Genomic DNA, 56,157 nt, shown 5'->3' on the forward strand with positions numbered 1-56,157 from the left:
CGCGCCCCGGTCGCCCACCCCCCCGGGGCCCGGCCCCCCCCTGGGGGCGCGGCGCCGTTCCTCTAGGAGGCGTGGGAGCGACGTCGGCCGATGACGACGAGGGTGACTCCCGCGAGCAGCAGGGCGATGACGAGCGCGATCCAGGCCGCAAGCTCGACTCCCGTGAGGGCCAGCGTCGTCAGGAACACGTTCGACAGGGTCGAGTCGTTGAGCCCGTCTGCGAGCGTCAGGTCTCCGAGCTGCAGGGCACCGTCGAGCCACACGACCTGCGTGGTGGCGCCGCCGCTGTCGATCTCGGAGATCGAGCACACAGCGCTGGCGGGAAGATTCTCGAACGTCACTGTCGTGCCGTCACGGATCTCCGACACAATGCTCTCCGGGCGCTCGGTCTGAGGCTCGGTCGGCGCGCCGGTCGTTCCCTCCCCGTGATCGTCGGGCTGCCCGAGCTCGTCCATCCAGTCTCCTGGAAGAAGGGGCACGAGCTCACCGTCGCGATCCCACAGGCAGGACGTCTCGATGACGAAGGTGGCCCCCGTCGCCTCGCCCGCGAAGGGGCCTGTCACGTCCTTGGTGACCGAGAACGACGCCACCAGGAAGGTGTTCTCGAGACCCACAGTGTGAACCTCGTCGGCGACCACGACGAACTCACTGGCTGTCGCGGCGGTGCGCGTGGCCCCGCCCGTTCGCGTCTCCGTCACGACGCAATCGGCCCCCGCCGGGATCTGCTCCCAGCTGTTGCGGTAGCCGTTGAGCTCGGTGAGCTCGCGCGCTGAGCCGCCGGGGATCTCCAGTTCGGTGACGACGCCGTCGATCGCGAGGGTGCAGGCGAGAGTCGCCTCGAACGTGCCCCGCACGAACATGCCCGTGCCGTCGCCGGCGAAGGTCTTCTCCACGGCGACGCCCCCGACATCGAAGGTGTTGGTGACGGTGAATCCGACGGGAACGTCAGAGACCGTCACCTCGCTGACATCGATGCTCGCGCTCGTGGCGCCAGCGCTGCGTGTCTCCACGAGCGAGCAGCGCGCATCGAGCGGCAGCCCCGCGAAGGTCGCGCGGTAGGCGCCCTCGGAGGTCAGCTCCCGAAGCGATCCGCCTGGAATGTCCAGCGCTTGCTCGACGCCGTTGACGTCGCGCACGCAGGTGAGCTCGACCTCGAACGGGCCGGCACCCCATGTGGCGGCGCCGTCGCCCGCGCGGAGCTTCTCGACCTCGACCTCGCCCAGGTCGAAGGTGTTCGTCACGGTGACGTCGATGGGCTCGTTCCCGATCGTGACATCGGCCCGCGCGCCGTCGACGACAGTGCCATCGATCGAGGCACCCGCCACCGCCACCGTCGTCGAGGACGCCCCTCCGGTCGACGTCTCGGTCACCGCGCACACGGCGCCTGTGGCAAGGTTCTCAATGGTCACGGGCTCGTCGCCACGTTCGAAGGTGAACGAGTCGGTATAGACCGTGCGCGTACCTGTGCTGTCATCGAGCTCGCACGTGACGTCGATCTCGACGGGTGCGTCCGCCCACGCATCGGCTCCAGAGCCCACGACCGATTTGGCGAGCTCGATCGAGCCGACGGTGTAGTCGTTCTCGATCTCGGCGGTGGTGGTCGAGCCGAGCGTGACGACGGCGGCGTCAGCCTCGATCGTCGACGAGCCTCCCCCGTCGACGACGGTCACGACGCGCGTCTGCGCCGCGTCCATGGTGTCAGTCTCGGTGATGGTGCAGCGTGCTCCGTCGGGCAAGCCGGTGAGCGACCAGGTCTCGCCGGCAGCGAGAAGGCGCTCCATCGGGTTCTCCTCGCCAAAGCCCGTGCCGTGGACGGCGGCCTCTTCGAAGGTGCAGGAGACGGCGACGGGGAACGGTCCGTAGCCGACTGGCGAACCCGACTCGTCGACTGCGGCGCTGAACACCGTCTTGGTGACGGCCAGGCTCGCGAGCTCGAAGGTGTTCTCGACCTCGAGGCTCGGCTGCACCTGATCGTCGACGAGCTGCGAGTCGTCGACGACGACCGTGAAGGTGTGCCCCGAGCTCACATCGCTGGTCAGCTCGGCCCCGCTCCCATCGAGGATGCGACTCGAGGTGGCACCGGCGGGGTCGCTCTCGGTGAGGGTGCACTCGGCGCCGGACGGCAGCAGCGTGTAGCTCGCGCTGCCACCCGCCTCGATCGATCGAGTCGCACCGCCGTCAATGACGACATCGACTCCGTCGCGCACGCACTGCAGGGTCACCTCGAAGGGACCGTCGCCGTACGCGGAGCCTGCTCCGAGCACGGTCTTCGAGACCTCGAGAGCACCCGTGAGGTAGTAGTTCTCGAGCGTCACCGAGGCCGGCTCAGCGGCGGTCACGAGTATGTCAGTGCCGTCGATGACCTCGCTGTCGTCATTGACGATGCGGTGCGCGTCGGCGCCGGTGCCGAGAGGGTCGCGCTCGAAGACCGTGCACGTCGAGCCGTCGGCGAGGTTCTCGATCGTGACGAACCCGTCGGCGGGTACGGTGACGTCACCGTTGAACGACTCCCCGACGAGGGGGGTCGTGCAGACCACGTTGGCCGTCACGGTCTCCGGCGCGAACTGACCCGCCCCACCACCGATGACGTCTTTCGAGATCGTGAAGCTCGTCACTCCGTAGCGGTTGGTGAACTGCGTCACGTTGCGGGTCACCGCGCCGGTGCCGTTCGCCGCGAGCGAGGCGATCGTCGTCGACGTGCCGTCGATCGACGTCGACGAGGCTCCCACCGTGCGGGCGATCGCGGTCGAGTCGGCCTCCTGATCTTCTGTCTCGGTCACCGTGCACGAGGCGCCGGCCGGAAGCCCGGTGAGCGTTCGCGTCTCATCGTGGCGCAGCTCGAACGCCATGGGCTCTGCTGCGAAGCCGTCGGCGAGCACCGGGTCGCCTTGGAACGTGCAGGTCACCGCGAAGGCGAAGGGGTCGGCGGGGTAGACGGGATCATCTTTCTCGTCGACCGCGTCAGTGAGAACCGACTTGCCCACCGTGATCGACGCGAGGTCGAAGCGGTTGGTGACGGTGCGGCTCACCGTGCTCGTGGCCGAGATCGTCACGTTGCTCGGGTTCGTCACCTGCGTCGCTCCTGCGCTCTGCTGCTCGGTGATGGCGCACGTCGACCCTGCAGGGATGTTGTCGATGGTCTGACTCAGCTGGGTCGCCGCGCTGAAGGTGAGAGTGCCGTACCAGACCGCCGTGGCGCTCGCGCCCGCGGGCTGCGTCGCGGGTGCGATCGTCGACGCCGCACGGGTGCAGTTGACCAGCACGGTGAACGTGCCGTCACCGAAGTCGTAGGGGTCGGCGGCGCCGGCTCCCGTGATCGCCTTGGTCACGGTGAGCGAACCGACCGGGATGCTGTTGGTGTGGTCGACCGCGTTTGTCGCCTCGCCCGAGCCGTCGTTGGGCGCCAGTGTGACGATGGCCGAGGTGCCGGAGCTCGGGGCGGCCGCAGCGCCTCCCGTCGTGATGACCTTTGACACCGTCGCGCCTCGCGACTGAGTCTCTGTGACCGTGCACACGGCGCCGGCCGGAAGCCCCGTGAAGGAGCGCGACTGGCCGTTGTTGAGCGTGAAGGTGCTCGGGGAGACCGTGAGCGCCTGGGCTCCTGAGCCCGTGTCGAAGGTGCACCCGATCGAGAAGGAGAAGCTCGTCTGCATGACGGGGTCGCCAGCAGCGTTGACCGCGCCGTTCATATCGACCGTCTTGGAGACCGTCAGGCCCGCCAGATCATAGGTGTTGGTGACCTCGCTGAGCTCGATCTCAGAGCGCTCTACGAAGGCCGGTCGCGGGTTGAACACCGTCGACGGACTGTAGTCCAGTGCGCGGACGGTGACCGTGGAGGGAAGTGTGGTGATCGTCGTCGCCCCCGTCGTGCCGGACTCGCTGATGGCGCAGTCTGCGTAGAGCGGGATGCCCAGGATGCGCGCTGGCGCTCCGTTGCTCGTGATCGTGAAGGGGGACCGGTCGTCGCCTGCACTGTCGAGCAGCGAGATCGGCTCACCCCCGACCGTGCAGGCGACATCGAGCGGCACGGAGCCGGGTGCGAATGAGGCGGCACCGCCGTCGACGATCTTCGCGAGGTCGAGCGCGCCGGTCGCGAGCGCGACACCGACCTTGCGCGGCTCGGTGACGAAGCGGTAGGGCAGGTCATTGTCGCCATCGCGGCCACGGGCCGCCCCGGCGATCGAGTTGTAGGCGATCGAGTCGCGATCGAGGTTCGCATCGGTCTCGCGGATGACCGGCTCTCGTGCGGTCTCCGAGCGGTACACCACCGAGATGTCCTCACCGGGAAGGAGGCCCTGATCCGCCTCGTCGACCCCGGCCGTGAGGTCGATGACGAACTTGAGCGCGATCACGCTCTCCAGCAGCGAGGCATCCGGTGCTGCCGGCATGACCTGCCAGCCGTCGACCGGGTCCTGCCGATCGGGGATTCCGCCGGCGCTCGCACTGCCCAGGCAGGGCCAGTACTGCTCGACCATCGGAGGAGTCGAGGTGGGCGACATGCCCAGCTCGTCCTGGATGTCGGCACCGTTGCAGGCAGGGGTGGCCAGGTCGAGTCGATCGGTGTAGTAGATCGTCAGCGCCTCGTCAGGCCAGCCGACGAGACGGGGCCTTTCGAGCAGGGTCGGCGCCCAGCGCGAGTTGCGCGCGTCGTTGATGATGACGCCACGATCGTTCTGACGCGGAAGCACGTCGATCGCGACGACTTCGAACACTCGAACGTTTCCGGCATTGAAGAAGTTGCCGACCCACTCCTCGGTTCCCCCGGGGCGCGTGATGGGAACGCAGGGATAGCGGTAGTAGTCCTCCGAGTTCACCGCGAGAGTCGGGGCACTGCAGTCGACACCGTTGTTGACCGTGCGGATGACCCCGAGGTCGTCAAAGGGCTCGCTCGTGACGGGGTCGATGATCGGGTCGCCCGCATCATCGAGCGGGCCCGCCGCGACGCCCTTGACGCCCTTGACGATGTTCATGGGCGCGCTGGGCAGAGCCCACACCTTGGTCGTCGCGGTGCAGCTCGGTACCTGCAGCTGCGGGTCAGGCTCCAAGGCGCCGTCCGTCGAGAACTCGCACCGGTCGAATTCCTGGTCGCTCGTCACGATGGCGCTGTTCACCACGAAGTCGGACGTCTCCGAGCCCGCCTGCAGGAACTGCCGGAACAGCAGGGGCGCCTCGATGGTGAGCGTCCAGCCCTTCTCGAGCACGAAGGCAGGGTCGGGAACGATCGTGAGCGGCTGCCCGCCGGTGTCACTCGCGCCGAGCTCGGCCGTGAAGGTCGGAGGCGCGACGGTCTGGCCCCCCTCGTCGACGACGGCCAGGGTGATGACGTCCTCGGGCGCGTAGGGCGCGTTGGTCTCGGGATCCGTGCCGAGCTGCAGCATCGGACCGGTCGTGTCGACCGGGATGAGGTCAACGATCTGCAACTCGGCAAGGTCTTTGTCCTGACCCGTTCCCAGGTTCTGCACGGTGATCTCGTACGGGATCGGTGCGCCCAGGGTGAGCGGGCCGAACGGCGTCTTGATCACGCGCACCTCGGCAGGTCGGTGCTGGAACAGGATCTGCCGGGTGTCGTCGTCCCGCGCGTCCCACAGCGGAGCATCCGTACCGTTGTCGGCCCAGGAGAGCACCTCGACATCATTGGTGAATACACCGATCTGCGACTCGCCCGGTGCTGGCTGTGCGTAGATGTACAGCGTCGACGGCACCGGTTCAGTGCTGGGAGCGACCAGAAGATCGCGGCGCGTGACGGTGAAGCGCACCGTCTGAAGAGGGTTGAACGGTCGTTCCCACGCGGCTCCGTCGGCGCGGGTGTAGTGAAAACGCACGCCTCGGATGTCGGAGGTGGTGGTCGTCGGCGGCAGAGTCGGAAGAGCGAGCGTCGAGGCGAAAGACCCTTCGACCCAGCAGGCGTCGAGTGTCGCCGAACCCGCGCACTCTGCGCTGAGCCCGCCTGAGCCGTTGATCACGTAGTCGATCCCCACCAGCACATCGACCTTGACGCGATTGAGAGGCGACGCGAACGAGTGCGACGAGAAGCCGGCGAAGTTGTAGGCGTTCCAGAAGGAGGGCGTCACGTCGTCGAACACCATGTCGGTCGATCGCACGTTGCCGGACGGCTGACCCGTCAGCGTGACGACCGCCGTGCGCGCATTGCCGTCGAACTGCGTCGCGGGAGTGCTGGCCGTCGCCGTCGTGTCGGCCTGAATGCCCTTGGTCGCGGTCACTCCGTACACAAGATCCTCGACAGCGACCTGCGCGCTCGCTTGAGCGGTCAGGACGTTGTCGGTCTGACCTGACGGCGGGTCGGTGAGGCCGCCGGGGTCAGTGATCGTCGCCTGCGCCGTGTTGTCGACGAAGGCGCTCGTCGTGCGGTCGACCCTGGTTCCGGGAGCGCTGCGCAGGTCCTGTCGCAATTGGGTGTCCACGACGAGTCGTGTCGAGGCTTCCACATCGATGCGGCCCGTGTGGACAACCTCGATTCCCACAACGTCGGCGAGTCCGGCAGGTGTGAGCGCGAGAGCGGCCGACCGCGTGTAGGAGTCGACGGCGCCGCCCTCGCGCGTGAGAAGAACCTCGGTGGTCGTCGCACCCGCTGGCACCGTGAGTGTGACGATGTCGTACAGGTTGACCGACTCGAAGGGATCGGTGCCAGCCACGGGGTCGAGGATCGACAATTCGTCGACCCTCGAGACCGAGGTGTTCTGCGCGTCGATCGTCATGCGCGCGCGCGGGTAAAGCGCTTGCGGCGTGCCTTCAGGGGGGGTGCCCAGTGGGCCGTCGACCCAGCTCTTCGTGATCTCGACCGTGAGCGGTTGATCAAGGATCAGGATCGAATCCGCTGCCGTACGGGTGAGCACCACGGACTGGGATGCATCGCGGCCTTCGATACGAGCGGTGTTGTTGACGACACCGACGTCCGCGGTGTTGTACATCGCCCCTCGCGTGGCTCCGAGCACCGCGACGTCGCTGTCGGACCGTCGCACGTCCCGCACCTCGAAGATGAGGTCCAGGCGTCGATCGAGATCCATCGACGGCGCCACCCCTGCGCCCACCGGGGGGGCCGCGGGGTTCGTGCCGATGCGCGCGCCTCGGGTCGGGCTCTCCTCGAAGATGAGTCGCACACCGGTCGCCGCAGCGCTTTCGGCGTCGGTCAGGGTGTAGCCGGGGAACGTTCCGTCGCAACTCGTCGGGCAAGGATCTCCGGCAGCGCCGACCCAGCCCGAGCCCGGCACATAGAGCTCCACCGCGGTGACCCTGTCGAACGTCAGGAGCGGATCCATGCCGGGCGTGATCGCGGGGATGCGTGCGAGATCGAACGCCTCGAACACCGTGTCGGCGACCGGTGTCGTCGCAGGGTCCGTCGCGCTGTCACTGAGAACCACGGAATCGAAGAAGGTTCCCGCAGTTCCCCAGGTGAGCCGTGCGGTCGCGAGGTCGGCGCTACGGGCGTTCACGGCCTCGAAGCCCGTGCTGGCGACGTTCTGCCACTCCTTCGCGATGGCGGTGATGCCGCCCGAGCCTCCCGAGCCACCGCTCCCGTCCGCGGTCGACAGCAGCACAATCGGGGCGATCGCGTCGCTCGTGGCCTCCGAAGGTGTCGCCACCGGGTTGGCGACCCGAGACTGCACAGCGTTGTCGACGCTGATCGACTCGGTGCGCGTCGCAGACGCTGCTTCGCCGGTGCCGTCTCGCAGCTCGTCACGCAGGGCGAAACGAAGGTTCGGCTGAGCGCTGAACCCGGGGTTCAGCAACGTTCCCGTCGTCTCGTAGTTCACGTGCTGATAGGTGAACCGGACACCCTGGAGCACCTCGCGCACACCCGCGTCGATGCTCGTGGTGAGGAACGAAGGACCGAGGAGCCCGTTGGCACCGGGCAGCACGGCCCAGGTCGCTCCGTCGAAGTACTCGACCGTCAGCGTCGTGTTGGCAGGAACGGCCGTCGCCACGATGTTGGTGAGCATGAAGTAGTTGTAGAACTCGTCGACGCCCGCGTCGAGCGGATCGGTGATCACGAAAGACACCGATCCCACCGTCGATGCGGTCGGATCGACCGCGGCGACGGGCAGCGGTGTGATGCGGCCGGGCAGGGAGACGAGCGTCGTCGCCCCCGGGAGGCTGTAGAGCTCGTCCGGGCTGATGATCTTCTCGATCTCGGTGTTGACGCGCGAGGTGCGCCGCGTCAGCTCGTCCGACGCGACCGCCGATGCCGTCTCGTCATCGAGGGCGACGACATCGACCCGCACCTGGTTGGTCGTCGTCACGTCGCTCACCACCGCCTCGGTGAGCACCCGGAACGGCAATGAGGCGTACTGACCGGGGGCCATACCTCCCGGCAGCGTGCTGAGGAACCGCACGCTCACGGTCTGCACGAGCGCAGCATCCACGGGTGCCGGCAGCGTGTCGACAGCGGTGGTCGTCAGGGGCGCGCTGAAGTCGGCGTCGCCTGCGTGCCAGTAGCTGACCTCCGCGCTCGTCGCACTCACCGGCCACTCGATCTCCGCGTCGATCCAGCTGTCGAAGCTGAGACCCTGATCCGCGAGCGAGGAGGAGCCGGGGGCGGGCTCCGTGAGCGTGAGCTCCTTGAGGGGAAAGTCGCCGCCGTTCTGGCCGCCGATCGTCACGCGCTCGAGCGCACCGCCGATCACGTACGAGCTGTCGAACTGCTTCGTGGCGATCGGGGAGATGCTGGATGGGTCGAGGCGAATCGTGTCGGCCGCCGGCTCAGCGGTCGTGGTCGTGCCCCCGAACCGTACCCACGAGCTCGCGGTGTTCGTCAGCGTCGTGGTCGAGTCGAGCGCCGCGGCCGTGGCCGTGAGCTCGCCCTCGATCGTGATGCCGCCGGCGGCCCCGCGGTCGACACGCCCCGTGCTGGAGGTGAAGACGAATCGGAGCCCGCGAATCTGCGCCGTGTCGACTCCATCCGGCAGGGTCGCCGTCGCGGCCGCGCTGCCCGTCGCCCAGACTGTGCCGTCGAACCAGTCGACGCGCACGCGATCGGCGCCCTCCGGCAGTTCGAGGGCGCTCAGTCCCGTGATCGTGACGTAGTCGAGGATCGTCGAGGAGGTGTCGGCCGGCTCCTGGATGACGAGCTCGTCGACGGAGCCGTTGCTCGTATTGGTTGCGCCGAGCTCGAAGGCGACGGTGCGGCCCAGTACGGCGGGGGTCGATTCGGGGGTCACCGTCTTCGTGGTGTCGGAGCCCAGCAGACGCGGCACCGCGAGGAGAACCTCGGCGCTCGACTCGACGAGATTCGGACGAGGAGGATCGAGCGCCAGATCCGCACGGTTGCTGACAGTCACCGTCGCGGTGTTGGTCAGTGCGACGCCATCGAGGTCTGAGGAGATGTCGGAGGGCACGGTAGCGGTCGCGTTGAGCTGCACTCCCGTGCCGGCCTGCATTCCCGTGAAGCCGCCGCCGAGATCGTCGATGACCTCGACCGTGAAGTCGTTGCCGGTGATCTGAACGTCGATCGGCGGATTCTGCGTGGCCATCGTCACGGACTGCAGCACGAGCGGTGATGGCACAGAGTCGGCGAGGGTGAGGTCGAGGCAGTCGGTCTCGAGGGAGGAGCAGTTGATCGTGAACTGGTACGTGACTGTCTGGCCTGGGCCGACGGTGGTGGGCGCTGCGGGGATCGCATCCTTCTCGAACTGGATGAGGACCGGCTCGTCGGGGTCGCCTTCGGCGGCGACGGCGGAGGGCAACGTGGCGAAGGGAGAGAGGAGGCCGATGAGCCCCACGGCCGCGAGAGACGCGAGAACACGCGTGGATAGTCGACGAAACATGAGCTGCCCCCGGGTTGACCTGCCGGCGCGACGACCGAGTGCCGCCCCCGCTCATCACCCTACGGGTCTCTGAACCTCGTTCATGTCCCTAGAACGGGGGTGTTTCTGACCCCAGTGCGGGGGTGCGGAACTGCTAGGGCAGGACGCCGACGGAGGCCAAGGCGGAGCGCAGAAGAGCCCCGCGACCGCCCTCCATCTCGTCGGAGACCCGGTCGGTCGCCGCCTCGGCCGGGCTCAACCAGGTGAGCTCGAGCGCATCCTGCCGAGGATCGCACGTGCCCGTGACCGGCACGACGTACGCGAGCGAGACGGCGTGCTGCCGATCGTCGGAGAAGCGTGTCGGGCTCGGGAAGGGGAAGTACTCGGCTACGGAGAACGGCACCGGCGAGGCCGGAAGCTGCGGGAACGCCATCGGCCCCAGGTCTTTCTCGAGGTGGCGGAAGAGCGCGTCGCGCAACGTCTCGCCGTACATCACCCGGCCGCTCACGAGGGTGCGCGTGATGCTGCCTGAGTCGGTCGCGCGCAGCAGCACGCCGACATCGGTCACCGTTCCCATGCCGTCGACGCGCACCGGCACCGCCTCGATGTACACGAGCGGCAAGCGCTGGCGGATCTGCTCGAGCTCCTCATCCGAGAGCCAGCCCGGATTGGGGTCAGGGGTGCGCACGGTAGCCATGCTCCATTGTCACCCGCGCAGCGGCCCCCTGCGCGCATCGGACACGGCTCACCTGGCACGATGGACGCATGAGCGCCGTGCAGCTGATCGACGAGAGCGCCGTTCTGTGGTCGGCACCGGAGAGCGAGCGGGCGGAGCGCCCTCTGCTCGTGCTGCTGCACGGCTACGGCTCGCACGAGGGCGACCTCTTCGGCCTCGCGCCGCACCTCCCCCTCGATCCGGTGATCGCCGCGGTGCGGGCTCCTCTGCGCGCTGGCCCCGGCTACTCCTGGTACCCCCTCGAGAACGTCACGCACGAGGAGCGCGCCGCTGGCGCCGACGCCGCCGCCCGAGGACTGCTGCAGTGGCTCGACTCCACGCCGGCGACCTCGGTCGGGCTGCTCGGATTCAGCCAGGGCGGTGCGATGAGCATCCAGCTGCTGCGCCACGCACCGGAACGCTTCGCCTTCGCGGTCTCCCTCGCCGGCTTCGTCGTGCCCGGCCTCGGGCCCGCCGATGATCGACTCGCGCAGCTGGCTCCCCCGGTGTTCTGGGGGCGCGGGACGCTCGACGAGGTCATCCCGGCGTCGTTCGTCGAGGCGACGCAGCGCTGGCTGCCGCATCACGCCACCCTCACCACCCGCATCTACGAAGGACTCGGCCACAGCGTGAGCGAGCCCGAGCTCGCCGACGTGCTCGCCTTCCTGCGCGCGCGCTACGCCTGAGAGAATCGCACGCCCCTCTGCCAGACTCGCGGTCGGTGCGGCGGGGCAGAATGGCGGGATGACCGACCCCGCGCCCGACCACGTGCTCGGTCGCTTCGCGCCCGCGACGCGGGAGTGGTTCAGCGGGGCGTTCCCCGCGGCGACGCCGGCGCAGCTGGGGGCGTGGGAGGCGATCGCGACCGGCCGCCACGCGCTCGTGGTCGCACCCACGGGATCCGGCAAGACGCTCGCGGCCTTCCTCTCCTCGATCGACCGTCTCGTGGCGAGCCCCGCGCAGCGCTCGGCGAGCGCCACGGGCGACGGCGCACGCACAACTGTGCTGTACGTGAGCCCCCTCAAGGCCCTCGCCGTCGACGTCGAGCGCAATCTGCGCGCCCCGCTCATCGGCGTCGAGCGCACCGCGGCGCGCCTCGGAGCCGAGGTGCCGCCCATCACGGTCGGCGTGCGGTCGGGCGACACCTCCACGCAGGAGCGTCGCGCGCTGCAGAAGAACCCTCCCGACATCCTCATCACGACGCCCGAGAGCCTGTACCTCATGCTCACCTCGAGCGCCCGGGAGACGCTCGACGGCGTCACCACCGTCATCGTCGACGAGGTGCACGCCGTCGCGGGCACCAAGCGAGGAGCGCACCTCGCGCTCAGCCTCGAGCGGTTGGACGCGCGCCTGGCGCGCCCTGCCCAGCGCATTGGGCTGTCGGCGACCGTGCGGCCGGTCGAGGAGGTCGCACGCTTCCTGGGCGGCTCGGCTCCCGTCACGATCGTGAAGCCGCCTGCCGCCAAGACGTTCGACCTGACGATCTCGGTTCCCGTCGACGACATGACGTCGCCCGGCTCGCTCGTGCCGGTCGAGGAGGAGGGCTCGACCTCGGGGGTCGCGCCGCCCCCGTCGATCTGGCCGCACGTGGAGGAGGACATCGTCGATCGCGTGCTCGCGAGGCGGTCGACAATCGTCTTCGTGAACTCTCGCCGCCTGGCCGAGCGGCTGACCGCGCGACTCAACGAGATCCAGGCGGAGCGCGCGCTGGAGCATGAGGCGAACGCATCGCGTTCGCGCGACGCCAGCGCCGACGAATCTGCGATTCGTCGGGTCGGCTCGGAGCAGCCTCCCCTCCTCGCCCGCGCCCACCACGGCTCGGTGAGCAAAGACCAGCGTGCCGAGATCGAAGACGATCTGAAGTCCGGCCGCCTGCGTTGCGTCGTCGCGACGAGCAGCCTCGAGCTGGGTATCGACATGGGCGCCGTCGACCTCGTCATCCAGGTGGAGGCTCCCCCGAGCGTCGCGAGCGGCCTGCAGCGCATCGGTCGCGCCGGCCACCAGGTCGGCGAGGTCTCCACGGGCGTGCTCATGCCCAAGCACCGCCTCGACGTGCTGCACGCGACCGTCACGAGCGAAAGGATGGTGAGCGGCCTGATCGAAGAGCTGCGCATCCCGCAGAACCCTCTCGACGTGCTCGCGCAGCAGACGGTGGCCCACGTGGCGCTCGAGCCGTGCGAGGTCGAGGAGTGGTTCGAGACGGTGCGGCGCAGCGCGCCCTTCGCCGGCCTGCCGCGGTCGGCCTTCGACGCAGTGCTGGACCTGCTGAGCGGCCGATACCCGAGCGACCGCTTCGCCGAGCTGCGCCCGCGCATCGTGTGGGATCGCGTGCGGGGCGAGCTGAACGGGCGACCCGGAGCGCAGCGCCTCGCCGTCACGAGCGGCGGCACCATTCCCGACCGGGGCCTGTACGGCGTCTTCCTACCCGGCGAGGGTGCCGGGCGCCGCGTAGGCGAGCTCGACGAGGAGATGGTCTACGAGTCGCGGGTCGGCGACGTCATCTCGCTCGGGGCGACGAGTTGGCGCATCGACGAGATCACCCACGACCGGGTTGTCGTCACTCCCGCCTTCGGGCAGCCCGGCAAGGTGCCGTTCTGGCGCGGGGATGGCCTCGGTCGCCCCGCGGAGCTCGGTCGCGCCCTCGGCGAGGCGACGCGCGAGCTGGGCGCGGTGACCGCGCAGGGGCGCCGGGAGCGCCTCGTCGCGGCCGGTCTCGACGACCGCGCCATCCTCAATCTGGATGGCCTGCTCGCCGAGCAGTCTGCCTCCACAGGCCACCTGCCCACCGACGAGACGCTCGTCGTCGAGCGGTTTCGCGACGAGCTCGGCGACTGGCGGCTCGTGCTGCACTCGCCGTACGGCCTCGCGGTGCACGCCCCCTGGGCCCTCGCCGTGTCGGCGCGCATCCGCGAGCGCCACGGGTTCGACGGCGCGGCCATCGCGGCGGACGACGGCATCGTCGTGCGGCTTCCCGATACCGAGAGCGAGCCGCCCGGCGCCGAGCTCTTCCTCTTCGAGAAGGACGAGCTCGACGAGCTCGTGACGGTCGAGGTGGGCGGCTCGGCGATGTTCGCCAGCCGATTCCGCGAGTGCGCCGCACGGGCCCTGCTGCTGCCGCGACGCAACCCGAGCCAGCGCAGCCCACTGTGGCAGCAGCGGCAGCGGGCGAGCCAGCTGCTCGAGGTCGCCCGCGAGTTCCCCGACTTCCCGATCATCCTGGAGACGGTGCGCGAGGTGCTCGGCGACGTCTACGATCTGCCGAGCCTGAAACAGCTCACCGATCGGATCCGCCAGCGCACGGTGCGCCTGATCGAGGTGGAGACACCGACCCCCTCCCCGTTCGCCCGCTCACTGCTGTTCGGCTACGTCGCCGCCTTCCTCTACGAGGGCGACAGTCCGCTCGCCGAGCGGCGCGCGGCCGCCCTCAGCATCGACTCGACCCTGCTCGCCGAGCTGCTCGGCCGCGCGGAACTGCGCGAGGTGCTCGACCCGGCGGTGATCGAGCAGACCGAGGCCGAGCTGCAGCGCCTCGCCCCGGATCGCCGCGCGCGCGACGCCGAGGGCGTGGTCGACCTGCTCCGCCTGCTGGGCCCGCTCTCGCTCGGCGAGCTCGTCGAGCGCACCGAGGTCGAGGCGATCGGGCAGCCCGCTGACCGTGAGGAGGTCGTGGCGTCATGGCTGCAGGAGATGGGCCGCGCGAACCGCGTGCTCGCCGTGTCGATCGCGGGTGAGGCCCGCCACGCCGTCGTCGAGGACGCTGCGCGGTTGCGCGACGCCCTCGGCACACCGGTGCCGATCGGCGTACCGACGGCGTTCCTCGAGGCCGTGCCCGACCCGATCGGCGACCTGGTCGCGCGGCACGCGCGCACGCACGCTCCGTTCGTCGCGCAGGACGTGGCGCAGCGCTTCGGCCTCGGCATCGCGGTCGTCACGGATGCCCTGCGCAGGCTCGCCGGCGAGCGACGTGTGCTCGAGGGCGAGTTCCGCCCGGGCGCGAGCGGCACCGAGTGGGTCGATGTCGAGGTGCTGCGCCGTCTGCGCACGAGGAGCCTCGCTGCCCTGCGCTCGGAGATCGAGCCCGTGAGCGCTGGCACGCTCGGGCGCTTCCTGCCTTCCTGGCAGAACGTGGGCGGCTCTCTGCGCGGCCTCGACGGCGTGCTGCAGGCGGTCGAGCAGCTGCAGGGCGCCTCCCTGCCCGCGAGCGCGTGGGAGACCCTCGTGCTGCCGAGCCGCGTGCGCGACTACTCTCCCGCCTGGCTCGACGAGCTCACCGCGGCAGGCGAGCTCGTGTGGGCGGGCGAGGGCTCGCTCTCCGGCAACGACGGCTGGCTGAGCCTCCACCTGCCTGAGTCGGCGCCGCTGAGCCTGCGCGACCCCGCACCGAGCGAGCCCACCGCGTCTCAGCAGGCGATCCTCACGGCGCTCTCCGGCGGCGGCGCCTACTTCTTCCGCCAGCTCTCCGATGTCGTCAACAGTCAGGACGGCCTCGAGCGCCTCGACGACGCCGCCCTGGCTGACGATCTCTGGCAGCTCGTGTGGGCCGGGCTCCTCACCAACGACACGCTCGCGCCCGTGCGGGCGATGCTCGGTGCCACGCGCCAGAGGGCGAGCGCTCCTCGGCGCGCCCCGCGCTCGCGGAGCTACCGCGGCTACGCGAGACCCGCCTCGGTTTCTCGAACGGGGCCGCCGATCGCGGCGGGGCGATGGTCGCTCCTGCCGGTGCGCGATGCGGACGCGACGCGACGGGCCGCGCACCTGGCCGACACGCTCCTCGAGCGGCACGGCGTCATCACGCGAGGCGCGGCGCAGGCCGAGGATGTGGTCGGCGGCTTCGCGCTGCTGTACCGCGTGCTGAGCCGGATGGAGGAGGCCGGCCGCGTGCGCCGCGGATACTTCGTGGAGCACCTGGGGGCGGCGCAGTTCGCGACTCCGGCGACCGTCGATCGGGTGCGCGCCCACACGCGCGATTCCGACGCCGCCCCTGCACTGCGCGCGACGGTGCTCGCCGCGAGCGACCCCGCCAACCCCTACGGCGCGGCGCTGCCGTGGCCCGCACCCCGGATCGATCCGGCCGACGCCGCCCGAGGAGCCTCGCCTGGTCACCGTGCCGGACGCAAGGCCGGGGCGGTCGTCGTGCTCGTCGACGGCCACCTCGCCGTCTACCTGGAGCGCGGCGGCAAGAGCGCCCTCACCTTCACCGACGACCCCGCCGTGCTGGAATGCGCCGCGGTCGAGCTCGCCACCGTCGTGCGCGCCCGGCTGCGCAGCCTGCGGGTGGAGCGTGCGAACTCGCAGAGCGTGTTCGGCACGCCGCTCGCCGAGGCGCTGACGGCCTCCGGCTTCGTCGCCACGCCTCAGGGCCTGCGGCTGAGGGTGTGAGGCGTCGAGCATGCCCGAGGGAGACACCGTCCACCGTGCCGCGCGCCGGCTCGCCGAGGCGCTCGAGGGCCGCACCGTGCTCGTCTGCGATGTCCGCGTTCCCCAGCACGCGACCGTTGACCTGAGCGGCGAGATCGTGGAGTCCGTGGCGGCGCGGGGCAAGCACCTTCTCATGCGCATCGGCCCGCTCGTGGTGCACTCGCACCTCAAGATGGAGGGCTCGTGGCACGTCTACCGCCCGGGGACGCGATGGCGCCGACCGGCGTTCGAGGCGCGCATCGTGCTCGAGGTCGGCCCGGGCGGCGGGGATGCTCACGGCTGGCAGGCGGTGGGCTTCGCGCTCGGTGAGCTCGACGTCGTGCCGCGCGAGCGGGAAGAGGAGCTTGTCGGTCATCTCGGGCCCGACCCTCTCGACGAGGGGTGGAGTCGCGCGGAGGCGCTGCGGCGCCTCACTGCTGACCCGACTCGACCCATCGGGCTCGCGCTGCTCGACCAGCGCGTCGTCGCCGGCCTCGGCAACGACTACCGCAACGAGACGCTCTTCCTGCGCGGGATACTGCCCGAGCGCGCTGTGGGCGACGTGGATGCTGCTGCCGTGCTCGATCTGGCGGTGCGGCTCATCCGCGCCAACCGCGATCGGGGCGAGCGCACGACGACGGGCGATACGCGTCGGGGCCGTCGCCTGTGGGTCGCGCACCGAGACCGGGAGCCCTGCCGACGATGCGGCACTCCGGTGCGGCGGGGCACGCTCGGCGAGGATGCTCTCACCGAGCGCATCACCTGGTTCTGCCCGCAGTGCCAGAGTTGAGCGCGCTACTCCTCCGCCTGACGCGCGCCGCTCGGCCGCCAGGCCACGATGCGCAGGCTCGCCGCGGCGGTGAGAGCGACGACTCCGGCGATGCTGAGCGGCAGGGCGAGCACTTGCGCGATCCGCGGCACGACGTAGGCGCTCGGGTCGTAGATGCCTCCCGCCGGTGCGACGCTGAAGGCGAACTCGCCGTACACGGTCAGCGCGATGGCGAGGGCGAGGGCGAGCCCGCCCACCGCCCACAGGGCGCGCAACCACGGGTTGCCGGCCACGACGATCTCGAAGTGCGCGTGGTCGGCCACGGCGCGCGCCGTCGCGCGGTTCCGCTGCGGCGATGCCGGTGCGGCGATCCCCTCGTCGAGTATCGGCGCCGTCGGCGTGCCCGGTCGGGATGCGCGGGTCTCCGGTGCGGGCGTCGGGGACGGTGGCGTCTCCTGCGCCCCACCACGCTGAAAGGCGGTCGGGTAGCGCGGATCCAGGTCAGTCTCGCGAGGGCTCACGTCGACCCACCTCCTTCGGTGCGTGCAGTGCGGTCAGCCTAGCTCGCGGCGCTCGCAGGGCCGGAGGTGCCCGGTAGCCTCACAGCATGCTCACGCCCGTCCTCTTCGGCTCGGCCCTCGCGATCGCCGGGCTGGTATTGAGCCTCACCTCGTGCGGCACTGATGCCCCGAGTGGCGTAGGTGGTGCATCCGCGTCGTCGACGGGCACCGTCGTGTCGATCACCGACGGCGACACGCTGCGCCTCGACCTGAACGGCGAGGAGCTCGCCGTGCGCCTCACCGGCATCGACACTCCCGAGGTCTACCCCGAGGTCGAGTGCTTCGGTCCGGAGGCCGAGGCGCTGCTCGCCGAGCTCGCCCCGGTCGGTGCGAGACTGCGCGTGGAATACGACCGCGACCCGCGCGACCCCTTTGGTCGCGAGCTGCTGTACCTGTACACGCAGGACGGCACTTTCGTGAATCTCGAGCTCGTCGCGCGCGGCGCCGCCGAGGCGGTGCTCTTCGAGCCCAACGATCGCTACTGGGACGAGCTGCGCGCCGCCGAGCGTGCGGCTCAGGATGCCCGGCTCGGGCTCTGGGCGCAGTGCTGACCTCGTTCGGCTACCGCGCCGAGGGCGAGGGCGCTGAGGCCCGCGCGCACTGGGAACTGTCGGCGCGCAGCCTCAACGAGCACTGGCACCCGCAACCCTTCTTCGATCTGGTGCGCGTCGAGTCGGGCCGAGTGCACTGGACGGCGGAGGAGGGCACGTCGGTCATCCTCGACACGGCCTTTCTGGTCGGCCCCGGCGCCCGCCTCGGCAGGTTTCGCGCGACCGAGCCGGTCGTGCTCGTCGGCACCCGCCGTCCTCTGGCGTGGCAGGGCGACCTGCCGGAGCGTTCCTCACCGGCGCCGGCGCCTCTCTCGTTCGAGGCGATCTCACGCCACGGGCAGCTCGTCCCCACCACGGGTTCGCGCGCGGCATCCAGCGACGTGTCGGCGCGCCACCGGAGGCGACTCCATCGCAACCGGTTCGGCGTCTCCGCCGAGAAACTCTCGGCGATCATCGCGGTGCAGGAGTTCATCGACGCTGGCTGCCCTGGCTCCCCCCGCGACAGCGTGCTCGTCGAGAGCGTCAACTTCGCTCGCTTCTACGACCAGTCCCATTTCTCGCGCACCTTCCGCGCGATCGTCGGCGTGCCACCCTCCGCCTACGTCGATCGGGACTCGGCATGGGTCGAGGCACTCATGGCCATATCGTCCAAGCTGTCGACCCTCTCCCGGGGATACGGTGACGGAGGAAGGGAGACACCATGACAACACCATCGCGCAATCAGCTCGTGACGGAGTACCTGGACGCGCTCGACGCGTCCATCGCCCCGCTCTTCCTGGCCGTTCGCGACGACATCCTCCACGCGGGTGTCGAGCTCGACGAGGCGATCAAGTGGAAAGACTGCCTGGTCTACTCGAGCTCGAAGAATCTCATCCAGACTGTTCTCGGCAAGGGCAAAATCTCGCTCATCTTCTACGAGGGCGTCGCGATCGACGACGGTCGTGGGCTGCTCGAGGGCGATGGGAAGAAGGCCCGCACCTTCCGCATCACGAACAGCGACTACGACACGGCCGCGCTGCAGAGCTACGTGCGCGCTGCCGACGAGGTCGCTCGCGGCATGCGCGGCTGACGCGATCCTCGACAGGCGCTACCGGCTCACCGGTTCGATGAGGTGCGGCCCGTCGCCGCGCAGTGGCGCAACGGGGTGCAGCTCGAGACGGTCGAGAACGGTCTCGCTTTCGGCGACGACCATCCCGACGAGGGCGGCATCACCCTCCACGGTCGGGTCGAGCCAGGTGTCCCACGTCTCCCTGGGCAGCATGACGGGAGCCCGATCGTGGATGCTCGCCGCCGGCCCGAGGGCAGCGCGCGTGAGCATCGACGCGGTCAGCACCCACGGCTCGGGTTCCGCGCCTTCGGCGACGGGGGGCCGCCACCACGAGTACAGCCCGGCGAAGGCCAGCTCGCCCTCCGCAGGGTCGGTGATCCAGTGCGGCGTCTTGACCGGCTTGCCGCTCGGGCCCTCGACCGTGTGCCACTCGTAGTAGCCGTCGGCGGGCAGGATGGCGCGCGAACGCACGACGGCATTCTTGAAGGTGGCCTTCTCCGTGACGGTCTCGCTGCGCGCGTTGAACGTCGGATACTTCGAGGCGAGCTCGGTCGCCCACCGGGGGACGAGCGACCAGCGCGCCACGGTCACGAGGCGCGAGGGCATCCCCTCGGGGTCGTCTTTCGGCACCCGGTCGACGACGACGGGCACCTGCTGGGTGGGCGCGATGTTCCAGCTGGCGGGCATCGCTACCGCGTCCACCTCGTCGGCCTCGAAGTAGGCGCCGAGCTCCTCACCGCTCTTCGTGTTCGCATAGCGCCCGCACATCAGTGCGTCTCCGCCGCGAGAGCCGCGCGCAACCGCGCGGAATCCACCCGGTGGATCGTGTGCACGAGGTCGTCGATCAGGACGACGGGAATGTCATCGCGGTGCTGCTCGAACAGCGCCGGATCATCCAGGATCGAGTGCTCGACGAGCTCGATCTGCGGAAAGTCGAGCAGGGCATCCTCGATGATGTCGCGGGCCACATCGCACAGGTGACAGCCGGGCTTAGCGAGAAGGGTCACAGTCGTCGCGGGCACGCGCTCAGTGTACGCGCGAGCCTGCGGCGACCGCCGTGCCTATGCTGGTGACGATGTCTGACACCGACGCCGACACCGGGCCCGCGGCCGCCCCCAGCCCGACACCGATCGTGGCGTTCTTCGACGTCGACAACACCATCATGCGCGGTGCGAGCGTCTACCACCTCGGGCGCGCCGCGTGGAAGCGCGGCTACGTGACCTTCGGCGACATCGTGCGGTTCGGCTGGAAGCAGATGCGCTTCATCGCGGTCGGCGAGAACCACCGCCACCAGGTGGCGGTGCGCGACCGCGCTCTGGAGCTCGTCGCCGGCCACACCGAAGCCGAGCTCGAGGAGCTCGCGATCGAGACGTACGAGAAGCACATCGAGCGACTTCTGCTGCCCGAGACGGTGGGCCTCGCGCAGGATCATCGCGACAAAGGTCACGAGGTGTGGCTCATCACCGCCACCCCGGAGGCCTGTGCGCGCGTCATCGCCGAGCGGCTCGGGCTCACCGGCGCGATCGGCTCCCGTATCGTCAGCGTCGATGGGGTGTTCACCGGCGAGCTTCTCGGCCACGTCATGCACGGGCCGCACAAGGCAACCGCCGCGGCCCAGCTCGCCGCCGAGCGCGGCGCCGAGCTCGCGGACTGCTGGGCGTACTCGGACTCGCGCAACGACATTCCTCTGCTCGAGCTCGTCGGCAACCGCGTCGTCGTCAACCCCGACGCGGCTCTCGCCCGGTACGCGACCGCGCGCTCGTGGCCGATCCTCACCGCTGGCGTAGCGAGCATCCGCGCCGCACGCCGGCGCGTGCGCCGTGAGGCACGAGCCGTCGCAAGGTCGGCGCGCCGGGAACGCTGAGCCAGGGAACGCGAAAGGCGCCCGACCCTGAGGGTCGGACGCCAGACTGAGGCTCGGAGGCCCCTACTTCTTGTTGCGACGCTGGTGGCGCGTCTTGCGCAGCAGCTTGCGGTGCTTCTTCTTGGCCATGCGCTTGCGACGCTTCTTGATGACGGAACCCATAGAAAATCCTCTGATCGTCGACTGAACGGGAGCAACGGCCCGTTCAGGACCGTGTCATGTACCGCAGGAGTCTAGCCGACGTCGCTGATGGGCGTGTCGATGGCCGAGACGACAGCCGACTCCGGAATGCGGAAAGACCGCCCAAAGCGGATCGCCGGCAGGTCGCCCGCATGCACCATGCGGTACACGGTCATCGAGGAGACGCGCATCATGTCGGCGACCTCGGCCACCGTCAGGAAGCGCACATCGCTCAGGTCGCGGTCCATGTCGTCATCCTCGGGTCGTGCGCACACTCGTGGAGTGACGAATGTGTCCGACGTTCAGAGTAGGGGCAGGTGTGACTGAAGTAAAGAGACCCGATCGGGGGCTCACGAGGGGGATGCTCAGCTCTCGCCGCGCTTCCAGGGCAGCTTCTGCGTCACCGACTCCTGAACCTCGTGCAGCTTCTCCTGCACGCCGTGCAAGCGCTCCTGCGCCTCGTGCACGACCGTTCTGGCCTGATGGGAGGCGCCCGCGGCGACCCGGCCGACCGTGCTGCCGGCGCGCTCGACATCCGCCCCGGCCCACGCGGTGAAGACGGGGCTGGTGACCGGTTCGAGGCCGTCGGCGCCGGCGCTGAGGAACGGCACGAGGTAATCCTCGACCTCCTCGAGCGGGCTCGCGTCGACACGGTAGTAGCGGTGCTGCCCTTCCTCGCGCACGGTCACGAGGCCGTGCTCGCGCAGCACCTTGAGGTGCTTGGAGACGGTGGGCTGGGTCGCGTCCATGCGCTCGACGAGCTCCCCCACGCTCAACTCGCCCGGGGAGGCATCGCCGGCGAGAGCGGCGTCGAGCAAGTGCTGCAGGAGTTCGCGTCGCGTCGAGTCCGCGATTACGTCGAAGATGTCGGCCATGTGACCAACCTACTCAGGCTTGCCCCGGAGTACCATGACAGGCGGCCCGCGGGCCGAGGGGAGCATCCATGGCCAGCAGGGCGCGCATGCGCGGCAACGCGCCGCGAATCGAACGCACGCCCCTTCAGCGACTGCGGGACCGCACGAACGACATCCTCTCCTCCTCACCGGCGCGCTTCGCGATCATCGTCTTCACGGTGCTCATCGGTCTCGTCACCACGCTCCTCATGCTGCCCATCGCGAGCGCGAGCGGAGAGCCCACACCGTTCGCCGACGCGCTGTTCACGGCCGTGTCGGCGATCTGCGTGACCGGCCTCGTCACCGTGGACATGGCCACGCACTGGTCGACCTTCGGCAACGTCGTGATCGTCTTGGCGCTGCAGATCGGCGGTATCGGGGTGCTCACGCTCGCGAGCATCCTCGGCCTCGTTGTCTCACGGCGCCTCGGGCTGCGCGCCAAGCTCCTCGCGGCGAGCGACACGAACGCGGCCCGCACGCGCGGCGGACCGGTGTCAGAGTCGCAGGCCGTGCGCCTCGGAGAGATAGGCAACCTCCTAACGACCGTTGCCGTGAGCGCGCTCCTGATCGAGCTCGTGCTCTTCGCGATCATCCTGCCCCGTCTGCTGCTCGCCGGCTTCGACGTGTGGACGTCGATCTGGCAAGGCTTCTACCTGGCGGCCTCAGCCTTCACCAACACGGGCTTCGTGCCGCTCGTCGACGGCATGGAGCAGTTCTCGGCCGACCCGTGGATGCTCATCACGATCGCCGTCGGTGTTTTTCTGGGCTCACTGGGCTTCCCCGTCATCTTCGCCCTCACGCGCTTCGCCCGGTTCCGCACGCGGCTGGGCGTGCACGCGAAGCTCACCCTCGTCACGACGCTCGCTCTCATCGTCGTCGGCATGGTCGTGATCCTGCTGCTCGAGTGGAACAACAGCGCGACGATCGGCGACCAGGACTACGCCAACCGCCCTCTGACCGCCTTCTTCGTCTCCGTCATGACCCGCTCGGGCGGCTTCAGCACGATCGACATCGGTGCGATGAACGGCTCGACCCTTCTCGCGCTCGACATGCTGATGTTCGTGGGCGGAGGCAGTGCCTCCACGGCCGGCGGCATCAAGGTGACGACCCTCGCGGTGCTGTTCCTCGCCGCGTTCGCGGAGGCCCGCGGTGACCGCGACATGGAGGTCTTCGAGCGCCGCATCCCGACCGACGTGCTGCGACTGGCGGTAAGCATCGTGCTCTGGGGGGCGACGATCGTCTCGACCTCGTCGATCATCATCCTGCACATCACGAAAGCGCCCCTCGACATCGTGCTCTTCGACGTGATCTCGGCCTTCGCGACGTGCGGGCTCTCCGCCGGGCTGACGACGAACGAGCTGCCGGACTCGGCGAAGTTCGTGCTCGCGGCCACCATGTGGGCGGGGCGCGTTGGTACAGTGACCCTCGCCGCGTCCCTCGCGGCGGCTCAACGCCGGCAGCTGTTCCGGCGGGCGGAAGAGAGGCCGATCGTTGGTTGAGAGAATCCGGCACGACGCCCCGGTCCTCGTCATCGGGCTCGGCCGCTTCGGTGCGGCCACGGCCGGGCAGCTGCAGCGGCTCGGCCGCGAGGTGCTCGCGGTGGACGAAGACCCGAACCTCGTGCAGAAGTGGTCGGAGCGCGTCACGCACACGGTGCAGGCCGACGCGCGGTCGTTGGATGCTCTGCGCCAGATCGGCGCTGAAGAGTTCTCCATCGCCGTCGTCGCGACAGGCTCCTCGATCGAGTCGAGCGTGCTCATCACCGCGAACCTCGTCGACCTCAAGGTGCCGCAGATCTGGGCGAAGGCGATCAGCCAGTCGCACGGCAAGATCCTCGCCCGCATCGGCGCCAACCACGTGATCTACCCGGAGGCGGAAGCCGGTGAGCGCGTCGCCCATCTTGTCTCGGGCCGCATGATCGACTTCATCGAGTTCGACGACGACTTCGTGCTCGTGAAGATGTACCCGCCCAAGCCCATCCGCGGTCTGTCTCTGACCGACTCGCAGGTGCGCACGAAGTACAAGATCACGGTCGTGGGCGTCAAGAGCCCGGGCAAGCCCTTCACCTATGCGACCGAGCAGACCGTCGTATCCAACCACGACCTCATCATCGTGTCGGGCACGGAGAGCGACATCGACCGCTTCGCCTCGCTCGACCACTAGCGCCGAGCGAGGCGCGAGCGACCGCTACTGGTCGGCAGGCGCCTGCTGCGGCGGCGCAGGTGCCTCGCGCTGGTCTACCTGGGCGTCGCGCCGCTCCTCGCGGCGCTCCTCGCGCTGCTCGCGGCGCTCCTCGAGACGCTCCTGCAGCCGGTCGAGCGGGCCGTCAGCGATGGTGGCGCCACCCGGTCCGCGGTCGGGCAGATGAGTGCCGAGAAGCACTCCCCCGCCGAAGGTGAGTCCGAGCACGAGCACCGAGCCGACCGCCGCGGCAGTCGCCACGAGCACCGTCCGCGCTCGGCCCGTGCTCGTCGTCGATGGTGCGGGCTGCGTCGCGGCCGGGGCCGGCTCCGAGGTGCCCTGCTGGTCAGAACGATCGTTGCTCTCCGTCGTCATGACGGCCTCCTTCGTGTCGATCGGGCCGCGCGGTCCGCGAGCCCCTCCAGCACGGTCGCGCCCGCGACTATGCGGGGCCTATGCGTCGCACAAGAGGGAGGTCAGGAGTCGCCCAGCCCTGTCACAGAGCAGTGCCGCTCGACCTAACCGCCCGCGGCGAGCTCCTGCGCCCGCGCGAGCGCGGCACGCGTAGCGCGCCCGAAGACCTCGGCGAGCCCGGCCTGCTGCAGCTCTGCCACGGCGCGCTCGGTCGTGCCCTTCGGGCTGGTGACGCGGCGCCGCAGCTCCGCGGGCTCCTCGTCGCCCGCCTCCAGCAGCAGGCTCGCCCCGAGGAAGGTCTGCTGCACCATGAGGGCCGCCACCTCCTCCTCGAATCCGAGCTCCTCGGCCGCATGCGTGAACTCCTCGATGAGCAGGAAGACGTAGGCCGGTCCTGATCCCGACACGGTGGAGAGGGCATCGATGTGCGACTCCGGCAGCTCGATCACCGTCCCGACCGTGCGGAACAGCGACGCCGCGAGGGCCAGATCGCCCGCGGACGCGCGCGCGCCCCCGCTCACGCCGGTCACACCGCGGCCCACGAGAGCGGGAGTGTTGGGCATGGCGCGCACGACGGCCTGCGCGACCTGCTGCTCCATGGCGGCCGTGGTCACGCCTGCGGCGACGCTCACGATGAGAGCCTCAGGGTGCAGGGCCGGAGCGAGCTCCTCGAGCAGCGGAAGGATCTGCGCCGGCTTGACGCCGAGGAGCACGAGCCGGGCATCCTCGACCGCCCACCGGTTCGCGTTCTGCTCGTGCTCCGTCGCCCGGGCCTCCACGCCGAGCTCGCGCAGCGCGGCGGCCGAGGCATCGGTACGCGTCGTGGCGCGCAGCGACGGCACGCTCACCCCCGGCTGACGCAGGCCGTGCAGGATCGCACCGCCCATCGAGCCGGTGCCGAGAATCGCGAGGGAAGGCAGCTGCTCAGTCATGCCACGAGTGTAGGTTGGAGGTCGCCAGACAGGTACCGCGCAGCGGCGCGGATCAGGCGAGAGGTGGCGACCAGCGTGACCGACGACAACCCCGACCAGTCCGGTGCTCTCGCGAGCTCCGAGGCCGTGGCGATTCGTGAGGTGATCGTGCGGACACCGGGAGTGCAGTCCGTCGACGACGTGCGCGCACTGCGGCTCGAGGACCAGCAGCTCGTCATCACCGCGCGACTCGGGTTCGGCCGGTCGACGCCGGTCGCCGACGTCGTCGCCGTGCTCGGGGCCGTGCGTGCGGGCATTCGCCGCGCAGTTCCCGCCGCCCGCGATATCGTTCTTGAACCGGAGGTCGCCGCGCCCCGCGCCGACGCCAATCCCCCCACCGACGTCTTCGTCATCAGAGGAGCAGAGTGACCATGGAAATCCTGTACTCGTTCTTGGTTGTCGGCCACTTCATCGGTCTCGCCGCGATCGTCGGCCCGTTCCTCGTGCAGATGCGCCGTAACAGCGACTTCGCGATCGGCGCCGTGCTCGGGGGCGCGATCACCCAGCTCGTCACCGGCATCGCGCTCACCGGCATCGCCGCCTCGCAGATCGAGGACTACACGAAGATCTTCGTCAAGCTCGGGCTGGCGCTCCTCGTCTTCGTCGCGGCGCTGCTCGGCTGGCTGCGCGCGCGCAAGAGCGGCAACACGCGTGGGGTGAAGCCGTTCTTCCACGCGGCAGGCGGGCTCGCGCTCGTCAACACCGTCGTCGCCGTCTTCGCGTAGCGAGCGGCCTCTACGGGCGGCGTTCGGCGAAGAAGTCGCGCAGTATCCGCGCCGACTCCTCCGCATCGACCCCGGCGATGACCTCGCGCACGCGGTAGGGCAGGCGGCGCTCGCGCAGCAGGTCGAGCACGCTCCCGGCGGCTCCCGCCTTCTCCTCCCACGCGCCAAAGACGACACGGTCGATGCGGGCCGCGAGGATCGCGCCCGTGCAGAGGACGCAGGGCTCGAGGGTCACCACGAGGGTGCATCCCGACAACTGCCAGTCGCCGGATGCCCGGCCCGCCTCGCGCAGCGCGACGACCTCCGCGTGGGCGGTCGGGTCGCTCTCGCGCTCCCGGGCGTTGCGGCCGCGCCCGATGATGCGCCCGCCCTCGTCGAGCACGACGGCGCCGACCGGCACGTCGCCGGTCTCGAGCGCCGCCCGGGCCTCGGCGAGCGCCTCCCGCATGGCGTCGCGGTCGCCCGCGCTCACGACGGTCATGGTGCCCCTTCCGTATAGATTGACTGTATGCGAGTGCACGTAGCCGACCACCCCCTCATCACCCACAAGCTCACGGTTCTGCGAGACGCCTCCACTCCGTCGCCCACCTTCCGCGCGCTCACGGCCGAGCTGGTCACGCTCCTCGCCTACGAGGCCACGCGCGGTGTGCGCACGCACGAGGTGCAGATCACGACGCCGGTGACGACGACGACGGGGCTCGCGATCAGTGAGCCGCGGCCCTTGATCGTGCCGATCCTGCGTGCGGGCCTCGGCATGCTCGACGGCATGACCACCCTGGTGCCGACAGCGGAAGTCGGCTTTCTCGGCATGGTGCGCAACGAGCAGACGCTCGAGCCGAGCGTGTACGCCGAGCGCCTGCCGGACGATCTCGCGAACCGCCAGTGCTTCGTGCTCGACCCCATGCTCGCGACGGGCGGCTCGCTGCTGTCCGCGATCGAGTACCTCTTCGACCGCGGCGCGGTCGACGTGACAGCCGTGTGCCTGCTTGGCGCGCCCGAGGGGCTCTCGATGATCGAGAAGGCCACGGAGGGCCGCGATGTCACGATCGTGCTCGGCGCTCTCGACGAGCGGCTCAACGAGCACGGCTACATCGTGCCCGGCCTCGGCGACGCGGGCGACCGCCTCTACGGCACGGTCGCCTAGCCCGCGCCCCACCCTCCTTGTGCCAGATCTGACACGAAGGGGCGCTCGGCGCTGAGCACAACGCCCCTTCGCGTCAGATCTGGCGGGAGGGGGTGCGGGGTGGGGAAACTTGACGACCCCGAGAGCGCCGGGGATACTGCAAGGCATGACCGTCACCGCGAATCCTCCTGCTGCCGCTTCGGCCCTCGGGATCGCCGGCATGATGATGCCGGCGCGCGCTGACGAGTGCTGTCGAATGTGCGCGTGATCGACGACCTGGTCTTCTCTCCAGGCCACGCCGAGCCCGTGCTGACCGTACGACCCATGCGATAAGCCATGGACGACCGCGACGACGCCGGGCTCCGCGCTCCCTCTGCCGACGATGCGGCGCGGGATGCGCGCACCCCTCGCAGCACATCCTCGAACGACTCGCGTGCCGACGGTGCGGAGCCGTTCGACTCAGCCGAAAGCGTCACTCCCATGTCTCTCGCCGCCCTCGACCGCACCACGACCGCCCCCGACCCCGCGCGCGCTCCCGACCCGGCGAGCGCAGCCTCCCGCCCCGGCGCGCCTCGGGCAGCTGCCCCTTCTGCTCCAACGCCCCGAGTGCGCGCCGTGCCGGACGGCACGGAGGCGCGCGGCTTCGTGCTCTACGTCGGCCTCGATGAGGCGAAGGCCGCCGCCGCGGGCATCGACCTCGGTCGCCTCGTCACCGAGCTCAAGCGCGTCACCGCCGAGCTCGCCCCGCAGTCGCAGACGCACGCGGCCGTCGCCCTCGCCCCGGCGGGCGCGGGCGGTCGAGACGTCGATGTCGTGCGCCTCGCGCTGCAGGATCCCGCGGCGCTCGCCCGGTATCGGCGCGGGACCGCACCGGCGCCGAAACCCGTCGAGGGAGTCGTGATCGACATCTCGCGCAAGCGGGTCCTGCTCGATGGCGACACCGCCGCCCTTACCTACAAGGAGTTCGAGCTGCTGCAGTACCTCGTGCTACGGGAGGGGAGGACCATCGAGCGCGCGGAGTTGATCGCGTCGCTCTGGGCCGACGCCGTGGAGGGCGAGGATGTTCCGAACGAGCGCACGATCGATGTGCATGTGCGCCGGCTGCGGTCGAAGCTCGGCGGCTACGAGGACATCGTGCGCACCGTGCGCGGAGCGGGATACCGCTTCGACCGGCACGCCGACGTCGTGATCCGCTACGCCTCGACGCCGAGCCCAGACTTCTTCTAGGGCAACGTCGTGCCGGCCGCCAGCCGGTCGAGCAGGGCGGGCCAGTGGTCGTATCCTGGCTCCCGGCCGAGCCGCACGATGATGGTGTCGGTCTCCGGGGCGACGTAGATGAACTGCCCGAAGTTGCCGCGCGCGAAGAAGTCGGCGCGTCCAGTGCCGCCCTCGTCTGCCACCCACCAGAACCGGCCGTACTCGTGGCTGGGCCCGCGGGCCGAGGTGGCATCGCGCATCCACTGAGCGTCCACGATGCGCTCACCCTCCCACTCCCCCTCCCTGAGGGCGAGCCTGCCGAGCTTCGCGAAGTCGATCGCGCGCGCATTGACGCCGCTCTCCATCTTCTCGAAACCCGACCTTTCGCTGTCGAGGCTCCAACTGCCCTCCCCTTCGGTGCCGATGCGGCGCCAGAGCGTGCGCTCGGCGAACGCCGCAACGCTCTCGCCGGTCGCCCGCTCGAGCACCAGCCCGAGCAGCAGCGGGTTGTAGTTGTTGTAGAGCCACTCCTCGCCCGGCTCGCCGGCGATGCGGGCGGCGAGGGCCGCTGCCCGCAGATCGGGCGCGTAGTACGTCGTCGCGTCATCGCTCCACGGCAGACCCTGCTCGACGTACGAGATACCGGACGACATCGTCAGGAGGTGGTCGAGAGTGATGCGTGCGAAGCGCGGATCCGACTGCAGCAGCTCGGGGACGTACTGGGTGATCGGGTCGTCCGCCGAGGAGATCGCTCCTTCGTCGATGGCGATGCCGACGAGCGTGGCGACGTACGACTTGGCCATGGAGAACGACGTCTGCGTGGCCTGCGCGTCAGCACCGTTGCCGTACCACTCCGCGATGATCGCATCGTCGCGGATGACGATAAAGGCCGTTGTGCGCGTGTCGTCGAGGAACTGCTCGAGATCATCCGTGGGCAGGGCCAGGCTCTCGGCCGCCGCTGCGAACGCGCGCTCCGTCGCGTCTGACTCCGCGCGCTCGAATGCGAACGGTTGCCCGGACGCAGCCATCGTGCGGGCGGGGAAACGCTGCCAGTCGTCGACATCCGACTCGAGCCAGACCACTGCGCGGGCGAGCTGGGAGTGGCCGATCGACAGCAGTGCCGTGCCGTAGCCGACCAGGAGGATGAGGCCGATCGCGAGGAGGGTCCGTGCGAGGAGGACGGCCCGCCGACGGCGGGGAGACGCAACGTTCACTGCGGGAATCTAGCACCTCGCGCGCCCTCCTCCACGCCGCGCGCCGAGGGGCCGTATCGCACCGGCCGAGCACCATCACGCGACGATCGATCGCTCCTCCGAGCGAGACCGTGCGCGTGATCTGCTGCGCTCCACTACGCGCCACAGCACCCCGCGCCTCGGCGCGATCAGGTAGACGAGAGCGAAGAGGGCCGCGTTGGTGAGCACGACCGCTCCGCCCGGGGCGACGTCGAGGTAGTAGCTGGCGTACACGCCGATGATCGAGCAGCTCGCGGCCATGACGGGCGCGAGCACGAGCATCCGGCCCATGCTGTCGGTGAGCAGGTGCGCCGTCGCTCCCGGGATGATGAGCAGCGCCACGACGAGCACGACGCCGACGATCTGCAGGCTCACGACCGCGGTCAGGGCGAGCAGCCCGAGCAGCAGTGCGGAGAGAGCGCGCGGCGAGATGCCGATCGAGTGCGCGTGGTCGGCATCGAAGGCGTAGAGCGTGAGGTCGCGCCGCTTCACGATGAGCAGGGTGAGCGCCACCGCGCCGAGAACGCCGATCTGCCACAGGTCGCCGACCGAGACGCCCAGCACATTGCCGAAGACGATGTGGCCGAGGTCGATCTGACTGGGCACGACCGAGATGAGCACGAGACCGAGAGCGAACAGGCTCGTGAACACGATGCCGATCGCGGCGTCCTCCTTGACGCGGCTGTGGTCTCGCACGAGACCGATCAGCAGCACGGCGAGGAGCCCGAAGACGAGCGCGCCGAGGGCGAAGGGGGCGCCGATCAGATACGCGAGTACGACGCCGGGCAGCACCGAGTGCGCGACGGCATCCCCCATGAGCGACCAGCCGATGAGCACGAGCCAGCAGCTCAGCACGGCGCAGACGACGGCGGCGATCGTCGTGGCTGCCATCGCCCGCACCATGAACTCGAAGCCGAAGGGTTCCAGAAGCAGGTCGAGGAGAGTCATGCGCGCTCCTCGCGGGGAAACTGGAAGGCGCGCGCGAGCCACTCGGGGGCGAGGGCGACCTCGGGCCGGTCGACGGTGATGAGCCGACGGGCGAGGAGGATGACACGGTCGGCCCGGTCGGGGAGGGTGGTGAGGTCGTGCGTCGAGACGACGACGCTGCGGCCGTCGCGCGCGAGCTGGGTGAGCAGACCCGCGATGAGGGCCTCGCTGCGCTGATCCACGCCGGCGAAGGGTTCGTCGAGCAGCAGCAGCTCGGCATCCTGCGCGAGCGCGCGGGCGAGGAGGGCGCGCGTGCGCTGGCCGCCCGAGAGCGCGCCGATGGGGCGCTCGGCGAGGTCGCTGAGCTGAACCCGAGCGAGGGCATCCTGCACCGCATCGCGATCGGATGCCCGTGCCCGCCGCATCGCGCCCAGGCGACCGTACCGGCCCATCGTCACGACCTCGCGCACCGAGAGCGGGAAGGCGCGGTCGACGCTGTCGCCCTGGGGCATGAAGGCCACCCGGCCCGCCGAGCGCGCGACGCTCGGTGCTGCCCCGAACACCCGCACTCTGCCGCTCGCGAGCGGCACCCTGCCCATGATCGCGGCGAAGAGCGTCGACTTACCGGCACCGTTCATGCCGACGAGGGCATCCACGCTGCCCGCGGCGATCTCGAGGCTCACGTTCTCGAGGGCGAGCACCTCGCCGTGACGCACCGTGACGCCGTCGAGGCTCACGACGCTCGTCATGAGGTGAGCCCGTCGATGATGAGGGCCAGGTCGTAGCGCAGCAGGTCGAGATAGCTCGGTACAGGGCCGTCGGGCTCGGAGAGGGAGTCGACGTACAGCTCTCCCGCGTAGCGGGCGCCCGTGCTCTCGGCCACCTGGAGCATCGGGTCGGAGGAGACGGTCGACTCGCAGAAGACGGCGGGCACGTCGCGGTCGCGAACGACGCGGATCGTGTCGGCGATGCGCTGCGGTGTGGACTGCTGCTCGGCGTTCACCGGCCAGATGTACTGCTCATCGAGCCCGAGGTCGCGGGCGAGATAGGAGAACGCCCCCTCGCACGTGACGAGCACGCGGCTGCTCTCGGGCACGACCTCGATCGCCGCGGTGAGCTCGGCGGAGAGCGCGCGCAGCTCGGCGGTGTAGGCGGCGGCGTTGCTCGCGAAGACGGGCGCGCCCTGCGGGTCGAGCTCGGTGAGCGCGGCGCGGATCGTCTCGACGTAGCTCTCGGCCGCCACGGGCGACATCCAGGCGTGCGGGTTGGGCGCGGTCGTACCGGCGATCGCAATGGGCTCTATGCCCTGGCTCGCGACGACGCGCGGCACGTCGAGGTTTTCGAGGAACTGCTCGAACCACGCCTCGAGGTTGAGGCCGTTGTCGATGATGAGCGCCGCATCCTGCGCCCGGCGCAGGTCTCCCGGGGTGGGCTCGTAGCCGTGAATCTCGGCGCCGACGCGCGTGATCGACTCGACACGCACACGATCCCCACCGACCTCGCTCACGAGGTCGGCGATGACGGTGAAGGTCGTCACGACGAGGGGGCGATCGTCCGCCTCCCCCGGGGTTGGCGCAGGGGCAGGGGCCGTGCAACCGACGAGCACCAGGGCCGCGAGCACTCCCAGGGCGGCGAGGCGCATCGCGCGGCGAGGCGGGGCGGTCGCCGCCGCCCGATTTTTCGGCATACCGAAAAGTTACAACCTCACGACGTCTGCGGCAACGACGCCGGCGTCGCATCGGCCCCGGCTCCGGTGGGGGCCTCGAGCAGCAGCTCGGGGTTCTCGCGCTGCAGGATGAGCAGACGCCACTCGTTCGAGAACAGCGCGAGCAGACTGCCGTCGCTGCGCTCGACGATCTCGCACTCGCGCTTGCGTTCGAGCACCTGGGCGCTGGCGCGGTCGGTGACGCGCGCGATCGAGTAGGGCAGGGCATCCCAGGCGATGGGCACCCGAAACTCGCGCTCCATACGGTCGGCGACAACCTCGAACTGCATGGGGCCGACGGCGCCGAGGATCGGCTCGCGGTCGCCGCGGCGCTCCGAGCGCAGCACCTGCACCACGCCCTCCTCGTCAAGCTGCTCGATGCCGCGGCGGAACTGCTTGTACCGGTTCGCCTCGGTGCTGCGCGCGATGCGGAAGTGCTCGGGTGCGAAGGGCTCGATCGCCGGGAAGGTCACGGCACGCTCGTCGTAGAGCGTGTGGCCGGGGCGCAGCGAAGCGGCGTTGACGAGACCGACGATGTCGCCGGGCCAGGCCTCCTCGAGCGTCGCGCGATCCTGCCCGAACACCTGCTGCGCGTACCGCGTCGCGAAGGGTCGCCCCGACTGGGCGTGCGTCACGATCATGCCGCGCTCGAAGCGGCCCGAGCACACGCGCGCGAACGCCACACGGTCGCGATGCGCGGGATCCATGCCCGACTGCACCTTGAACACGTAGGCCGAGAACGGCTCGTCGAGGGACCGCTCGGCCCCCTTGTCGTCCACGCGCACGACGGCGGGCGGCGCGGCGCTCACGATGAGGTCGAGCAGGTGGCGCACGCCGATGTTGAGCACGGCGGCGCCGAAGAGCACGGGGGTGACCGCGGTTCCGTCGGCCTCGGCCGCATCCGCCCCGACGATCGCCGCCTCGTCGTGCGCGGTCGTCCAATCGTCTCCGAACTCGGCCTCCGCCTCGGCCGGGGTGAGCGTGTCGACGCTCGCGATCGTCGCGCCGCCCGGGGTGCGGTGGTAGCGCTCCATCTGGCCGGAGGCGACGTTGAGCAGGCCGTGGAAGACGCCCGAGAGGCCGACCGGCCACGTGACCGGCTGCGGCACGAGGCCCGTGCGGTCTCGCAGCTCGTCCATGAGGTCGAGGGCATCGCGGCCCGGGCGATCCCACTTGTTGATGACGGTGATGATCGGGATGCCCCGCCGACGGCAGACATCGAACAGCTTCATCGTCTGCGCCTCGAGGCCCTTCGCCGCATCGATGAGCATCACGGCCGAGTCGACCGCCGAGAGCACGCGGTAGGTGTCCTCAGAGAAGTCGGAGTGGCCCGGGGTGTCGACGAGGTTGATCACGGCGCCCTCGTGCTCGAACTGCACGGCCGCCGAGGTGATCGAGATGCCGCGAGCCTTCTCCATCTCCATCCAGTCGGTCACGGTCGCGGCGCGGCCGCCCTTGCCGTGCACGGCGCCCGCGCTCGTGATGCGGTTCGCGTGCAGGAGAAGCGCTTCGCTGAGGGTCGACTTGCCGGCGTCCGGGTGCGAGATGACGGCGATCGTGCGGCGGCGGGACGCCTGCTCGACGACCTCGGTCATGGCTCCCCCACTTCGCTCTCGACTGCGCTCACCGCCGCGGCGCGCCTCGGCGGCACCTGTGCGCGGCTCGCGCCCGCGGCTCTTCTCCGCGCGTGTTCGACCCCTCAGTCTACGGGCGGGTGCCGGGTGGTCTCGCGCCCGAGCACCAGCGCGGGGCATCCTCAGAAAAATAACGAAAAGGCAACTAGACACCGTTACCGTTCTGTTATACCTTTCTGAGTGCGGAAGTTGTTTGCTGTGGCAGCTGACGCGGAATGTGATTGCAGGACACTCTTGGTGCAAGGGAGAGGGCCGGTTGCTTGCCTCGGCAACCGGCCCTCGATTCTGTTAACGGGCGCATCCGCCCCGTCCTCGTGGCATGCGCACCGTCGACGCCCGGCGCGTGCATACGGGTGCATAGCGTTGCATAGAGTTGACCCATGACGTCGAAATCGTTGGCCGTCGACGCGTGGGAGTCGCTGTTCCGCGCTCAGGTCTCCGTGCTGCGGCAGCTCACGGTCGAGTTCCCGACCCACGAGATCTCCTTCACCGAGTACGACGTGCTGTTCAACCTGAGCCGCGCCGAGGGTCGTCGCCTGCGCATCCGCGACCTCATCCCGCACCTCCTGCTGAGCCAGCCGAGCGTCAGCCGCCTGCTCGACCGGCTCGCCGCGCGCGGGCTCGTCGAGAAGACCCCTGACCCGCGCGACGCGCGCGGCACGATCGTCGCCCTCACAGCCGAAGGCTTCGAGCTCTTCAAGCGCGTCGCCGTCATCCACGCCGAGTCCATAGCGCGCCGCGTCGGCGGGGCCCTCGACGCGGAGGAGCTGCGGCAGCTCACCGCTCTGTGCGACCGGCTACGCGGGGAGTAGCGCCTAGAACTCCCGAGCGGGGCGCGGTGCCGAGCGCGGTGCCACCCCGAGCGCACGGAAGAGCTCGCGCCGCCGACGCAGGGCGGCGGCAGGCAGCATGCTCGACAGCAGGAGCAGCTGCGGTGCAGCCGTCCACAGCACCCTCAGGCGGGCGCGGCGCACATCGCGAGCGAAACGCGGGCGAGGACGCACCGCGGAATCCCATCGCCCGATGAGCAGCCGTGCGGCGCTCGGAACCTCGTCGACACCGAACCGGGCACGCGCGTAGGCGAGCGACGGTGCCCGCACGGGCGGGCAAGGAATGCGCAGCTGATCGAAGAAGGGACGCATGACACCCTCGCCCCCCACGGCGCGCGTGAGCTGAGGTAGCCTGACCCTTTCCTCCGGCGTGATGACGACGGAGAACTGCTGGAAGAAGAAGGCGCGAAACTCCTCCAGCCGAGGGCCGCCCGAACGGGGCCCGAGGCGGCTATGCACCGCAAGCATCATCGTCGCCAATCGATCGAGAGCCCATACCTCGCGGCCGAACGCGCGCATCGCCACCCGATCGCTCCACAACCTCTCGAAGACGCTCACCGGGTGGCGCAGGAATCCCGGGATGATCGGATACAGGTCGAGGTAGGCGTTCGAGGGCAGATGCCACAGCGAGACGACCGCGACGGGAATCACCGAGCGTGACGGGGCACGCGCCGGCACCCACCCTGCCGACCCCAGCGAGCCCAGCAGCGACCCGAACCCGACAGGGTCGACGATGAGCGACAGCGCCGTCGACGCGCGCGGAGAGATGAGCCCGTGCTGCACGTACACGACGCCGCCGCCCATGAGCACGGGGACGGCCAGGCGGTCGGCCTCGGCAAAGACGTCGCGGAACGCCTCATGGCGCGGATCGCCGGCGACCGCGTACGGAGGAAGCGGCCCCGAAGGTGCGCGGGGCGGCATGAGGGGGATGCCCGCCTCGCCCTGATCGTCCTCCACTGCCCTGCCGCCCCCGCTCGAAGAGTGATCGCAGGGTGCCGCGCGTACCCTGAACGCATGCCGCAACCCCCCAGCATCGTATGGCTTCGAGATGACCTGCGGGTCGCCGACAACCCCGCGCTGCTCGCCGCCGCGGAGCGCGAAGCACCCGTCGTGGTGCTCTACCTGCTCGACGAGGAGTCGACCGGCGTGCGACCGCTGGGCGGGGCGAGCCGCTGGTGGCTGCACCACAGTCTCGCCGCCCTGCAGTCGAGCCTCGACGAGCTCGGCGCCCGCCTCACCCTGCGGCGGGGGTCTGCTCGCGATGTGCTTCCGGCGCTCGTGCAGGAGGTCGGCGCCGACGCCGTGTTCTGGAACCGGCGCTACTCGGCCGCGCGCGAGGTCGACGCGGAGCTCAAGACGCAGCTGCGCGACGACGGCGTCGAAGTGCGCAGCTTCGCCGCCGCGGTGCTCTACGAGCCGTGGACGCTCACGACGGGCGCCGGCGACCCGTACAAGGTCTTCACGCCTTTCTGGAAGGCCGCGCTCGCGAGCGAGGAACCCCGAGAGCCGCTCCCACCGCCGACGTCGCTCGACGGCCACCGCGCCGAGAGCGAGCGGCTCGACGACTGGTCCCTGCTGCCGATCCGGCCCGACTGGGCCGAGGGTCTGCGCGAGACGTGGAGCCCGGGCGAGCGCGGCGCGCACGAGCGCCTCGAGGAGTTCGTGGAGGAGGGGCTGTCGCTCTACCACCGGCGCGATGAGCCCGGCATCGAGGCCACCAGTCGGCTGAGCCCGCACCTGCACTTCGGGGAGATCAGCCCCCACCAGATTCGCCACCGCGTGCAGCAGGGCATCAGCCCGGCGGCCGCGCGCAACCGGGCCAAGTTCCTCAGCGAGATCGGCTGGCGGGAGTTCTCCGTCAACATCCTCTTCCACTGGCCCGACCTGGCGACGGTGAACTACCGCCGCGAGTTCGATGCGTTCCCGTGGGGGGAGCCCGACCCCGATCAGCTCGCGGCGTGGCGCGAGGGTCGCACGGGCATCCCGATCGTCGACGCCGGCATGCGCGAGCTGTGGGTGACCGGATGGATGCACAATCGCGTGCGCATGATCGTGGCCTCCTTTCTCACCAAGAACCTGCTCGTCGACTGGCGCACCGGCGAGGAGTGGTTTTGGGACACCCTCGTCGACGCTGACCCCGCCAACAACGCGGCGAGCTGGCAGTGGGTCGCCGGCTCCGGTGCCGACGCCGCACCGTACTTCCGCGTCTTCAACCCTCTGCTGCAGGCAGAGAGGTTCGACCCCGACCAGGAGTACATCCGCCGCTGGGTGCCCGAGGTCGGCACCGCGGAGTACCCGGAGCCGATCGTCGATCTCAAATCCTCGCGAGACGAAGCGCTCGCGGCGTACGAGGCTGTCAAGGCGGCGAAGGCGTGAGCGTGGCGGTCGCGGCGCGGTAGGGAATACTCGACGGGATGCCCCTCTCCCGCTCGCTCACCGTGCCGCCCGCGCTGCTCGCGGTCGTCGCGATCCTCTCGGTGCAGTTCGGCAACGCGATCGCGGGCTCCCTGTTCTCCGCCGTCGGGCCGCTCGGCGCCGCAGCGCTGCGCATGACGCTCGCTGCGGCGATCCTGTGCGCCGTCGTGCGGCCCCGCGTGCGCGGCTGGGACCGCCGCACGTGGACGGGTGTCGTGGCACTCGGCGTCGGCCTCGCCGGCATGAACGCGCTCATCTACCTCGCGATCGACCGCATTCCTCTCGGCGTCGCCGTGACGATCGAGCTGCTCGGGCCGCTCGCCGTCGCGGTGGCGGGCACCCGGCGCTGGCGTGATCTCACCTGGGTCCTGCTCGCCGCGGTGGGCGTGGCGCTGCTCGGGCTCGACAGCCAGGGGCAGCTCGATCTGGCCGGCGCCCTCCTCGCCGCGGGCGCTGCCGCCTTCTGGGCGCTCTACATCGTCGCCTCTGCCCGACTCGGGCCTCGCGCCCGCGGGGTGGACGGCCTCGGGGTGGCCATGATCGTCGCGGCGGTCTTGGTCGCACCGTGGGGCGCGGGCGCGGCCGTCGCAGCGGTGGCCCTCGACCCGCTCCTGCTGCTGGCCTTCGCCGGGGTCGCCGTCATGACCTCCGCGATTCCCTACGCGCTCGAGTTCCTGGCCCTCAAGAGGATGCCCACGCGCGTGTTCGGCGTGCTCTCGAGCCTCGGCCCTGCCGTGGCGGCGCTGGCCGGCCTCCTCGTGCTCGGTCAGGATCTCTCCGACGCGCAGCTCGTCGCGATCGTCGTCGTCATGGCCGCGTGCGCCGGTGCTGTCGCCTCGAGCCGGCCACGCAGCATGAGAATCCCCTCATCCGCGCTTCCTGCCCCTCTCATCGACGCGGCCCACGATGGAGACATCATCGGGAGGGATTCCGCCTCCTGACTCGCAGAAGCAAGGAGCATCTCATGAGCCTCAACCCCAAGAACTGGATCGCCATCAGTGCCGTCTCGGCGCTCGGCCTCGCGGGCCTGACGGGTGGCGCGGTCGCGACCGCGAGCACCATGCCTCTCGTGTCGGGCTCGACCAGCCTGCAGGTTCCCGGCGTCACCGTGAACGACGACAACTCGGTCACGACGGATGACAGCGGCGACCTCTCGTTCGACGTGAACAGCGACAGCATCGTGTCGCCCTCGCCGACCTCGCCCGCGAGCACGCCCTCGCCGACCAGCACCCAGTCGCCGGTCTCCCCTGTCAGCGCTCAGTCGCCGGCATCGCCCGTGAGCGCGCAGTCGCCCGCGTCACCCGTCAGCCCGGCCTCGGTCTCGCCGGCCAGCCCCGCCTCGCCCGCGAGCGCGCAGTCGCCCGTGAGCCCCGCCTCCGTCGGCTCCTCCGACTAGGTACGCGCCGCCCGAGCCGCATCGGGGGGCTCGGTCAGCGCTGCTGCGTCACCACGACAGGCGGTCGCCCTCCCTGGAGGGTGACCGCCTGTCGTGCTGTACGCACACCGAAGGCGGCCGCCGCCACGAGATCGTCGCCGGCCAGCAGCCCGCGCAGGAGGCCTGCCGTGAAGGCGTCGCCCGCCCCGGTCGGATCCACCGGTGTGATGGATTCCACGTCCACCCGTACGGCCTTCGCACCGCGCCGCGCGATGACTACACCGTCGTTGCCGCTCGTGAGCACGACCGTCGGGGCCTGCTCGAGCAGGGCTTGAGCGCACTCCTCTGACGTCGACGCCGCGGCGCCGTCGCGCTCCGCGAACCCGAGCAGCAGCTGCGCCTCCGCCCGGTTCGGCAGCAGGATGTCCACGCCGCGGGTGTCGGCGAGAAACCGTTCGACGCCGTAGTCGACGAGAAACCCGGCCGACCCCGGGTCGAGCGACACCACCACCCCGCGGTCGTGGGCGCGGCGCAGCAGCTGCGCGAACGACTCGGCCTCGAGCGCGTCGAAGAGCGTGTAGCCGGTGAGGTGCAGGTGGGCTGCCTCGTCGAGCAGAGCATCCGTCACCGCCGCCGGCGACAGCGTCGCGTTCGCCCCGCGATCGGTCAGCATCGTGCGGCGCTCCCCGTCGACGACGATGACGATCGTGCCCGTCACCCGATCGGGGTCCTCCGTCAGGTGCGGCGTTGCGCCGGATGCCCGCAGCGCGCCCGCGTGCCGCTCGAGATCCCCGGCACCGACCCGCCCCACGAGGTCGACTGGCGCGCCGAGCCACCCCAACCACGCCGCGGTGTTGGATGCGGAGCCACCGGGTCCGCGCACGATCGTGCTCGTCGTGTCCGTATCGGCACGCACGGGGCCCTGTGGTACGACGATGATGTCGTCGATGACGTCGCCCACCACGACGACGCGCGAGCCCGCCACGTCAGGCTCCGGCCCGTACCGCCCAGGCGCGTGCGATCTCGCCCGCGACGCGCACGTTGTTGCGGGCGAGGTCGAGGTTGACCTCGAGGCTTCGGCCGCCGGAGAGCTCCACGATCGTGCCGAGCAGGAACGGCGTGACGGCCTTGCCCGTGACCCCCGCGCGCTCCGCGGCGGCGAACGCCTCGTCGAGCACGCGGTCGTGCTCCTCGCGCTCCCACGCCTGATCGGCGGGCACCGGGTTGGCAACGACGATGCCCTGACGGTGGCCGAGCGCATCGTGGGCCACCATGACCGCCGCGACGTCGGCGGGGGTCTCGACCGACCAGTCGAGCGTGAACTCGCTTTCACGCAACCAGAAACTGGGGAAGACGGTCGTGCCGAGCCCGATCACCGGCACGCTGTACGTCTCGAGGCGCTCCAGCGTCGCGGCGATGTCGAGCACGCTCTTCACCCCAGCAGAGACGACGGTGATGGGGGTGACGGCGAGCGTCGAGAGGTCGGCGGACTCGTCGAAGGTCTCGCTGGCACCGCGGTGCACGCCACCGAGCCCGCCGGTCGCGAAGACCCGGATGCCGGCCATCGCGGCGAGGTGCGCCGTCGCCGCGACGGTCGTCGCGCCGCTCGCGCCGCGTGCGGCGAGGATCGGCAGGTCGCGCACGCTCGCCTTCGCGAGGTCCTCCTCTGCGATGCGCCGCACGCCTTCGGCGTCGAGCCCGATCTGGGGCACGCCGTCGAGCACGGCGATCGTCGCGGGCGTGACGCCCTGATCCCGCAGCAGCTGCTCGAACTCGAGTGCGGCCTGGTGATTGCGGGGACGGGGCAGACCGTGGCTGATGATCGTCGACTCGAGGGCGACGACGGGGCGGGTATCCGCGAGGGCGAAGGCCACCTCATCAGAGAGACGGAAGAAGGTCACACCGCCATGCTAGTGAGCGGCGCGCTCGAGCCGGTCGCGGATGGCGACGGCGATTCCCTGCTCGCCGGGAGTGAACGCGACCACGCGCACGAGCCCACGGTCGTCGGCAGCTCTCAACGCCGCGTAGAGCTGCCGCGCATACTCCTCCGCTGTCGCGGGCTCGGCCAGCCGAACCACCCCCGGCGGCGTCTCGTGGTGGCGCAACGCGATCAAACCGTCGCCCGCACGAGGCTTCTCATCGAGAACGACACGCGCCTCAGGCGCGTAGTGCGATGGCAGGGATCCGCTGACTCGCATCATCGATGCTGGCTCACCGAGCGTCAGACCCGTCGCGGCCTCGACCATCGCGGCTGTGATGGCACCGGGACGAAGAATGGCCGGCGCCGGCCCCGTGCAGTCGACGATCGTCGACTCGATTCCCACGGCCGAGGGGGATCCGTCGAGAACGACGTCGTCGGGGCCGAGCAGGCCGCCGAGCTCATCCCGCACGGCGTCTGCGCTCGTAGGTGAGACCCGCCCGAACCGGTTCGCGCTGGGCGCCGCGACTCCGCGGCCACCATGCTTGTCGAATTCGCGCAGCAGGTCGAGGGCGATCGGATGACTCGGCACACGCACCCCCACGCTTGACTGCCCGCCGGTCACCGCGTCGGGCACGGTCGACGAACGTTGCAGAATCAGCGTCACCGGACCGGGCCAGTACTCACGCGCTAGCGCCTCGGCGTAGGGCGGCACGTGGTCGACGAGCTCACCCACTCGCTCCAGCGCACTCACGTGCACGATGAGGGGATGATCGCTCGGCCTGCCCTTCACCGCGAAGATGCGCGCCACCGCCGCAGGGTTGGTCGCATCCGCGCCGAGCCCGAACACGGTCTCGGTCGGAAAAGCGACGAGGTGCCCCTCAGCGAGCGCCCGGCCGGCGTCGCGCACAGCGAGAGTCGTCATGACGATGAATGCTCCCGCCGCCGAGAGTGCCCAGACGGTATGTGACGGTGGCGCGCCCGGAGAGACTCGAACTCCCAACCTTCTGATCCGTAGTCAGATGCTCTATCCATTGAGCTACGGGCGCGTGTCGCACGTGGCGACTGAGAGAGCATATCAGCCGCGCGGGGGCTCTCCGCCCGCGGCCATCCCCCGATGGCGGCAGGGGGAACAGAGTCTCAGCATGGTGGCGAGAACGCGTCAGGTGCGCTCGCTCACCTCTCGAAGGTCTGCTGCGTAGCGATCAAAGACGGGCGCGAAGTCGGGGAGCGACGGCGCGATCAGCGGCACGAGCATTCCCCTGAGCTCCTCCGTCATGGTGAAAGTGCAGCCGTGGTCGGTCTGCGCGATCGAGAAAGTGCGATCGCCTCGGAACAGGGGAAGTGAGCCGTCGCGCCACACCATCCGATGCGGCGGCTGCCACTCGACGACGCGCGGGCGGAAGGTGCGGCCCGGCGCGACCGGCACGCGAATAGCGATGCGCTGCCCCGGTGCGATCGTGCCGTCAATGCTGTCGACCGTCGAGTTCCAGCTCACGTGATCCGCAGCATCCACGAGATGATTCCAGACCACGTCGGGCGCAGCGGCGATCGCGACCTCCACCGAGACGACGCTGCGGAAGACCGAGCGCTCTGCGGTCGCCGTCACGAGGTCGGCCCCGCCGCGCGCACGCGGTTGTTGCGCGCGTTGTGCTCGAGTTCCACGAGCCCGAGTGCTTCGAGCAGGGGCGGAAGGTACATGCCGAACCGTCCCCGCATACCCTTCTTCTGGCCGTACCACCCACCCACGGGGTTCCGCGGCGAGCGCGCCCAGGCCTCCACGGAGCCGACGGCCGGCTCTTTCTGCTCATCGGCAGAGCCCAGCGGCATCCAGTCACCGTGCTCCAGCAGCATCGCGTGAAGATCGTCGATCGCGCGCGCCAGATACGTGAGCCGCGTCGACCCGACGGTGCACACAAGCATCGCCGGCTCAACCGAGTCGTCGCGATGCATCGTGTAGGTCGACGTGCGCGGTGGTGTCGTCAAGACCCAGGGGTCGTCGGGTGTTCCCGCTCCAGACCAGTGCTCTGCCACTTTGAGACCTCCTCCGCTCGATGGCGCCGGATGGCGCCCCCGATCAGTGTCGGCCGAGGCGCGCGCTCTCGTCTTGTACGAAGACGACCACGTTGGGCGCGAAGTCAGATGGCCCCTCCTCGGGGTAGTACCCGCGATACCCGCGCGGCACGCCACCGCTGAACAGTCGGAAGTCTCGGATGAAGTGAGCCTGGTCGTAGTAGCCCGCATCCGCCGCCACATCGCCGAGGGTCACCCCCGGGTCGTCCATGAGACGTCGTAGCGCAGTCTGGAAGCGCACGACGCGACCGACAGTGCTAGGGGGAAAGCCCAGGCCGCGCGCGAAGAGTCGCTCGACCTGCCGTGGAGAGACCCCCGCCGTGTCGGCGAGCTCGCCGAGCGGAGCCCGGCCACTCGCCTCTACGAGCGCGGTGAGCGCCGCCTCGAACGCCGCCTGAGCCGAGTCGAGGCGCAGACGCGACGCGAAGAACTCGTCGAGGAATCGGCCCGCGCTCGCGAGGTCGTGCGAGGCGCGCAGCGAGGCCTCCAGGTCGAGCGCCTCGGCACCCCAGACATCGCGCGGCGGGGGCGTAAGGCCGCTCCACCGATCGAGCCGGGCCCGGGTGAACGGTGCGAGCCCACCCAGGCGGAACCGGACGCCGGTGATCGTGACGGCGCCCCGCTGCTCGATCCGGATCGGGACAAGGCGCTGCGCGTCGAGGCTCGAGGTGGAGATCTCGACAGTCTCGCCGCCGATGATCTCGCGCCGGTACGGTGCGCCCATGTTGAAGACGAGGTCGGCGCGCGCATCGACGAAGGCGTCGACGCGGAGGTCCACCTCTTCGCCGGGGACGTGCGAGACCGACCAGTAGTTCTCGATGTAGGGCCGCAGTTCGTGCGCGGGTTCCCTCAGCCGATACATGACCACAGGATGTCATGCGCCGGGGTAATGGTGACGAGCGGAGACGGAGGGATTTGAACCCTCGGTCCCCTAAACGGGGACTCCACCTTAGCAGGGTGGTGCACTCGGCCGGACTATGCGACGTCTCCTGGCTGAAGCATCCCCCACTATAGCCGCTCGCGGGTGACGCTTCACACGGGTCAGTTCGAGACCGCGCAGGTGTAGTCGGCGGCCGTCTGGCCCTTCACTCCGGCGATCACCTCTGCCGGCTCCTCCTCCTCAAGCGGGGGCACGGTCGGCGACGCCGACCCGCTCGGAGCGGGCGTCGAGGGCTGCGGCTGGGGCGCATTCGGGTCGAGCGTCGAGCCGACCCCCGTCTCGCCCTCCTCGAGCAAGAACGACTCGTCGTTGCGGATCTTCTCAAAGAGTGCGAAGGCCTGCGATTCGATCGGCTGCACCTTGCCGGCATACACCCCCGAGCCACCCGTCGTGCCCGGGTACTGAACAAACGTGATGTTCTCGGTCGGGATGTCCTTGAGCACGAGGGCCATCGACACCATCGTGTCGACGCTCGCGAGACTGCTCGAGAGCTGCATCGACGACGTGGCGACGGTCGCCAGGCCGTACAGCTTCGTGATGTCGGTCAGCACGCCCTCGGTCTGTACCTTGCGAATGAGCGACGACAGGTACACCTGCTGCGAGCTGATCCGACCGAGGTCACTGCCGTCGCCGACACCGTGGCGAGACCGCAGGAAGGCGAGCGCCTCGCGGCCCTCCAGGCTGTACGTGCCCGCTTCGGCGATCTTCAGGCCCGTGTACGGGTCGTTGATGGGGCCGTCGATGCAGACGTCCACGCCGCCGACGGCCGACGACAAGCGCGCGACACCGTTGAACGAGATGACGCCCGCGTAGGGCACGTCGAGGCCCGTCAGAGCCTCGACGGTGAGCACCACGCAGCTCAGGCCCCCGTAGGACATCGCCACATTGATGGGCTGCGCCGACATCGCGAAGTAGCTTCCGCCGTCGGGGTTCGGGCACGACGGGATCGGCACGACCATGTCGCGCGGGATGCTCACCGCGACCGCCGACTGCTGATCCTCCGCCACGTGCACGAGGATGTTCACGTCGTTGAGCACGGCGCCGCCACGGTCGGCGCCGTCGGACTGACCCTCGGCGTTGTCGATGCCGACGAGAAGGACGTTGAAGCCACCCTCCCACTCGCCGACGGTCGGGATCACGCGCTCCTCGCCCTCCGCATCGACGAGATCGACGACGTCGATGTTCTCGTTGAGCTGGTTGACCGCGATCGCCGCGACGGAGACCCCGCTCACGAGCACGACCGCCATCGTGCCGCCGAGCACCGCGAGGAGCGTCTTCCACGCGCTGTGCCGCTTGAGTCGGCCGTGGCGGACGGTCGCGGTCGGCAACGACCGACTCGCGCGATCGCGAATCTGCTCAGTCATGCGGTCTCCTCGTGCACACGGTCACGGTGCGGGCGTGCGGCCCGACGGGGCGGGTGTCGCGAGCGGAGGGCGTGGGATTCGAACCCACGAGACATTTCTGCCCACTGGTTTTCAAGACCAGCTCCATCGGCCGCTCGGACAGCCCTCCTTGGTGGTCAGAGAGAAGAGTACCCGACCGTGCCTAGAGAGCGTCCGGGAGCGTGGCAAGGGCCGTGGCCAGGCCGTCCTCGGTGTCCGTCCCGGTGACCTCGGACGAGACCGCGATGACCTCCTCGGGAGCCTGGCCCATGGCCACGCCGCGCCCACCGCCGGCCGTCGCCCAGTCGAGCATCTCGATATCGTTGCGGCCGTCGCCCACGCACAGCACCCGTTCTCGGGGAATGCCATGAGCATCCCGCACCCTCTCGAGGGCCGTCGACTTGTTGACGCCGTCCGGCGCGATGTCGAGCCACGCCGTCCAGCCGACGTTGTAGCTGACCTGGTGAAGGCCCATGAGCTCGACCGCCGCGAGGAACTCCTCCATCGCGTGCCCGGGAGAGATGACGACCACGCGCGTGGCCGGTTCGTGCGCGAGCCGCTCGAACGGCACCTCCTCGCTCACGGCCCCCAGCGCTCCGTCGGGGAAGGAGCCGTGGAAGCGATACAGCCCCTCCTCGTTCTCCACCGCGTAGTTCGCGTGGGTCAGGTGGGGCCGGATGCGCTCCAGCACCTCCGAGGCATCGAACGTCTCGACATGGTCGCGTCGGTATCCGGTGGGTGCTTCCTCGTCACGCCGTAGCGTGATCGCACCGTTCGAGCACACGACGTACTCGGGTGCGATGCCCAGGCGGTCGAGAATGGGAAGCGTCATCGCGACGGAACGCCCGGTGGCGAGCATGACCTCGTGCCCGCCGTCGCGAACGCGCTGCACCTCCTTCCGCACGGCGTCGGCCAGCGTGCCGTCCTCGTGCAGAACCGTGCCGTCGATATCGAGGGCGACGAGCCACTTCTTGCTCACGCGGCTGGCTCCAGCAGGGCGAGGCCGCCCAGGTAAGGGCGCAGCACCTCGGGCACAACGACCGAGCCATCGGCCTGCTGGTGAGTCTCGAGAATCGCGACGAGCCAGCGCGTCGTCGCCAAGGTGCCGTTGAGTGTCGCGACCGGTGCCGTCTTGCCGCTCTCCGTGCGGTAGCGGGTGTCGAGACGGCGCGCCTGGAAGGTCGTGCAGTTGCTCGTGCTCGTCAGCTCGCGGTAGGCATTCTGCGTCGGAACCCAAGCCTCGACGTCGAACTTGCGCGCGGCGCTCGTGCCGAGATCACCGGCGGCCACGTCGATGACGCGATAGGCGAGGCCGAGCGCGCTCAGCATCCCCTCCTGCAGGGCCAACAGGGCCTCGTGCTCAGCAACCGCGTGCTCCGGGTCCACATAGCTGAACATCTCCAGCTTCTGGAACTGGTGCACGCGGATGATGCCGCGGGTGTCTTTGCCGTAGCTGCCCGCCTCGCGCCGGTAGCACGTCGACCATCCGGCGTAGCGCAGCGGGCCACCGGAGAGATCGAGGATCTCATCCGCGTGGTAGCCGGCGAGCGCCACCTCGCTCGTGCCGGTGAGATACAGATCGTCATCGCGCAGTCGGTACACCTCATCGGCGTGCTCGCCGAGGAAGCCGGTGCCCGACATCACCTCCGGCGTGACAAGCGTCGGGGTGATCATGGGCGTGAAGCCGGCCGCGAGCGCACGATCGAGGGCGAGGTTCATGATCGCGAGCTCGAGACGCGCGCCGACGCCCTTGAGGAAGTAGAAGCGCGAGCCCGAGACCTTCACACCCCGCTGCAGGTCGATCGCGTCGAGCAGCTCGCCGAGCTCGACATGGTCACGCGGCTCGAAGTCGAAGCGCGGCACGGTGCCCTCCTCCCGCAGCGTGACGAAGTCGGCCTCACCGCCCGCCGGCACGCCATCGAGCACGAGGTTCGGCAGGCCGCCGACGACGCGAGCGAACTCCTCCTCGGCCGCCGTCGACTCGTGCTGCGCCTGCTTGACGCGCGCCGACAGCTCTTGAGCCTGCGCGACGAGAGCCGCCTTCTCCTCTGCAGGGGCGGCAGCGACAGACTTGCCGAACGCGTTCTGCTCTGCGCGCAAAGACTCGAAGGCGGTGATCGCCTCTCGCCGCGCCTGGTCTGCCGCGATCGCTTCGTCGACGAGCTCCACCGGCGCCCGCCGGGCCTCCTGCGAGCGTCGCAGGGAATCCGGATTCTCGCGCAGCAGCTGGGGGTCGATCACCCTCCTAGTCTGTCACGCGCCCCGACCGGGAATCGCGCGGCGTGACCCCTGCAGCATGCTCTACCCTGACGCCATGGCCACTGCTGGTGCCTCTGCCGACCCCTCGCGTCTCGGCGTCATCGTCAACCCGACCAAGGTCGAACTGACAGAGCTGCGGCGCACGATCGCCGCGGCGGAGAACGAGCACGGCTGGGCCGAGTCGCTGTGGCTCGAGACGAGCGTCGACGACCCCGGTCAGGGTGTCGCGGGCACGGCAGTCGAGGCGGGCGTCACCGCCGTGCTCGTCGCCGGGGGCGACGGCACCGTGCGAGCCGTGTCGGAAGGGCTCGTCGACACCGGAATGCCCATGGTGCTCATGCCCGCAGGCACCGGCAACCTCCTGGCCCGCAACCTGGGCGTGAGCGTGAACCGCATGAAGGATGCCGTGGGTACGGCGTTCACGGGCGAGGACCACGCGATCGACGCCGGCATCGCGGAGATCACCCGCGAAGGCGGCCAGGTCGAGGCCCATGCCTTCGTCGTCATGATCGGCATCGGTCTCGACGCGAAGATGATCGCGGCAACGAACGCCGACCTCAAGAAGCGCGTCGGCTGGCTCGCCTACGTCGAGGCGATCGCCCGCATCTTCAAGGACGTCAACGCGGTGCGCCTGCGCTACACGCTCGACGGCTCCTCGCCGCGGTCGACAAGCGCTCACACCGTGCTCATCGGCAACTGCGGCGCCCTGCCGGGCGGTGTGCTCATCCTGCCCGAGGCGAAGATCGATGACGGCCTGCTCGACGTCGTCGCCATGCGCCCGCGCAATCTCTGGGGATGGATCCGCGTCGGAACGGCGCTGGTCTGGGAGAACGGCGTGCTGCACAAGTCGCGGGTCGGCCGGCGCATCCTGGCCGCCGACAAGCGCGTGCGCGCCCTGCGCTACTTCCAGGGCCGCGACATGACTCTCGGCTTCGACAAGCCGGAGGAGTTCGAGATCGATGGTGAGGAGATCGGCCTCGTCACGAATGTCGCCGTTCGGGTCGCTCCCGCCGCCCTCATCGTGCGCATCCCGAAGGGCCAACGCGACCGGCTCGGGCCGCCGGCCTCGGGTCGCGACAGCTAGACCCCCGGTTCCCCCGAGAGGATGCCCCGCAGCCAGTCGCGCGCATCGGCGAAGACCTCGTCGCCGTACTCCTGCACGAACTCGACCTGAGCCTTGTCTGCCCGCGGGTACGACCCCAGGAAGATGACTCGGGGGCTGAAGCGCCGCAGCCCCAGCAGCGCATCGGCCACCCGTTCGTCGTGGATGTGCCCGTCGAGGTCGATGACGAAACGGTAGCGGCCGAGGGAGTCGCCGATCGGCCGCGATTCGAGCAGGCTCATGTTGACCCCGCGCGTGGCGAACTGCTCGAGCATCTCGAGCAGCCGACCCGGCCCGTCATCCGGCAGCTCGGCGATGATGCTCGTCTTGTCGGCGCCGGTGCGCTCGGGAATCGCGAGGCTGCGGCTCACGAGAGCGAACCGCGTCACAGCGTTCGGGTTGTCGCCGATCTGCCGCGCCAGCACCTCGAGCGCGTGGTGGTCGGTGATGCCGGGCGGCGCGACCGCTGCCTGGGCGAGCTCGTTCTCGAGCAGCCCCGCGGCCGCGGCCACGTTCGACGGGGCGGGAATGTGACCGTGGTCAGGCAGAGCAGTCTCGAGGTATCGCCGGCACTGCGCGTAGGCGACGGGGTGCGCCGAGACGACCCGCACCTCTTCCATCCGCACGCCCGGCCGGGCGACGAGCACGAAGTTCACCGGCACCAGGTACTCGCCGATGATGCGCAGGCCCGGCACGGTGGCGAGCGCGTCCTGCGTGGCGCTCACGCCGCCCTCGACGGAGTTCTCGATCGCGATCATCGCGCCGATGCTGCGCCCCGAGGTCACGTCGTCGAGCGCCTCGCCGACGTTGCTCACGCTGCGCCAGGTGGCGCCCGCGGCTTCGGGCACCTGGCGCAGGGCTTCCCACGTGAACGTGCCGATCGGGCCCAGGTAGGAGTACACCGGGGCCTGGTCGGAGTGCTCGCTCATGCTCGGAAGTCTATTGCCGAGCATCCCATCCCTCGTGCTCCCTGCGAACTCCTGCACAGGTCACGGTGCGGTGGTTGGATGGGCGCATGACCGAACGCGCTGGAACACCCGCCCGCCCGGACGACCTCATCGACGTCGACGCCCTGCTGGGGGCGTACGACGACCTCGAACCCGACCTCGATGACCCGGCGCAGCGGGTCGTGTTCGGTACGAGCGGGCACCGCGGCTCGAGCCTCGACGCGGCCTTCACCGATACGCACATCGCCGCCATCACCCAGGCGATCGTCGAGTACCGCGCCGATCAGGGCACGCGCGGCCCGATCTTCGTGGGCGCCGACACGCACGCGCTCTCCGCCCCGGCCCAGCGCACCGCCCTCGAGGTGCTCGCCGCGAACGGCGTGACCGCGCTCGTCGACGCGCACAACGACTGGGTGCCCACCCCCGCGCTCAGCCACGCGATTCTGCGGGCGAATCGGGATGCCCCCACCGATGCGCAGCACGACGGCATCGTCATCACCCCGAGCCACAACCCGCCCCGCGACGGCGGTTTCAAGTACAACCCTCCCCACGGCGGGCCGGCGGACTCGGAGGCGACGAGCTGGATCGCCCGCCGCGCCAACGAGCTCATCGGCGGCGGCAACCGCGATGTGCGACGCCAGGTCGCCGTCGACACGCAGCCCTACGACTTCCGCGGCCACTACGTCGACGACCTCGGCACCATCCTAGATCTCGACGCGGTGCGCGCGAGCGGTCTGCGCATCGGCGCCGACCCGCTCGGCGGCGCCGCCGTGAACTACTGGGCGCTCATCGCCGAGCGCTACGGTCTTGATCTCACGGTCGTGAACCCGACGGTCGACCCGCGCTGGGGCTTCATGACCCTCGACTGGGACGAGAAGATCCGCATGGATCCGTCGAGCCGGCACGCGATGGCGAGCGTACTCGCGCACCGCCACGACTTCGATCTGCTGACCGGCAACGATGCGGATGCCGACCGGCACGGCATCGTGACCCCCGACGCCGGGCTCATGAACCCCAACCACTACCTGGCGGTCGCGATCGAGTACCTGTATACGCATCGGCCCGGATGGCGCGCGGACGCGGCGGTCGGCAAGACTCTCGTGTCGAGCACGATGATCGACCGCGTCGCCGACGGCCTGGGGCGACGTCTGTGGGAGGTGCCGGTCGGGTTCAAGTGGTTCGTGCCGGGGCTGCTCGACGGCTCGGTCGCGTTCGGCGGGGAGGAGAGCGCGGGAGCAAGCTTCGTGCGCACGGACGGCACGGTGTGGACGACCGACAAGGACGGCATTCTGCTGGCGCTGCTCGCATCCGAGATCACGGCCGTCACCGGGCAGACACCCTCCCAGATCTACGCGGACCTCACCGACCGCTACGGCGACCCCGCGTACGAGCGCGTGGATGCTCCCGCCACCGCCGCGCAGAAGACCGCGCTCGGCTCGCTGCAGGGCGACGCGATCACCGCAGAGGAGCTCGCGGGCGACCCGATCACCGCGCGCCTCTCGGAGGCACCAGGCAACGGGGCGGCGATCGGCGGCCTCAAGGTGTCGACGCACCGGGCCTGGTTCGCGGCGCGACCCAGCGGCACGGAGGACGTCTACAAGATCTACGCCGAGTCCTTCGGCGGCCCCGATCACCTGGCGCAGGTGCAGCGCGAGGCGAAGGCGATCGTCGACGCCGCGCTGGGCGGAGCGTGAGCGCGCGGCGCGACCCGGTCGAGGCGCATGCGCTGAGCCGAGCCGAGCGCTTCGCCGCGTGGGATGGGATCACCCCGCAGCAGTTGAGTGCCGGCGGCGGCATGAAGTGGTCGCTCTTCCCCGGCACGCTCGGCGCGTGGGTCGCCGAGTCCGATCTCGGCACGGCTCCCGCGGTCACGGCGGCGCTGCACGAGGCGGTGGAGCGCGGCGACCTCGGCTACCTGCCGCGAGGCGTCTCGCGCGAGCTCTCGCGGGCGACCGCGGGGTGGCTCGTCGAGGAGACAGGGTGGGATCCAACGCCGGAGCGCGTGCATCCGATCGCCGACGTCATCCAGGGCCTCGACTACGCGATCACGCACTACACGCGGCCGGGGTCGGCGGTCGTCGTGCCGACGCCCGCCTACATGCCGTTCCTGACCTTCCCGGCGTCGCTCGGTCGGGAGGTCGTGGAGGTTCCGCACGCCGTCGACGCGGGGCGCCACACCCTCGACCTCGACGCGATCGATGCTGCTCTGGCCGCGGGGGCGGGTCTCGTGCTGCTGTGCAACCCGCTCAATCCCGGTGGGCGGGTGTTCGAGCGTGCCGAGCTGGAAGCTCTGGCGGCCGTCGTCGAGCGGCACGGTGCGCGCGTGTTCTCCGATGAGATCCACGCCCCGATCGTGTTCGGCGGCAGGCGCCACGTGCCGTATGCGAGTGTGAGCGACGTCACCGCGCACCACACCGTCACGGCGATCTCGGCGTCGAAGGCGTGGAACCTGCCGGGGGTCAAGTGCGCGCAGTTCATCACGAGCAACGACGCCGACGAGGAGGTGTGGCAGAGCCTCGGGCCGATGGCCAGCCATGGCGCGAGCACGCTCGGCGTCATCGCCAACACGGCCGCCTACGACCACGGCCGGGAGTGGCTCGCCGACGTGGTCGACTACATCGACGGCAACCTCGCGCTTCTCGGCGAGCTGCTCGCTGATCGACTGCCGGAGGTCGGCTACCGCCGACCGGAGGGCACCTACATCGCCTGGCTGGATGCCTCCGCGCTCGGCCTGGGCGAGCATCCGGCGACGGTGATCCGCGAGCGCGGCGGGGTGTCGCTCACCGAGGGCACGGCCAGCGGGCGGGCCGGTGCCGGTCACGTGCGCATGATCCTGGCCACGCCGCGGCCTCTTGTGGAGCAGCTCGTCGACGGCATCGCCCGCGCCGCCGGGCGCTGACGCTGCCGTTCGGATCGCCGGGACGCGTCAGCCCGCGTAGGTGGGCGCCGGCGGCAGCCCGAAGAACTCTTCGAGCGTGCGGATGCCCGACTCGCGCAGCTCGGTCGCGAGCTCGACCCCGACGTACCGGTAGTGCCACGGCTCGTACTCGTAGCCGGTGATGTCGGTGTAGCCGGCGGGGTATCGAAGGTGGAAGCCGAACCGGTGCGCGTTGGCGGCGAGCCACTGGCCGTGCGGGGTGTCGCCGAAGCACTGATCGAGAGGGCAGACGGAGGGCACGGAGCTGAGGTCGATCGACAGCCCGGTCTGGTGCTCGCTGTGCCCGGGCCGCGCGCTCGTGAGATCGGCCGCGCTCTGGCCGAGTCGATCGACCCACCCCTGGTAGATGCGCACCTGCGAGTCGTAGCTCCTGTATGCACTCTGCGACTGCAGCTCGAGACCGGCCTCCTCGCGGGCGGCTGCGAGCATCTCAACGGCGGCATCCGCCGCGTCCTGCCGCAGATACGGCTCGTACACGTACGGAACGTTCACGAACACGAGATCGCTCGGCGCATAGCTCTGCGGTTGCAGCGGGCGCAGCTTGTTCGCGACGACCCAGAGGGAGTCGGGGTCGTCGATGGACCTCGCTTCGCGGTCGAAGCTCGGGGTCGGCGTGGGCGTGGGGGTGGGCGTGGGCGTCGGGGTGGGAGATGCGACCGAGGCGCTGGGCGTCGGCACAGGCCCACGGTCGACCGCGCAGCCCGCGAGCAGAACCAGCGCTGCCGCCGCAGCGACAGCGCTCCGCATGACCCGAGCACTCACTCTAGAAAGCCTACTGCGGGCGGAATCCGCCGAGGCCTGAGGGCGCTGCCATGGCCGCTCGCTAGGGTGTGCGGCATGAGTCTGACCGTCACCCACGAAGCCGACGCCGACCGCTACGCCGCCTACGACGGCGACGAGCTGCAGGGCTGGATCATCTACGACCACGCAGGGGGCACGCTACGCCTTCTCCACGCCGAAGTGCCGCCGCTCAAGCGCGGCAAGGGCGTCGGCGGTGCGGTGGTTCAGGCGATCCTGCAAGAGCTGCGCGAGACGACGAGCGACCCCGTGCAGCCGATCTGCGGCTTCGTCGCCTCCTGGATGCGTCAGCACCCCGAGTACGCCGACCTCTCCTCGCGGCGCTGATCGCCTCCGCTCCCTTTACACTGTTGCCATGAGTCGCGGTCGCGCCATTCTCTCCGCCGTTCTCGTCGCGCTCGGGGCGATCGCCTACGGTGTCTCGCCCGTCGACGTGATTCCCGAGCTCCTCGTCGGGCCCCTCGGCTTCGGCGATGATCTTGCCGTTCTCGCGGGGGCCGGCTTCGCCATCTGGAAGCTCCTGAGCGGCCGTAACCCTCGGCGCTCCGCCGCAGGTGCCGGCCCTCAGCCCGGCGCGCAGCCCGACCCGCACTACGAGCAGAAGCCGCGCCCGCCGGAGTAGCAGAGCTGAGGCGAGCCAGCGCCGCACTCAGTCGCGCAGCGGCAGCACGACCGGGCGCTGGGAGGCTCCGAGCCGGTGGATCCGCACGTCGAGCCCGTAGACCCGGCTCACGCGCTCGGCCGTCATGACGTCCGCGGGCGCGCCCAGCGCGTCCAGCCTTCCCTCGGCGAGCAGGGCGATGCGGTCGGCGTAGGCGCCGGCGAGCGAGAGGTCGTGCACGACGACGACGACCGCGCGACCCTGCGCGGCCAGATCGCGCGCAACCCGCATGACCTCCTCCTGGTGCCGGAGGTCGAGCGCCGCGGTCGGCTCGTCGAGGAGGACGATGTCGGTGGATTGCGCGAGGACGCGGGCGAGGGAGACCCGCGCTTGCTCGCCGCCGCTGAGCGACGTGAAGCGGCGGCCGAGCAGGTGCTCCACGTCGGCCGCCTCGACCGCACGGATGACCGCCTCGCGGTCTTCGTCGGGCGTTGAGTTGCGCATCCACGGATTTCGGCCCATCTGCACGATCTCGATGACGCGGAACGGGAAGCTCACCGCGTTGGACTGCGTGAGCACGGAGCGGAGGCGGGCGAGCTCGAGTGCTCGGTAGTCGCCGATGGGGCGGCCGAGCAGCGTCACCTGGCCCTGATCGGGTAGTGCGTCGCCGCTGAGCACGGAGAGCAGCGTTGACTTGCCGGCTCCGTTCGGGCCCACGAGGGCGAGAATCTCCCCGGCGCGCACCTGCAGGTCGATGTCCGAGAGGATGCTCCGGCCGTCGCGGCGCACACCCACTCCCCTGGCCTCGATGAGGGGGGCCCCGCGCGCGCTCATGCCCAGCCTCCGCTGCGGCGGCGCTGCCGCCAGAGCAGGTAGAAGAAGAAGGGGCCGCCGATGAGCGAGGTGAGCATGCCGATCGGCAGCTCGGCACCTGCGACGAGCGTGCGGGTGAGCAGATCGGCAAGCACGAGAAGTGCGCCGCCGCCGACGGCGCTCGCGACGATGAGGCCGCGATGCGCGGGCCCGATGATCATGCGGATGATGTGCGGCACGACGAGACCGACGAACGCGATGATGCCCGTGAAGGCGACGGCGACCCCTGTCAGCAGCGCCACGAGCACGATCGAGACGAGGCGCAGGCGCTCCACGTTGACGCCGAGGTGGCGCGCGTTCCGCTCGCCGAGCGCGAGAAGGTCGAGCCGCTGGGAGAGGAGGATCGCGGCGATCACGCCCGCGACGCCGACCGCTGCGACGATCACCACCTGCGACCAGAGGGAGCCGGCGATGGAGCCCAGCTGCCAGAACACGATCTGCTCGCGGCTCGCCGTGTCGGCGACGAACAGCACGAAGGCGATGCCCGCCTGGGCGAAGGCGTTGATCGCGATGCCGGTGAGCAGCAGCGTGACGACCTCGGTGCGCCCGCCAGCCCGGGAGACGACGTACACGAGGAGCGTCGCGAGCAGCGCGCCGAGGAAGGCGAACACGGCGATGCCAGCGCCGCCGAGCACGGACGCCCCCAGCACGATGGCCGTCGCCGCTCCCAGAGCCGCGCCGGAGGACACCCCGACGACGCCGGGCTCCGCGAGCGGGTTGCCGAAGATCGCCTGCATGACGGCGCCGGCGACGGCGAGCGCCGCACCGACGAGCAGGCCCATGAGGATGCGCGGGAACCGCACGACCCACAGGGTCGACTCCACGATGGGGTCGGTGGGCGCCCACGCGGTGTCGAGGCCGACGGCACGCAGCAGCGACCCGGCGACCTCGGTCGGCGTGACGGCCAACTGCCCGGTGATGGCCGACAGCACGATGCCGCCGACGACGACGCCGGCGAGCAGGAACGTGAGGCCGACGGCCCGGATGCGCGGTCTCACGGAACGCGCTGGATCCAGTCCTCCGTGGAGAACTTCTCCGCGACGAGCTTCTCGACGCGCTCCATCTCCTCCGGTGCGAGCTCGCTGTCGGTGAGCCCGTTGAGCGAACGGAACGTGCCGACCAGGGTCTCGATGACCTCGTCTCGGGTGAGACCGGTCTGCGACTTGAGCGGGTCGACGCGCTTGTTGGCGCTCTTGACCCCCTTGTCGCTGAGCTTCTCCCGACCGATGCGCAGCACTTCGGCCATACGGTCGCCGTCCATGTCGTAGGCCATCGTGACGTGGTGCAGCACCGCGCCCGACCCGAGTCGCTTCTGCGCGGCGCCACCGATCTTGCCGGCGGAGCTCGCGATGTCGTTGAGCGGAACGTAACGGGCGTCGAGGCCGAGCTCGCGCAGCGCGACGATCACCCACTCGTCGAGGAAGGCGTACGACTCGGCGAAGCTCATGCCGTTCACGAGCTCGCTCGGGGCGTAGAGCGAGTAGGTGATGGCCGACTGCGGTTCGATGAACATTGCGCCGCCGCCGGAGATGCGGCGCACGATCTCGAAGCCGTAGCGGTCGGCGTTGTCGCGGTCGACCTCGTTGCTCACCGACTGGAACGAGCCGATGACGACAGCGGGGCTCTTCCACTCCCAGATGCGCAGGGTGGGGCCGCGCGAGCCGTCGGCGACGCACTCGGCCAGCACCTGATCGAGCGCCATCTGCTGCAGCGGAGCGAGCGCCGGGCCGCGCAGCAGCTGCCAATCGTAGTCGGCGAAGGCCGTCGCGCTCGACAGGGCGCGACGGATCGTCGTCGCGACCGCCTCGGCGCTGAAGCCGAGGAGGACCGCATCGTCGGGCAGGGCATCCGCGATGCGC

At 70.1% G+C, this 56,157-nt stretch carries 53 protein-coding genes and 3 tRNA genes (1 of these 56 only partly in view); 22 read left to right on the forward strand and 34 right to left on the reverse strand.

Annotation, left to right across the window (positions count from 1 at the left end; all coding sequences use genetic code 11):
* Positions 1 to 62 precede the first annotated feature (62 nt).
* Both RJQ01_RS04675 and RJQ01_RS04680 read right to left on the reverse strand, forming a co-directional pair.
* The gene (locus RJQ01_RS04675) at positions 63 to 9,782 is read right to left on the reverse strand and encodes a DUF5979 domain-containing protein (RefSeq protein ID WP_350475566.1); all 9,720 of its coding nucleotides are present in this window, start codon (positions 9,780 to 9,782) and stop codon (positions 63 to 65) included.
* A gap of 133 nt (positions 9,783 to 9,915) precedes the next feature.
* On the reverse strand, positions 9,916 to 10,458 hold the full coding sequence (locus RJQ01_RS04680) for an NUDIX hydrolase family protein (RefSeq protein ID WP_350475567.1): 543 nt from the start codon (positions 10,456 to 10,458) through the stop codon (positions 9,916 to 9,918).
* Between the two features lie 68 nt (positions 10,459 to 10,526).
* Here RJQ01_RS04680 and RJQ01_RS04685 point away from each other — a divergent pair, with 68 nt between their 5' ends.
* The 3 genes from RJQ01_RS04685 to RJQ01_RS04695 are packed head-to-tail and all read left to right on the forward strand — an operon-like array spanning position 10,527 to position 16,663.
* Complete coding sequence (locus tag RJQ01_RS04685; RefSeq protein ID WP_350475568.1) at positions 10,527 to 11,162, forward strand: alpha/beta hydrolase; 636 nt, start codon at positions 10,527 to 10,529, stop codon at positions 11,160 to 11,162.
* A gap of 58 nt (positions 11,163 to 11,220) precedes the next feature.
* Complete coding sequence (locus RJQ01_RS04690; protein ID WP_350475569.1) at positions 11,221 to 15,855, forward strand: ATP-dependent helicase; 4,635 nt, start codon at positions 11,221 to 11,223, stop codon at positions 15,853 to 15,855.
* A 10-nt stretch (positions 15,856 to 15,865) separates the two neighbouring features.
* Complete coding sequence (locus RJQ01_RS04695) at positions 15,866 to 16,663, forward strand: Fpg/Nei family DNA glycosylase (RefSeq protein ID WP_350475570.1); 798 nt, start codon at positions 15,866 to 15,868, stop codon at positions 16,661 to 16,663.
* 5 nt (positions 16,664 to 16,668) lie between these two features.
* Here RJQ01_RS04695 and RJQ01_RS04700 read toward each other — a convergent pair whose 3' ends face one another.
* A complete protein-coding gene (locus RJQ01_RS04700; protein WP_350475571.1) occupies positions 16,669 to 17,163 on the reverse strand; it encodes a hypothetical protein in 495 nt (164 codons plus the stop codon).
* Between the two features lie 86 nt (positions 17,164 to 17,249).
* Here RJQ01_RS04700 and RJQ01_RS04705 point away from each other — a divergent pair, with 86 nt between their 5' ends.
* Genes RJQ01_RS04705 through RJQ01_RS04715 form a run of 3 tightly spaced genes read left to right on the forward strand, consistent with a single transcriptional unit; the run spans position 17,250 to position 18,822 of the window.
* Positions 17,250 to 17,753, forward strand: coding sequence for a thermonuclease family protein (locus RJQ01_RS04705; protein ID WP_350475572.1), 504 nt, complete (start codon positions 17,250 to 17,252; stop codon positions 17,751 to 17,753).
* The gene (locus RJQ01_RS04710) at positions 17,747 to 18,457 is read left to right on the forward strand and encodes a hypothetical protein (RefSeq protein ID WP_350475573.1); all 711 of its coding nucleotides are present in this window, start codon (positions 17,747 to 17,749) and stop codon (positions 18,455 to 18,457) included. Before RJQ01_RS04705 ends, RJQ01_RS04710 begins: the two co-directional genes overlap by 7 nt.
* Entirely contained in the window at positions 18,454 to 18,822 is a 369-nt protein-coding gene (locus tag RJQ01_RS04715; protein ID WP_350475574.1) for a DUF1801 domain-containing protein, read from the forward strand. The genes RJQ01_RS04710 and RJQ01_RS04715 overlap by 4 nt, the downstream gene beginning before the upstream one ends.
* Positions 18,823 to 18,840: 18 nt before the next feature.
* Here RJQ01_RS04715 and RJQ01_RS04720 read toward each other — a convergent pair whose 3' ends face one another.
* Together RJQ01_RS04720 and RJQ01_RS04725 are read right to left on the reverse strand one after the other, a co-directional pair.
* Positions 18,841 to 19,569, reverse strand: a complete 729-nt coding sequence (locus RJQ01_RS04720; protein WP_350475575.1) for an SOS response-associated peptidase — start codon at positions 19,567 to 19,569, stop codon at positions 18,841 to 18,843.
* Complete coding sequence (locus tag RJQ01_RS04725; RefSeq protein WP_350475576.1) at positions 19,569 to 19,823, reverse strand: glutaredoxin family protein; 255 nt, start codon at positions 19,821 to 19,823, stop codon at positions 19,569 to 19,571. Before RJQ01_RS04725 ends, RJQ01_RS04720 begins: the two co-directional genes overlap by 1 nt.
* A gap of 53 nt (positions 19,824 to 19,876) precedes the next feature.
* Between RJQ01_RS04725 and RJQ01_RS04730 the strand changes: the two genes are divergently transcribed.
* Positions 19,877 to 20,665 (forward strand): HAD family hydrolase, encoded by a 789-nt coding sequence (locus tag RJQ01_RS04730; RefSeq protein ID WP_350475577.1) that lies wholly within the window; start codon positions 19,877 to 19,879, stop codon positions 20,663 to 20,665.
* Between the two features lie 63 nt (positions 20,666 to 20,728).
* Here the strand turns inward: RJQ01_RS04730 and RJQ01_RS04735 are convergent, their stop codons facing one another.
* The 3 genes from RJQ01_RS04735 to RJQ01_RS04745 all read right to left on the reverse strand — a co-directional run bounded on the left by RJQ01_RS04735 (position 20,729) and on the right by RJQ01_RS04745 (position 21,720).
* Positions 20,729 to 20,827 carry a 30S ribosomal protein bS22 gene (locus tag RJQ01_RS04735; RefSeq protein ID WP_003792170.1) on the reverse strand — a complete coding sequence of 33 codons (99 nt, stop codon included), beginning with the start codon at positions 20,825 to 20,827 and terminating at the stop codon, positions 20,729 to 20,731.
* A 71-nt stretch (positions 20,828 to 20,898) separates the two neighbouring features.
* Positions 20,899 to 21,093, reverse strand: coding sequence for a helix-turn-helix domain-containing protein (locus RJQ01_RS04740; RefSeq protein WP_179872948.1), 195 nt, complete (start codon positions 21,091 to 21,093; stop codon positions 20,899 to 20,901).
* A 117-nt stretch (positions 21,094 to 21,210) separates the two neighbouring features.
* On the reverse strand, positions 21,211 to 21,720 hold the full coding sequence (locus tag RJQ01_RS04745; protein WP_350475578.1) for an ArsR/SmtB family transcription factor: 510 nt from the start codon (positions 21,718 to 21,720) through the stop codon (positions 21,211 to 21,213).
* A gap of 68 nt (positions 21,721 to 21,788) precedes the next feature.
* On the opposite strand from RJQ01_RS04745, the gene RJQ01_RS04750 reads away from it, so the two are divergent.
* Positions 21,789 to 23,237, forward strand: coding sequence for a TrkH family potassium uptake protein (locus RJQ01_RS04750; RefSeq protein ID WP_350475579.1), 1,449 nt, complete (start codon positions 21,789 to 21,791; stop codon positions 23,235 to 23,237).
* Complete coding sequence (locus tag RJQ01_RS04755) at positions 23,230 to 23,901, forward strand: potassium channel family protein (RefSeq protein ID WP_350475580.1); 672 nt, start codon at positions 23,230 to 23,232, stop codon at positions 23,899 to 23,901. Before RJQ01_RS04750 ends, RJQ01_RS04755 begins: the two co-directional genes overlap by 8 nt.
* Before the next feature lie 24 nt (positions 23,902 to 23,925).
* Here the strand turns inward: RJQ01_RS04755 and RJQ01_RS04760 are convergent, their stop codons facing one another.
* Positions 23,926 to 24,294 (reverse strand): hypothetical protein, encoded by a 369-nt coding sequence (locus RJQ01_RS04760; RefSeq protein ID WP_350475581.1) that lies wholly within the window; start codon positions 24,292 to 24,294, stop codon positions 23,926 to 23,928.
* A gap of 143 nt (positions 24,295 to 24,437) precedes the next feature.
* Positions 24,438 to 25,265 carry a pyrroline-5-carboxylate reductase gene (proC, locus tag RJQ01_RS04765; protein WP_350475582.1) on the reverse strand — a complete coding sequence of 276 codons (828 nt, stop codon included), beginning with the start codon at positions 25,263 to 25,265 and terminating at the stop codon, positions 24,438 to 24,440.
* A gap of 63 nt (positions 25,266 to 25,328) precedes the next feature.
* Between proC and RJQ01_RS04770 the strand changes: the two genes are divergently transcribed.
* Entirely contained in the window at positions 25,329 to 25,673 is a 345-nt protein-coding gene (locus RJQ01_RS04770) for a cation transporter dimerization domain-containing protein (RefSeq protein ID WP_350475583.1), read from the forward strand.
* Positions 25,670 to 26,029, forward strand: coding sequence for a hypothetical protein (locus RJQ01_RS04775; protein ID WP_350475584.1), 360 nt, complete (start codon positions 25,670 to 25,672; stop codon positions 26,027 to 26,029). The genes RJQ01_RS04770 and RJQ01_RS04775 overlap by 4 nt, the downstream gene beginning before the upstream one ends.
* A gap of 10 nt (positions 26,030 to 26,039) precedes the next feature.
* On the opposite strand, the gene RJQ01_RS04780 is transcribed toward RJQ01_RS04775, so the two are convergent.
* Positions 26,040 to 26,510 (reverse strand): nucleoside deaminase, encoded by a 471-nt coding sequence (locus RJQ01_RS04780; protein WP_350475585.1) that lies wholly within the window; start codon positions 26,508 to 26,510, stop codon positions 26,040 to 26,042.
* Between the two features lie 27 nt (positions 26,511 to 26,537).
* Between RJQ01_RS04780 and upp the strand changes: the two genes are divergently transcribed.
* The gene (upp, locus tag RJQ01_RS04785) at positions 26,538 to 27,173 is read left to right on the forward strand and encodes a uracil phosphoribosyltransferase (RefSeq protein ID WP_350475586.1); all 636 of its coding nucleotides are present in this window, start codon (positions 26,538 to 26,540) and stop codon (positions 27,171 to 27,173) included.
* Positions 27,174 to 27,632: 459 nt separating this feature from the next.
* Complete coding sequence (locus RJQ01_RS04790; protein ID WP_350475656.1) at positions 27,633 to 28,379, forward strand: winged helix-turn-helix domain-containing protein; 747 nt, start codon at positions 27,633 to 27,635, stop codon at positions 28,377 to 28,379.
* Here the strand turns inward: RJQ01_RS04790 and RJQ01_RS04795 are convergent.
* The 5 genes from RJQ01_RS04795 to RJQ01_RS04815 form a co-directional block, all read right to left on the reverse strand.
* On the reverse strand, positions 28,376 to 29,563 hold the full coding sequence (locus RJQ01_RS04795; protein ID WP_350475587.1) for a serine hydrolase domain-containing protein: 1,188 nt from the start codon (positions 29,561 to 29,563) through the stop codon (positions 28,376 to 28,378). The genes RJQ01_RS04790 and RJQ01_RS04795 overlap by 4 nt on opposite strands.
* Before the next feature lie 75 nt (positions 29,564 to 29,638).
* Positions 29,639 to 30,529: a metal ABC transporter permease gene (locus RJQ01_RS04800; protein ID WP_350475588.1), complete on the reverse strand. Its 891-nt coding sequence runs from the start codon at positions 30,527 to 30,529 to the stop codon at positions 29,639 to 29,641.
* Positions 30,526 to 31,257, reverse strand: a complete 732-nt coding sequence (locus RJQ01_RS04805) for a metal ABC transporter ATP-binding protein (protein ID WP_350475589.1) — start codon at positions 31,255 to 31,257, stop codon at positions 30,526 to 30,528. Before RJQ01_RS04805 ends, RJQ01_RS04800 begins: the two co-directional genes overlap by 4 nt.
* Positions 31,254 to 32,195, reverse strand: coding sequence for a metal ABC transporter substrate-binding protein (locus RJQ01_RS04810; protein WP_350475590.1), 942 nt, complete (start codon positions 32,193 to 32,195; stop codon positions 31,254 to 31,256). Before RJQ01_RS04810 ends, RJQ01_RS04805 begins: the two co-directional genes overlap by 4 nt.
* Positions 32,196 to 32,212: 17 nt before the next feature.
* Entirely contained in the window at positions 32,213 to 33,808 is a 1,596-nt protein-coding gene (locus RJQ01_RS04815; RefSeq protein ID WP_350475591.1) for a peptide chain release factor 3, read from the reverse strand.
* 419 nt (positions 33,809 to 34,227) lie between these two features.
* On the opposite strand from RJQ01_RS04815, the gene RJQ01_RS04820 reads away from it, so the two are divergent.
* Positions 34,228 to 34,659: a MarR family winged helix-turn-helix transcriptional regulator gene (locus RJQ01_RS04820; protein ID WP_350475592.1), complete on the forward strand. Its 432-nt coding sequence runs from the start codon at positions 34,228 to 34,230 to the stop codon at positions 34,657 to 34,659.
* Between the two features lie 3 nt (positions 34,660 to 34,662).
* On the opposite strand, the gene RJQ01_RS04825 is transcribed toward RJQ01_RS04820, so the two are convergent.
* Entirely contained in the window at positions 34,663 to 35,634 is a 972-nt protein-coding gene (locus RJQ01_RS04825; RefSeq protein ID WP_350475593.1) for a hypothetical protein, read from the reverse strand.
* Positions 35,635 to 35,691: 57 nt separating this feature from the next.
* Here RJQ01_RS04825 and RJQ01_RS04830 point away from each other — a divergent pair, with 57 nt between their 5' ends.
* From RJQ01_RS04830 to RJQ01_RS04840, 3 genes are read left to right on the forward strand one after another with little or no spacing between them, the layout of a single operon-like run.
* Positions 35,692 to 37,053, forward strand: coding sequence for a cryptochrome/photolyase family protein (locus RJQ01_RS04830; protein ID WP_350475594.1), 1,362 nt, complete (start codon positions 35,692 to 35,694; stop codon positions 37,051 to 37,053).
* Between the two features lie 38 nt (positions 37,054 to 37,091).
* Positions 37,092 to 38,033: an EamA family transporter gene (locus RJQ01_RS04835; RefSeq protein ID WP_350475595.1), complete on the forward strand. Its 942-nt coding sequence runs from the start codon at positions 37,092 to 37,094 to the stop codon at positions 38,031 to 38,033.
* A 23-nt stretch (positions 38,034 to 38,056) separates the two neighbouring features.
* Positions 38,057 to 38,488, forward strand: a complete 432-nt coding sequence (locus RJQ01_RS04840; protein ID WP_350475596.1) for a superantigen-like protein SSL4 — start codon at positions 38,057 to 38,059, stop codon at positions 38,486 to 38,488.
* 34 nt (positions 38,489 to 38,522) lie between these two features.
* Here RJQ01_RS04840 and RJQ01_RS04845 read toward each other — a convergent pair whose 3' ends face one another.
* From RJQ01_RS04845 to serS, 12 genes are all read right to left on the reverse strand, one after another.
* Positions 38,523 to 39,452, reverse strand: a complete 930-nt coding sequence (locus RJQ01_RS04845; RefSeq protein ID WP_350475597.1) for a carbohydrate kinase family protein — start codon at positions 39,450 to 39,452, stop codon at positions 38,523 to 38,525.
* A 1-nt stretch (position 39,453) separates the two neighbouring features.
* Positions 39,454 to 40,368, reverse strand: coding sequence for a pseudouridine-5'-phosphate glycosidase (locus tag RJQ01_RS04850; RefSeq protein ID WP_350475598.1), 915 nt, complete (start codon positions 40,366 to 40,368; stop codon positions 39,454 to 39,456).
* A gap of 9 nt (positions 40,369 to 40,377) precedes the next feature.
* Entirely contained in the window at positions 40,378 to 41,310 is a 933-nt protein-coding gene (locus tag RJQ01_RS04855; RefSeq protein ID WP_350475599.1) for an L-threonylcarbamoyladenylate synthase, read from the reverse strand.
* Between the two features lie 48 nt (positions 41,311 to 41,358).
* Positions 41,359 to 41,434, reverse strand: a tRNA-Arg gene (locus RJQ01_RS04860).
* A 113-nt stretch (positions 41,435 to 41,547) separates the two neighbouring features.
* Positions 41,548 to 41,994 (reverse strand): SRPBCC family protein, encoded by a 447-nt coding sequence (locus RJQ01_RS04865; RefSeq protein ID WP_350475600.1) that lies wholly within the window; start codon positions 41,992 to 41,994, stop codon positions 41,548 to 41,550.
* Complete coding sequence (locus tag RJQ01_RS04870) at positions 41,991 to 42,419, reverse strand: DUF6855 family protein (protein WP_350475601.1); 429 nt, start codon at positions 42,417 to 42,419, stop codon at positions 41,991 to 41,993. The genes RJQ01_RS04865 and RJQ01_RS04870 overlap by 4 nt, the downstream gene beginning before the upstream one ends.
* A 43-nt stretch (positions 42,420 to 42,462) precedes the next feature.
* On the reverse strand, positions 42,463 to 43,320 hold the full coding sequence (locus RJQ01_RS04875; protein ID WP_350475602.1) for a helix-turn-helix domain-containing protein: 858 nt from the start codon (positions 43,318 to 43,320) through the stop codon (positions 42,463 to 42,465).
* Between the two features lie 38 nt (positions 43,321 to 43,358).
* Positions 43,359 to 43,448: transfer RNA gene (locus tag RJQ01_RS04880), tRNA-Ser, on the reverse strand.
* Positions 43,449 to 43,499: 51 nt separating this feature from the next.
* The gene (locus RJQ01_RS04885) at positions 43,500 to 44,762 is read right to left on the reverse strand and encodes an LCP family protein (RefSeq protein WP_350475603.1); all 1,263 of its coding nucleotides are present in this window, start codon (positions 44,760 to 44,762) and stop codon (positions 43,500 to 43,502) included.
* Between the two features lie 63 nt (positions 44,763 to 44,825).
* Positions 44,826 to 44,910, reverse strand: a tRNA-Ser gene (locus RJQ01_RS04890).
* Positions 44,911 to 44,943: 33 nt separating this feature from the next.
* Positions 44,944 to 45,759, reverse strand: a complete 816-nt coding sequence (locus tag RJQ01_RS04895) for an HAD family hydrolase (RefSeq protein ID WP_350475604.1) — start codon at positions 45,757 to 45,759, stop codon at positions 44,944 to 44,946.
* A complete protein-coding gene (gene serS / locus RJQ01_RS04900) occupies positions 45,756 to 47,021 on the reverse strand; it encodes a serine--tRNA ligase (protein WP_350475605.1) in 1,266 nt (421 codons plus the stop codon). The genes RJQ01_RS04895 and serS overlap by 4 nt, the downstream gene beginning before the upstream one ends.
* A 73-nt stretch (positions 47,022 to 47,094) precedes the next feature.
* Between serS and RJQ01_RS04905 the strand changes: the two genes are divergently transcribed.
* Positions 47,095 to 48,123, forward strand: coding sequence for a diacylglycerol/lipid kinase family protein (locus RJQ01_RS04905; protein ID WP_350475606.1), 1,029 nt, complete (start codon positions 47,095 to 47,097; stop codon positions 48,121 to 48,123).
* Here the strand turns inward: RJQ01_RS04905 and pheA are convergent.
* Positions 48,120 to 49,070, reverse strand: a complete 951-nt coding sequence (gene pheA, locus RJQ01_RS04910; RefSeq protein WP_350475607.1) for a prephenate dehydratase — start codon at positions 49,068 to 49,070, stop codon at positions 48,120 to 48,122. The two genes, RJQ01_RS04905 and pheA, sit on opposite strands and share 4 nt — an antisense overlap.
* Positions 49,071 to 49,156: 86 nt before the next feature.
* On the opposite strand from pheA, the gene pgm reads away from it, so the two are divergent.
* Positions 49,157 to 50,782, forward strand: coding sequence for a phosphoglucomutase (alpha-D-glucose-1,6-bisphosphate-dependent) (pgm, locus tag RJQ01_RS04915; RefSeq protein ID WP_350475608.1), 1,626 nt, complete (start codon positions 49,157 to 49,159; stop codon positions 50,780 to 50,782).
* Complete coding sequence (locus RJQ01_RS04920; protein WP_350475609.1) at positions 50,779 to 51,987, forward strand: MalY/PatB family protein; 1,209 nt, start codon at positions 50,779 to 50,781, stop codon at positions 51,985 to 51,987. The genes pgm and RJQ01_RS04920 overlap by 4 nt, the downstream gene beginning before the upstream one ends.
* Positions 51,988 to 52,014: 27 nt before the next feature.
* On the opposite strand, the gene RJQ01_RS04925 is transcribed toward RJQ01_RS04920, so the two are convergent.
* Entirely contained in the window at positions 52,015 to 52,788 is a 774-nt protein-coding gene (locus tag RJQ01_RS04925) for a M15 family metallopeptidase (protein WP_350475610.1), read from the reverse strand.
* A 75-nt stretch (positions 52,789 to 52,863) separates the two neighbouring features.
* Between RJQ01_RS04925 and RJQ01_RS04930 the strand changes: the two genes are divergently transcribed.
* Together RJQ01_RS04930 and RJQ01_RS04935 are read left to right on the forward strand one after the other, a co-directional pair.
* Positions 52,864 to 53,151: a GNAT family N-acetyltransferase gene (locus RJQ01_RS04930; protein WP_350475611.1), complete on the forward strand. Its 288-nt coding sequence runs from the start codon at positions 52,864 to 52,866 to the stop codon at positions 53,149 to 53,151.
* A 28-nt stretch (positions 53,152 to 53,179) separates the two neighbouring features.
* Positions 53,180 to 53,446, forward strand: coding sequence for a YkvA family protein (locus RJQ01_RS04935; RefSeq protein WP_350475612.1), 267 nt, complete (start codon positions 53,180 to 53,182; stop codon positions 53,444 to 53,446).
* 27 nt (positions 53,447 to 53,473) lie between these two features.
* On the opposite strand, the gene RJQ01_RS04940 is transcribed toward RJQ01_RS04935, so the two are convergent.
* The 3 genes in view from RJQ01_RS04940 to lplAB are tightly spaced (each overlapping or abutting the next) and all read right to left on the reverse strand, a layout consistent with a single transcriptional unit that may run on beyond the window.
* Positions 53,474 to 54,259 carry a heme ABC transporter ATP-binding protein gene (locus RJQ01_RS04940; protein ID WP_350475613.1) on the reverse strand — a complete coding sequence of 262 codons (786 nt, stop codon included), beginning with the start codon at positions 54,257 to 54,259 and terminating at the stop codon, positions 53,474 to 53,476.
* A complete protein-coding gene (locus RJQ01_RS04945) occupies positions 54,256 to 55,314 on the reverse strand; it encodes a FecCD family ABC transporter permease (RefSeq protein WP_350475657.1) in 1,059 nt (352 codons plus the stop codon). The genes RJQ01_RS04940 and RJQ01_RS04945 overlap by 4 nt, the downstream gene beginning before the upstream one ends.
* Positions 55,293 to 56,157: the 3' portion of a lipoate-protein ligase LplAB gene (lplAB, locus tag RJQ01_RS04950; protein ID WP_350475658.1), read on the reverse strand. It continues 185 nt past the right edge of the window; the window shows 865 of its 1,050 coding nt (coding positions 186-1,050); its start codon lies off the right edge, out of view; the stop codon is at positions 55,293 to 55,295. Before lplAB ends, RJQ01_RS04945 begins: the two co-directional genes overlap by 22 nt.

The sequence above is a fragment of the Microcella sp. genome (assembly GCF_040286215.1).
GTDB lineage: Bacteria > Actinomycetota > Actinomycetes > Actinomycetales > Microbacteriaceae > Microcella.

Coding starts and splice junctions, on each gene's coding strand:
- RJQ01_RS04855 (WP_350475599.1), bottom strand. CDS start 41,310: ATGACGACTCTCGCTGTGCGCGACGCCGGCCGGGCGCTCGCTGAGGGG.
- upp (WP_350475586.1), top strand. CDS start 26,538: ATGCGAGTGCACGTAGCCGACCACCCCCTCATCACCCACAAGCTCACG.
- RJQ01_RS04690 (WP_350475569.1), top strand. CDS start 11,221: ATGACCGACCCCGCGCCCGACCACGTGCTCGGTCGCTTCGCGCCCGCG.
- RJQ01_RS04730 (WP_350475577.1), top strand. CDS start 19,877: ATGTCTGACACCGACGCCGACACCGGGCCCGCGGCCGCCCCCAGCCCG.
- pheA (WP_350475607.1), bottom strand. CDS start 49,070: ATGAGCGAGCACTCCGACCAGGCCCCGGTGTACTCCTACCTGGGCCCG.
- RJQ01_RS04675 (WP_350475566.1), bottom strand. CDS start 9,782: ATGTTTCGTCGACTATCCACGCGTGTTCTCGCGTCTCTCGCGGCCGTG.
- RJQ01_RS04705 (WP_350475572.1), top strand. CDS start 17,250: ATGCTCACGCCCGTCCTCTTCGGCTCGGCCCTCGCGATCGCCGGGCTG.
- RJQ01_RS04885 (WP_350475603.1), bottom strand. CDS start 44,762: ATGACTGAGCAGATTCGCGATCGCGCGAGTCGGTCGTTGCCGACCGCG.
- RJQ01_RS04800 (WP_350475588.1), bottom strand. CDS start 30,529: ATGACTCTCCTCGACCTGCTTCTGGAACCCTTCGGCTTCGAGTTCATG.
- RJQ01_RS04810 (WP_350475590.1), bottom strand. CDS start 32,195: ATGCCGAAAAATCGGGCGGCGGCGACCGCCCCGCCTCGCCGCGCGATG.
- pgm (WP_350475608.1), top strand. CDS start 49,157: ATGACCGAACGCGCTGGAACACCCGCCCGCCCGGACGACCTCATCGAC.
- RJQ01_RS04820 (WP_350475592.1), top strand. CDS start 34,228: ATGACGTCGAAATCGTTGGCCGTCGACGCGTGGGAGTCGCTGTTCCGC.
- RJQ01_RS04930 (WP_350475611.1), top strand. CDS start 52,864: ATGAGTCTGACCGTCACCCACGAAGCCGACGCCGACCGCTACGCCGCC.
- RJQ01_RS04695 (WP_350475570.1), top strand. CDS start 15,866: ATGCCCGAGGGAGACACCGTCCACCGTGCCGCGCGCCGGCTCGCCGAG.
- RJQ01_RS04720 (WP_350475575.1), bottom strand. CDS start 19,569: ATGTGCGGGCGCTATGCGAACACGAAGAGCGGTGAGGAGCTCGGCGCC.
- RJQ01_RS04790 (WP_350475656.1), top strand. CDS start 27,633: ATGTCTCTCGCCGCCCTCGACCGCACCACGACCGCCCCCGACCCCGCG.
- RJQ01_RS04715 (WP_350475574.1), top strand. CDS start 18,454: ATGACAACACCATCGCGCAATCAGCTCGTGACGGAGTACCTGGACGCG.
- RJQ01_RS04905 (WP_350475606.1), top strand. CDS start 47,095: ATGGCCACTGCTGGTGCCTCTGCCGACCCCTCGCGTCTCGGCGTCATC.
- RJQ01_RS04735 (WP_003792170.1), bottom strand. CDS start 20,827: ATGGGTTCCGTCATCAAGAAGCGTCGCAAGCGCATGGCCAAGAAGAAG.
- RJQ01_RS04830 (WP_350475594.1), top strand. CDS start 35,692: ATGCCGCAACCCCCCAGCATCGTATGGCTTCGAGATGACCTGCGGGTC.
- RJQ01_RS04750 (WP_350475579.1), top strand. CDS start 21,789: ATGGCCAGCAGGGCGCGCATGCGCGGCAACGCGCCGCGAATCGAACGC.
- RJQ01_RS04835 (WP_350475595.1), top strand. CDS start 37,092: ATGCCCCTCTCCCGCTCGCTCACCGTGCCGCCCGCGCTGCTCGCGGTC.
- RJQ01_RS04685 (WP_350475568.1), top strand. CDS start 10,527: ATGAGCGCCGTGCAGCTGATCGACGAGAGCGCCGTTCTGTGGTCGGCA.
- proC (WP_350475582.1), bottom strand. CDS start 25,265: ATGACTGAGCAGCTGCCTTCCCTCGCGATTCTCGGCACCGGCTCGATG.
- RJQ01_RS04940 (WP_350475613.1), bottom strand. CDS start 54,259: ATGAGCGCGCGCGGGGCCCCCCTCATCGAGGCCAGGGGAGTGGGTGTG.
- RJQ01_RS04745 (WP_350475578.1), bottom strand. CDS start 21,720: ATGGCCGACATCTTCGACGTAATCGCGGACTCGACGCGACGCGAACTC.
- RJQ01_RS04935 (WP_350475612.1), top strand. CDS start 53,180: ATGAGTCGCGGTCGCGCCATTCTCTCCGCCGTTCTCGTCGCGCTCGGG.
- RJQ01_RS04740 (WP_179872948.1), bottom strand. CDS start 21,093: ATGGACCGCGACCTGAGCGATGTGCGCTTCCTGACGGTGGCCGAGGTC.
- RJQ01_RS04805 (WP_350475589.1), bottom strand. CDS start 31,257: ATGACGAGCGTCGTGAGCCTCGACGGCGTCACGGTGCGTCACGGCGAG.
- RJQ01_RS04875 (WP_350475602.1), bottom strand. CDS start 43,320: ATGTATCGGCTGAGGGAACCCGCGCACGAACTGCGGCCCTACATCGAG.
- RJQ01_RS04760 (WP_350475581.1), bottom strand. CDS start 24,294: ATGACGACGGAGAGCAACGATCGTTCTGACCAGCAGGGCACCTCGGAG.
- RJQ01_RS04815 (WP_350475591.1), bottom strand. CDS start 33,808: ATGACCGAGGTCGTCGAGCAGGCGTCCCGCCGCCGCACGATCGCCGTC.
- RJQ01_RS04780 (WP_350475585.1), bottom strand. CDS start 26,510: ATGACCGTCGTGAGCGCGGGCGACCGCGACGCCATGCGGGAGGCGCTC.
- RJQ01_RS04680 (WP_350475567.1), bottom strand. CDS start 10,458: ATGGCTACCGTGCGCACCCCTGACCCCAATCCGGGCTGGCTCTCGGAT.
- RJQ01_RS04840 (WP_350475596.1), top strand. CDS start 38,057: ATGAGCCTCAACCCCAAGAACTGGATCGCCATCAGTGCCGTCTCGGCG.